Here is a 57671-nt window from a genome sequence, read left to right as displayed (position 1 = left end):
CGCTGGGAAGACGTGCTGGAGGCGATCAACGTGGCCGCCGGCCCGATGCTCGGTCGCGAATACGCCGCCCGTTACCTGTCGGCCGAAGACCGTCGCCAGGCCGCATGGATCGTCGACAAGGTGCGCGAAGTGCAGATCGAAGCGGTCAAGAACAGCAGCTGGATGAGTGCCGAAGCCAAGACCGAAGCGCAGGCCAAGCTGGCCGCGCTGAAGATCGAGATCGGCACCCCGTTGCGCGACCTCGACTACAGCGTGCAGCCGATGGGCCGCGGCTCGTTCGGCGGCAACATGCTGATCGCGTCGACCTGGCGCCATCGCGAGGAAATGAAGCGCATCGGCAAGGGCAACGCCGACCGCCGCTGGGACGTGCTGCCGCAGCAGCCGTCGCTGGCCTATGACCTGGCGCAGAACCGCCTGATCGTCACCGCTGCGATCCTGCAGGGGCCGGTGTTCAACGCCAAGGCCGACGCTGCCGACAAGTTCGGCAGCTTCGGTGGCCTGGTCGGCCACGAGCTGACCCGCGCGATCGATGCCAAGGGCGCGCTGGTCGACGCCAAGGGCGAACTGCGCAGCTGGTGGACCCCGGCCGACAAGACCGCCTGGACCCTGCTCGGCAATCGCGTGGCCGCGCAGTACAGCGCGTACGACTTCCCGGGCGTGAAGGGTGCCAAGGTCAACGGCACGCTCACCCAGGAAGAGAACCTGGCCGACATCGCCGGCCTGGAACTGGCCTGGGCCGCGTACACCGCGCAGGAGCCGAAGGCCAAGCAGGCACAGCAACAGGGCTTCTTCCGCGCGTGGTCGGCGTTGTGGGCGCAGCAGCTGTCGCCGAACGAGGCCGTGCGTCGCCTGACCGCCGACATCCGTGCACCGGGCCTGTGGCGCAGCAACGGCACGCTGGCCAACCTGCCGGCGTTCGGTGCCACCTTCAGCTGCAAGGCCGGCCAGCCGATGCAGCGCAGCGAAGCCGAGCAGATCAAGGTCTGGCGCTGAGCTAACTGCTGCAACTGGCAATGCAGAGGGCGCCTTCGGGCGCCCTTCTTTTTGCGGGTGCAGCACGATCCCGGCTTAACACCGGGCGTGCTATCGCTGCGGCTTCGTCCATCGCGGAGCCCCGACATGGCACACAAGAACACCATCTGTGTCTGGTACGACAACGGCGCGCTCGAGGCCGCCACCTTCTATGCCAGCCTCCTGCCCGACAGCGCGGTCACCGCCGTGCATCACGCGCCGGGCGACTACCCGGATGGCAAGGAAGGCAACGTGCTGACCGTCGAATTCACCGTCTGCGGCATTCCCTGCGTCGGCCTCAACGGCGGCAGCGCGTTCAAGCACAGCGAAGCGTTCTCCTTCCAGATCCAGACCGAGGACCAGGCCGAGACCGACCGCCTGTGGAATGCGATCGTCGGCAACGGCGGCCAGGAGAGCCAATGCGGCTGGTGCAAGGATCGCTGGGGCATCTCCTGGCAGATCAGCCCGCGCATGCTCATCGAAGCAGTGACCAGCAAGGACAAGGCACTGGCCAAGCGCGCCTTCAACGCGATGATGCCGATGAAGAAGATCGACATCGCCACCATCGAGGCGGCAATAAAAAAAGGGGACGGAGGGGATTAAGTCGTTTCTGCCCACCGCTGCCGACCCTGTGCGAATTGCGACTTAATCCCCTCCGTCCCCTTTTTTTGAGGTGCTGATGTCCTGGGATGCAATCATCATCGGGGGTGGCCACAACGGCCTGGTCTGTGCGGCCTATCTGGCGAAGGCCGGAAAGAAGGTGCTGGTCCTTGAACGGCGCGGCGTGCTCGGCGGAGCGGCGGTCACCGAGGAGTTCCATCCCGGCTTCCGCAACTCGGTGGCGTCGTACACGGTGTCGCTGTTGCAACCGAAGGTGATCGAAGACCTGCAACTGCATGCCCATGGGCTGCGCATTGTCACGCGCCCGGCCAACAACTTCCTGCCATTGCCCGACGACCGCTACCTGTTGTCGGCACCTGGCCGCACCCAGGCCGAAGTCGCTGGATTCTCCGCTCGGGATGCACAGCGCCTGCCAGCGTACGAAGCACGCCTGGAGATCTTCGCCGATGTACTGCGCGCGTGGGCTCTCCGCGCGCCACCGGACATCGGCGTCGCCGGCGGCTGGCGCGGCCTGCCCGCACTTTGGCAGATGGGGAAGCTCGGCCGCGAACTGGCGGCGCTGGATGCACCGCTGCGGCAGGAGCTGCTGGACCTGTTCACGCTGTCGGCGGCGGAATACCTGGACCGCTGGTTCGAGAGCGAGCCGATCAAGGCGCTGTTCGGCTTCGATGGCATCGTCGGCAACTATGCCAGTCCATACACACCGGGCAGCGCCTACGTGTTGCTGCATCACGTGTTCGGCCAGTGCAATGGCGTGAAGGGTGCATGGGGCCATGCGATGGGTGGCATGGGCGCGATCAGCCAGGCCATCGCCAGCGCGGCGCGCGAGGCCGGGGCCGAGCTGCGCGTGGATGCCGGCGTGCGACGGGTACTGACCGAACAGGGCCGCACCGTGGGGGTGGAACTGGCCAACGGCGAAACCGTGCGTGCACGCGCGGTGGTCGCCAACGTCAATCCGAAGCTGCTGTACGAACAGCTGCTGGAGCCGGCGCAGGTACCGGCTGCCACACGCGAACGCATGACGAACTGGCGCTGCGGTTCCGGCACCTTCCGGATGAACGTGGCGCTGTCGCGGCTGCCGGAGTTCCGCGCCCTGCCCGGTCCGGGCGATCACCTCAGTGCCGGCATCATCATGGCCCCCAGCCTGGACTACATGGATCGCGCCTGGCTGGATGCGCGCCGCGACGGTTGGTCGCGCGAACCGATCGTGGAAATGCTGATACCCAGTACGCTGGACGATTCACTGGCACCGCCCGGACAGCATGTGGCCAGCCTGTTCTGCCAGCACGTGGCGCCGGTACTTCCTGATGGGCGTCACTGGGATGACCACCGCGAGACGGTAGCCGACCTGATGATCGCTACCGTTGAACGCTATGCGCCCGGCTTCGCTGACAGCGTGCTCGGTCGTCAGGTGCTGTCCCCGCTCGATCTGGAACGCACCTTCGGTCTGGTCGGCGGCGACATCTTCCACGGCGCACTGAGCGCCAACCAGTTGTTCTCGGCGCGGCCGATGGTCGGCCAGGCCGGCTATCGCGGCGCCCTTCCCGGCCTGTATCTGTGTGGGTCGGGTACCCATCCCGGCGGTGGTGTTACCGGTGCACCGGGGCACAATGCGGCGCAGGTGGTGCTGCGGGACCTGTAGTGGTGTGCCGACCAACGGTCGGCACCTACGGCGTCAAATGATCCTTCGGATCATTTGACGCTGCGCAGATGGTTCGGGCGCTTCGGTGGGCCGGGCGGGCGGCGCTTGTTGAACGGCGGCTGCCCGCGCCAGTAACGGATCAGCAACCAGCCGAACAGCATGCCGCCCAGGTGCGCGAAATGGGCCACGCCCGGCTGCCAGCCGGTCATGCCCAGCACCAGCTCACCCACGCCGAACAGGATCACGAAGGTACGCGCCTTCATCGGGATCGGCGGGAACAGCAGCATCACCCGCTGGTTGGGGAACAGCATGCCGTAGGCCAGCAGCAGGCCAAACACGCCACCGGAGGCGCCCAGCACCGTCGCCGGGTTTTCCAGCAGCGTGCCCACCAGCAGCTGGCAGACGCCTGCACCAGCCACGCACACCAGGTAATACAGCAGGAAGCGCTTCTCGCCCCAGGTCTGCTCCAGCGGCGCGCCGAACATGAAGACCGCCAGCATGTTGAAGAACAGGTGGCCGAAGCTGGCATGCAGGAAGCCATAGGTCAGCAGCTGCCACGGCTGGAAGTTGCCGCCCGGCGAGAACGCATCGAAGCCCTGCTGCAGCGGTTGCAGCATGAACGGCTCGAAGGTCTGCATGCCGAGCAGGAACGGCTGCTGCAGCAGGAACAGGATCGCATTGGCGATCAGCAGGGCCTTGGTGACGGTTGGCAGTCGCGGGAACATGGGAGTACCGGCATGGAACGGCCTCCATCATAGCCGCAGCACCGTGTCTTGTTGGCGGCCCTCAGGTCCGGCCTGTTCAGTCGCCAGCGGTGCTCAGACCGGGCCCCACACAGCGGCATCCAGTGCCGCTGCCGGATCAGCCGCCGGCATCCGCACCCGGCCGTTCTCCACCACCACGCCCTCCGCGCGCAACCGCTGTGACTGCTCGCGCCATCCGGCCGACCCTTCTTCCATGGCGATGCGCCCATCCGAGCGCAGCACGCGGTGCCAGGGCAGGTCCGGGTCGTCGTTCTGGCCCAGGATGCGCGCGGTCAGCCGCGCACGCCCGGGCAGGCCCGCGCGCATCGCTACCTGCCCATAACCCATCACCTGCCCTACGGGGATCGCGCGGATCACCGCCAGGATGCGCGCACGCGCCTGCTCCGGTGTCAGCGCCGCAGGCGGGTCACCAGCAGTACGCCGATCAGTACCAGCACGGTGCCGGCGATCTGCGCCGGCCCCATCGGTTCGTCGAGCAGCCATAGGCTCATCACGATGGTGGAAACAGGGCCCAGCATACCGACCTGCGCGGCCAGCGACGAACCCACGCGCTGCACCGCCAGCATGATCGCCAGCACCGGCAGCACCGTGCACACGGTGGCATTGACCAGCGACAGCCATTGCACTGGCGCCGGTGCCTGCCACAGCAACGGCAGCGGATGGGTCACCGCGAAATGCAGCAGCACCAGCACGCTGGCCACGCAGCTGGCATAGGCGGTCAACCGCACCGCGCCGATGCGTGCGACCACCTGCCCACTGCCGAACAGGTACAGCGCGTAGCTGAGCGCACTGCCCAGTACCAGCAGGCTGCCGACGATGATCTGCCCGCCCTCGCGCTGCAGATCGTGGCCGAAGGCGAGCAGCACGCCCAGATAGCTCAGCACCAGCGCGCCGATCTGCCACCGACCGGGCCGCTGGCGCGCCAGCAGCACGTTGATCAGCAGCACCAGGGTCGGGTTCAAGTAAAGAATCAGGCGCTCAAGGGTCACGCTGATGTACTGCAGGCCCTGGAAGTCGAGCAGACTGGACAGGTAGTAGCCGGTGAAGCCCAGCCACAACACGCGGGCACGGTCGGCCCAGGACAGCGGCTCGGCCCGGCGCGCGGACCACAGTGCCATCAGTACGAACAGCGGTAGCGCCATCAGCATGCGCAGGGCGAGCAGCGTGGTGGCATCCACGCCGTGACGCAGGCCGAGCTTGACGATGACGGCCTTGCCGGAGGCGGCGATGGCGCCGATCGTGGCCAGGCCGATGCCTCCCAGCGCGATGCGTGGGGAAGCGGTGGCGATACGGGAAGCGGGGCTGGACATCAGGACGACGGCGGGCCGCACGGGGCGGCCAGGGAAGGCGTAAGGGCGTCCATTGTCGCATGGGTGCGCCTGGTGACCTGGAGAGCCGAGCCTGCGCTCGGCTGCCCCTGTCTGCACAGAACGCAGCCGAGCATAGGATCGGCTCTAAAACCGTCCAGCTCAGCGCATCAGCACCACTTCCTCGGCCGAGGTCGGGTGGATCGCCACGGTGTCGTCGAACTGGGCCTTGGTCGCGCCCATCTTCACCGCCACCGCAAAGCCCTGCAGGATCTCGTCGGCCGCTTCGCCCAGCAGGTGGATGCCCACCACCCGTTCTTCCGGACCGGCACAGACCATCTTGAACAGGCTGCGCTGGGTGCCGTTGGCCAGCGCCTGCAGCATCGGACGGAAACGGCTGTGGTAGACGGTCACCTGATCGAACCGCGCGCGCGCCTCTTCTTCGCTCATGCCCACCGCGCCCAGCGGTGGATGCGAGAACACCACGCTGGCCACGTTCTCGTAATCCATCTTCGACTGCGGGCGGCCACCGAACAGGCGGTCCATCAGCCGCCGCGAAGCGGCCACCGCCACCGGGGTCAGGCCGACCTTGCCAGCGATGTCGCCCACCGCGTGCACGCTCGGCACACACGTGGTCTGCCATTCGTCCACCTGCACCTGCTGGTGTTCGCCGATACCGATGCCGAGCGCTTCCAGGCCCAGATCGCGGCTGTTGCCACGGCGGCCGGTGGCAAAGAACACCGCGTCGAACACGCTGTCGAGCGGGCCATCATGGCCGAATGCACGTACGCGTTCGCCATCGCGCTGCAGCTCGCGCAGGCGATAGCCGAAATGGATGCGCACGCCCTGCTGCTTCAGGTTCTCGGCCAGCTGATCGGTCAGCTCGTAATCGAAGCGATCCAGCAGCCGCTGGCCACGCACCAGCAGGCTCACCTTGCCGCCCAGTGCCTGCAGCAGGCCGGCCAGCTCCACCGCGATGTAACCGCCACCGATGATCGCCACCTCGGCCGGTGCCGCGCGCAGATCGAAGAAATCATCGGAGACCAGGCCCAGTTCGGCACCGGGGATGTCAGGCCGCAGCGGGTGCGCGCCGGTGGCGATCAGGATGTGTTCAGCGCTGTAACGCACGCCATCGCTGCAGGCCACGGTATGCGCATCGAGCAGATGACCGCGCGCCGGAATGCGCACCACGCCGGTTTCGTCCAGGCGCTTGTGGTAGCTGGTGTGGATGTTGCTGATGTAGGCCTGGCGATGGATCACCAGCTCCTGCCACGACAATGCCGGGCGTGCCTTGACATCGAAACCCATCGCACTGGCCAGGCCGATGCGCTCGTGCAGGTCGGCCGCCAGCCACATGGCCTTCTTCGGCACGCAGCCGACGTTGACGCAGGTCCCGCCCAGTTCACCAGGCTCCAGCAGCGCCACGCGCTTGCCGTGCTGCGCGGCGCGGATCGCGCCAGCCAGGCCGGCGGAACCACCGCCAAGGACGATCAGGTCGTAATCATAGGGTGCAGTGCTCATCGGAATCGCTCGGGTCGGTAAGGGGCAGGATCGATCGCCGGCGTGCGGCCGCAGACGAGATCGGCGATCAGCTGGCCGGTGCCGGCGCTCATGCTGATGCCGAGCATGCCATGCCCCGCTGCAAGCCAGACGTGAGGATGCGCGGGCGCGCGGCCGATCAACGGCACGTCGTCCACGCTCATGGGGCGCCACCCGCACCACTGCTCCTGCAGCTGCACACCACGTGGCGCGCGCAGGTAGTGGTCGGCGGCCTGCTGCAAGGCCTGCAGGCGGGTCGTGCGCAGCTGCGGATCGGCACCGGCGAATTCCATGGTACCGCCCAGCCGCAGCGCTTCGCGCCAGGCGATCACGAACACGGAATGGTCCTTCAGCACGACTGGACGCTGCGGCACCTGCGCCGGTCGTGACCAGGTCAGCGAGTAGCCCTTGCCGGGTTGGATCGGCACGCGCAGACCCAGTTGCCGCGCCCAGCTCGGTGACCACGGCCCGGTCGCCAGCACCAGCTCTCGCGCCAGCAGCATGCGTTCACCGACACGCACGCGCACACCCTGCGCATCGGCGCTGAAATCCTCCACGTCCGACTGCTCTTCGATCACCACGCCCTGTGCGCGCAGCACGCGCGCCAGTTCGGCGGTGTAGCGGTCCGGACGCAGCTGGGCATCGCCGGGGAAGTGGATCGCACCGGCAAGGCGATCATGAAACGCCGGATTGTCGCGCGCGTAGTCGGTGCCATTGATGCGCGCCGAGGCAATGCCCTGTGCGTTCAGCGCCTCACACTCGGCAGCGTGGTGATCGAAATTGCGGGCGTCACCGAACACATAGTCCAGACCGCGCGCCTCGAACTCGCAGTCCAGCGCATGCGTCTGCACCCACTGCGCCAGGCGCAGCCGTGAATCATTCAACAATGCGCCGCGTGCCCGCGTGGCGTGCAGCCAGTCGCGTGCGTTGCAGCGCGCCCCGAACTGCAGCAGCCAGCGCCACAATGCTGGGTCCAGGCGTGTACGCACGTACAGCGGCGCACGCGGATCGAGCATCCAGCGCAGCGCGCGCAACGGCACGCCGGGCGCTGCCAGCGGTGGCGCGTGGCTGGGGGTGATGGTGCCGCAGTTGCCATGCGAAGTCGCGCCGCCGACACGCCCACGGTCGATCACGCGTACCTGCCGGCCCTGTGCACGCAGCGCGAGTGCGACAGCCAGTCCAATGGCACCGGCGCCGACCACGATCACATCCTCGCGCGCGCCCTGCATCGATCAGCCCTGGCCGGCCTCGCGCCGCATCGGCGGCCACTGCCGATAGGTCATCGCGCGCCACAGCCATTCCATCGGCCCAAAGCGGAAGCGGCGCAGCCATACGTGCGAGATGCCCACCTGCACGGTGAACAGCAGCAGCGCGAACATCAACTGCACGCTGCGTGGCATCGTTTCGAACGCGCCCAGGCCGTAGTGGTAGAACAGCCAGGTGCACAGCAGCGACTGGCCGAGGTAATGGGTCAACGCCATGCGCCCGACCGGCGCCAGCCAGCCCAGCCGCGCGCGGCAGTGTACGATCCAGGCCAGGTAACCCAGGCACATCGGCAGGCCGCCGATCGTCACCAACGCCATCGCCGCCGTAACCGGCAGATCGTAAGCGCCCGGCGCCAGATACGGCTTCCAGGCAACACCCAGCAGCGTGACCAGCAGGCCGAAGGGCAGCGCCCCCCAACGCAACACCGCATACAGCCGCGGGAAGCGATCCGGCGTGGCCAGCGCGCCGCTGCCGGCAAACCAGCTGCCGATCAGGAACATGCCCAGCACTTCCGGGCCGGTGATCAGCATCGCCCCCATCGACGTGCCGAACTCGCTCAGCCGCTGCGCATTGGCCTGCATCCAGCTGCCCTGCCCGTACACCAGGCGCTGCAGATCGATGCTCTGCTGCGCGTCGGTGAGCATCTTCCGCACGTCCTCCGCCGAAGCCATCGACACCATCGCGCCGACCAGCAGCATCATCGCCACACCGCCGAGATAGACCGTTACACCCATCCACGGCAGCCAGCTGCGCGGCGCCTCGCGGCATGCCAGCAACGGCAACGAGACCAACGCGTACATCACCAGGATGTCGCCGGACCAGACCAGCAGCGCGTGGCACAGGCCGATCAGCAGCAGGCCAGCGCTGCGGCGCAGGTAGAACGGGGTGAAGTCACGCCCGGCCGCCTCGGCGCGCTGCGCCATCACCGCGAAGCCGGCGCCGAACAGCAACGAGAACAGGGTGAAGAACTTCCCCTGCACGAATACGTAGACAAAGGCATCGGCCCAGTAGTCGATACCCTGCCAATGCACGTCGATGCCGGTGAAGGCCAGGTCCAGCGGTCCGCTGAAGGCCTCGATGTTCATCAGCAGGATGCCCAGCAGCGCAGCACCGCGCAGCACGTCCAGCACGGCGATGCGTTCGCCGGAAGCCACCGGCTGCAGGGAAGGAGAAGCGGCGTTCACGGGGCGTCCGTCGGGCAGGTCCGCCATTATGCCGCCGGCCCGCGTGCCATGGATGGCCGCGCCGTGTTCCAGAAACGCAATGGCCCGCCGAAGCGGGCCGTTGCTGCCATCATGATCGCGCTGCGATCAGTGGTGGTGACCGCCGTCGCCGTGGACGTGGCCGTGGTCGATCTCTTCCTTGCCGGCTTCGCGCACATCGACGATTTCCACGTCGAAGTGCAGGTCCTTGCCAGCCATCGGATGGTTCAGGTCGACGTCGACGACGCTCATGCCGACCTTCTGCACGGTCACCGCACGCGGGCCGAAGTTGGTCTGCAGCACGACCTGCTGGCCCGGAGCCAGCTTGGTGTTGCCGAAATGCTTCTTCGGCACGCGCTGGGACAGGCCCTCGCGGCGCTCGCCGTAGGCATCGGCTGCGTTGACGTCAACGCTGAAGGTCGCGCCGGCTTCCTTGTCCATCATGGCGTTTTCCAGGCCCGGGATGATGTTGCCGTGGCCGATCAGGATCGCCAGCGGCTCGCCGCGGTCCTTGGACGATTCGATCGGCTCCTGGCCGACTTCGGAAACGGTGTAGTGGAAGCGGACAACGCGGTCTTTTTCGATCTTCATGCGCAACTCTGTCTGGATCTGCCGGAGGCAGGCGGGTTGGGGCGGGTTGTCGCCCGGCGGGGACGCCGCCATCATGACGGCCAATCCCAAGGTGGCGCATTATCCGGAGAACATGCACATCACGCCAGTTTCGTCCGGCCTGCGCCGGCTCCTCGTCCCGGCCCTGCTGCTGGCCCTGCCCGTGCTGATGACCGCCTGCGGCGGCGGCAAGGCCACCCGCCCCGCTCCGCCCCCGCCGACCGCGAACTGGCCGAAGACCGTGCCGGACAACCCCGAGGCGGCCAACTCGGTACTGATGCGTGCCATCAGCCTGGTCGGCACCCCCTACCGCTATGGCGGCAACACCCCGGATTCCGGCTTCGACTGCAGCGGCCTGGTGGCCTATGTCTATCGCGAGATGCTGGACCTGAAACTGCCGCGCACCTCGCGCGACCTGGCGGCGGTACAGGGTCCGAAGATCGATCCGCAGCGCCTGGCCACCGGCGACCTGGTGTTCTTCGGCAGCCGCGGCAGCGTCACCCATGTCGGTATCTATGTCGGTGAAGGGCGTTTCGTGCATGCGCCGAGCACCGGCGGCACCGTGCGCCTCGACTCGCTCAGCGGTCCCTACTGGAAGGACCACTACACAGGGGCGAAACGCGTCCTTCGCTAAAATGAACAGGCGATATGTTCAAAACTGTGACGAACATCACCATTCAACTAACGAATTACTAACGGAATTTTTAACTTATCCGCGCTTTTACAGGGCATGATGCCCCATCGTTTTTTTCCTGTGACCGACGCGTGACGACTGACGACCTGAAAAGCGAAGGCCAGACTTCCGTATCTTCACGTAGTGCCCGCCCGCTGTTGCTTGGCCTGGCACTGTGTCTGACCAGCCTTCCGGCCTGGTCGCAGACTGCTCCGAACCGTTCCGATGTGAGCCCGGCCCCGGTGGCCGAGAGCACCGCCCGACCGGCCGCCAAGGCCGAGGCTGCCGCTACGCAACGCAGCCGCGTCGACGCCGCCGCCAGTGCTACCCTGGCGGCCCTGCTGCCTCACCTGGCCGCCAACGACACCATTCCGCTGATGGACCGCTCGGCCGTGGTGGCCGGTGACCTCAGCCGCCTCCTCGCCAACTACGACACCAGCAGCGCTGCCAATGGCAGCGTTGTCGGCACCGCGGCCGACAATGGCAAGGTGCAGTCGCTGCTGCGTCGCGCGATGACCCTGCTGGGCACCCCATACCGTTGGGGCGGCAGCAACCCGGACAGCGGCTTCGACTGCAGTGGTCTGGTCGGCTACGTGTTCCGCTCGGCCCTGGGCATTGAGCTGCCGCGCGTCTCGCGCGAAATGGCACATGACGACAACGCCGAACTGATCAACGACCGCACCGCGCTGGCCGCCGGTGACCTGGTGTTCTTCGGCCGCAAGGGCCGCGTCGATCACGTCGGCATCTATGTGGGTGATGGCCGCTTCCTGCACGCACCGAGCTCGGGCAAGGACGTGCGCGTGGACACCCTGCTCAGCGGCTACTGGGGCAACAAGTTCATGCAGGCCCGCCGGGTCGATCTCTGATCTGGCCGGTTGGCGCTACCACGCCGCCTGACACGAGAAGGCCGCTGCCCTGCAGCGGCTTTTTTGTTAGGCCCGCGCAATGGTGGGTAGCTGCCGATCTTGGTCGGCACCGCCTCCATCCACGCATGGCGTGGATCTACCAGGCCCGGCTTGACCGCCACCGCGCCAGCCAGCTCCCAAACAAAAAGCCCGCCGTTCAGGGCGGGCCTATCGTCGTCTCCACACACCCTCAGCCGCGTGGCGGCGTCGGATCGGGGTCGTCCACACCCACATTGCTGGACGGATTGTCATACACCGCCTGGTCGAGCAGCCCGGTTTCCTTGGCCACGATCACCGGCACCAGCATCTGGCCGGTCACGTTCGTCATCGTGCGCATCATGTCGAGGATGCGGTCGATGGCATACAGGTAGCCGATCGTCTCCAACGGCAGGTTGGCCGCGCTCAGCACCACCGTAGCCATGATCACCGCGGTACCCGGAACACCGGCCGTACCGAAGCTGCCCAGCACCGAAGCAATCAGCACCACCACGTACTGTTCAGGGGTCAGCGGCACACCGCTGTACTGCGCGATGAACACCGCGCACAGCGCCGGGTAGATGGCACCGCAGCCGTCCATCTTGATGCTGGCGCCCAGCGGCACCGCAAACGAACCGTAATCCTTGTTCACGCCCAGGTTGTGGGTGATCGAACGCAGTGCCACCGGCATCGCCGCAAAGCTGGAAGAGCTGACGAACGCAACCTGCATGCCCGGCGCCGCACCACGGAAGAACTTCAGCGGGTTCAATCCGTGCGCCAGCAGCAGTGCGCTGTACACCACCACGATGTGCAGGGCGCAGGCCACGTACAGGGCCAGCACGAAATGCCCCAGCGGCAGCAGCTTCTCGAACCCGTAGCTGCCGACCAGGCCGGCGATCAGGCCAAAGGTGCCGATCGGGGTGACTTCCAGCACGAAGCGGGTCACCTGGATCATGATGTCGCTCATCTGGCCGACCAGCTTGCGCGCCTCGGTCACCTTCTCGCCGAGCTTGACGATGGCGAAGCCGACCAGGCCGGCGAAGAAGATGACCGGCAGAATCGAGCCACGGCCGGCGGCCAGCACGGTTTCGCCGGCCGCGTTGACCTTGGTGCCGATACCGGACAACGCATAGAAGACATTGGCCGGTACCACGTCCAGCAGCACCTGCACCACGCTGGGCACTTCGCGCGGCACGTAATTGCTGGCCATCGTCAGCTGCAGGCCACCGGCGCCGGGCTGCAGCACGCTGCCCACGCCCAGGCCGACGCACACCGCCAACGCAGCGGTGATCACGAACCACAGGAAGGTGCGGCCACTGAGCGCGGCAACCGACTTCTGGCCGTGCAGCGAGGAGATCGCATTGATGACCGCGAAGAACACCAGCGGCACGGCGATCATCTTGATCAGGGTGACGTACAGCTCGCCAAGCGGGCCGAACCACGTTTCCGCGGCCGGGCCGAGCGCCCAGCCGGCCAGCGCGCCGAGCACGAAGCCACCGACCACGCGCTGCCAGAATGGAATCCGCAGCCAGGCAGAGACCAGCTTCATAGGCAATCCAGAGGGAAGGAAGGGATGCTGGCACGATAGCCCATCAACGGCTGGGGAACGACCGCCCGACCGGCAAATCAGTGTGTCATCGGCGTGCCTTGCGAGGGCGGGCATAATGAACGTCCCGTTACAGTTTGTGAGATCCCAGCGTCCATGCGCCGTTCCGTCTCCCTGTTGGCCGCCTGCGCCACCACCCTGCTGCTGGGCGCCTGCGCCAGCACCATCCCCGCCACTGCCCCGGCCGGCCTCAAGGTCGCCGTCGACCCCGTCGCCCACCCGGCCGGCGAGACCCCGCAGTGGTGGTACCGCAGTGGCGCCGCCCAGGCCGCCGCCAACGGTGCGATGTCCGGCAAGGCCAAGAACGTCATCCTGTTCCTCGGCGACGGCATGAGCCTGACCACCGTGGCCGCCTCGCGCATCTACGAGGGCCAGCGCAAAGGTGGCTCCGGTGAAGAGAACCTGCTGTCCTGGGAGCGCTTCCCGGCCACGGCATTCAGCAAGACCTACAACACCGATTCGCAGACGCCCGATTCGGCCGGCACCATGACCGCCATCACCACCGGCGTGAAGACCCACATGGGTGCGATCGGCGTCAGCGCCGGCAGCCGGACCGACTGTGCCGACAGCCTGTCCAAGGGCCTGCTGACCTGGCTGCAGCTGGCCGACAGCGCCGGTCTGGCTACCGGCGTGGTCTCCACCGCGCGCCTGACCCATGCCACCCCGGCCGCCACCTACGCGCACTCGCCCGAGCGCAACTGGGAAAACGACACCGACCTGACCGAAGCCGCCAAGGCGGCCGGCTGCAAGGACATCGCCCAGCAGCTGCTGTCGACCTCACGCTATGGTCGCGGCCCCCTGGTCGCCCTCGGTGGCGGCCGCGGTGAATTCACCACCGTGGAAGAGCGCGATCCGGAATACGACGACAAGGTCGGCCAGCGCCTGGATGGCCGCAGCCTGGTGCGGGAATGGCAGCAGGCGCACCCGCAGGGTGCCTACGTGTGGAACAGCAAGCAGCTGGCCGCCGCCGCCAACGCACCGGCCATCCTTGGCCTGTTCGAGCCGGACCACATGCGCTACGAGTACGAGCGCCCGCAGGATCCGGGCGGCGAGCCGAGCCTGGCCGAACTGACGGCCGCAGCGATCAAGAATCTGTCAAAGCACCAGGAAGGCTACGTGCTGATGATCGAAGGCGCGCGCATCGACCACGCCAACCACAGCGGCAATGCCTACCGTGCACTGACCGAGACCGTGGCCCTGTCCGACGCAGTGCGCGTGGCCAACGAACTGACCTCCGCCGACGACACCCTGATCATCGTCACCGCCGACCACTCGCACACGCTGAACTTCGTCGGCTACCCGGCGCGCGGCAACCCGATCCTGGGCAAGGTCAAGGACAAGGGCGGCGAAGATGGCGCCGGCAAGCTGGACTACGCGCTGGACGGCACCGGCCAGCCGTACACCACGCTGAGCTACGCCAACGGCCCGGGCCACACCGGCAGCAGCAACCAGCAGCCGGCCGGCCCGAAGCGTTACCCGCACAACCCGAGCAGCTTCGAACCGGCCAACGGCCGCCCGAACCTGCGCGAGGTCGACACCGAGCATCCGGACTACATGCAGGAAGCACTGGTGCCGATGAAGTCCGAATCGCACGGCGGCGAAGACGTCGGTATCTGGGCACGCGGCCCGGGCAGCAAGGCGATCCGCGGCACGCTGGAACAGAACGCGATCTACCACATGATCGTGCAGGCCACCCCAGCCCTGCGCGAGCGCCTGTGCCAGGCCGGCACCTGCGATGACAAGGGCGTGCCGGTGCAGCTCCCGGCACCGACCGCGTTCGAGCGCAAGGCCGAGGCCAAGTGATCGCACGGCAGGCCCGCCCTGACGCTGCCAGCGGCCGCTTCGCGCGGTCGCTGGCCCTGCTTGGCATGCTGGTCAGCGCCACTGCAGCGGCACAGGCACCGGCATGCAAGCTGCTGACCGACGAGCACGGGTTGTGGCCGCTGCCCAACTGCGAGGTGATCGATCACCGGCCGAAGATCAGCGCCGACACGCTGAAGGACCTGAATTACGACGACCACGGCCTGGCAGTGGTGTACGCCGACCAGGGTTTCCACTACGTCGACCGCAAGGGCCGCAGCCTGCCGGTGCTGACCTGGGACAACGGCCCGGAAACGCCGCAGGAAGGCCTGCTGCGCGCCCGCGTAGGCAACCGCGTGGGTTACTTCGACCTGACGTTCCGCCAGGTGGTGCCCGGCACCTTCGATTTCGCATGGCCGTTCCAGGACGGCGTGGCCGAGGTCTGCAATGGTTGCCGTCGTGGTACGCCGGATGCCGATGGCCACACGCCGATGGAAGGCGGAGAGTGGTTCCGCATCGACCGTTCGGGTCGTCGGGTGAAGTAAAGTTTCGGCAGGGCTGCGCCCTGCACCTGCAGACGCCAAAGCAAGATCAAAAGCGGCTCTGGTTTTCTGTGAGTTGGGTGGGGCGATGTGGGTGGGCAGGACACGCCGTAAACCCATCCCTGGGGGCTCGATGGCGCCATCCATGGCGCCAACGGTCCTGCCCACCCACACCGCCCCACCCCCGACAGATTTCCGATGACGGTTGGACCATCCACGCCCTGCGTGGATGAAATCTGTCAAATATCGAAATAAATCGGGGTCAGATCCGTTTTCCGCAGGAAAACGGATCTGACCCCATGAGCAACCCGACAGTTCGCAGGAAACTGTCGAAGGCGGGGTGGGTCCGGTTGCGGGAGTGTCCGCGGCATGGATGCCGCGGCCAAGCCCCCAAGGACGGGTTTACGGCGTCTCCCGCAACCGGACCCACCCGGCCAACCTTCAGGAAACCAGCTTCTGCCGTTGCTGTTGCTGTTGCTCTGGCTCGTAGCGGGTGCAGGGCGCAGCCCTGCCAAGTAAACCCCACCCTATACTTGCCACCGTGACTGCCTTCCCTGCCCTCGTTCCGCTGGATGCGCCGCTGCTGGTGGGCTACAGCGGTGGCGTCGACTCCACCGTGCTGCTGCACTGGCTGTGGCGCTGCGCGCAGACTTCCGGCACCGCCCTGCGCGCGGTGCACGTGCATCACGGCCTGCAACCCGATGCGGATGACTGGGTGCTGCACTGCCAGCAGCAATGCGACGCCTGGGGCATTGAGCTGGCCGTGCACCGCGTGCAGGTCGAGAACGGCACAGGCCTGGGCACCGAAGGTGCCGCGCGACAGGCACGACGTGCCGCGTTCGCGGCTGAGCTGCGCGACGGCGAAACGCTGGCACTGGCGCAGCACCAGGACGACCAGGCCGAGACCTTCCTGTTGCGCGCCCTGCGCGCTTCCGGCGTCGATGGCCTGGCGGGGATGTCCACGCACAGCCGCCTTGGCGAACATCCCTTGTGGCGCCCGCTGCTGGCGGTACCACGCAGTGCACTGCTCGACTACGCGCGCCAGCACGCGCTGCGCTGGATCGAAGACCCCAGCAACGCGGAAGACCACGCCGATCGCAACTTCCTGCGCCTGCAGGTGTTGCCGTTGCTGCGCCAGCGCTGGCCGCATGCGGCTGCAGCATTGGCGGGCAGCGCGACGCATTGCCGGCAGACCCGCGAACTGCTGGACGAGGAAGACGCTGAGCTGATCGCGCATCTGGAAGTGGCACCGCGCGTGCTGTCACTGGAACTGCTGCGCCAGATGTCGCCGCGCCGCGCGGCACGCGTGCTGCGCGCGTGGGTGCTGGGCCATGATGCGGCACCGTTGCCGGCCTCGGTGTTGCAGCAGGCGCTGGAAGAGCTGTTGCCGGCCGACACCGACCGCCAGGCGCGTGTGCGCTGGCAGCAGCACGTGATCCAGCAATGGCGCGACCACGCCTATCTGCTGCCGGCCCGGCTGCCCTCGCTGCCCCTCGACTGGCAGGCCGTGTGGGATGGCCGTGCACCGCTGCCATTGCCCGACGGCGGCCAGCTGAGCCTGCTGGGCGCCGGCGCTTTCGAACAGCCACTGCAGGTCCGTGCACGCGTGGGCGGCGAGCGCATCCTGCTGCCGGGTCGCCAGCATTCGCACGCGCTGAAGGACTGCCTGCAACGCGAGCACCTCGCCCCCTGGCGACGCGCGCAGCTGCCGCTGATCTTTGATGGCCCGCAGTTGCTGGCCGCCGCCGACCTGGTCATCGCCGCACCGCTGCAGGCCTGGTTGCAGGCGCATGACGCGCAGTTGCAGTGGCGCCCGGGCGGCTGGTGAATTGACCCCCGCGCGCGGCCCGTCCACACTTGCCGCATGGCCAAGAAGTCCCCCGAAAACGCCTCCCCCGTCGCCCAGTTCGAGCAGTCGCTCGAATCGCTGGAGCAGCTGGTGGAGCAGATGGAAACCGGCGAGCTGAGCCTGGAAGCTTCGCTCAGTGCTTACGAGCGTGGTGTCGGTCTGTACCGCCAGTGCCAGCAGGCGCTGGAGCAGGCCGAACTGCGCGTGCGCCTGCTCAGTGATCCGGCGCAGCCGGAAGCCTCCGAGCCCTTCGACCCGCCCAGCCATGACGGCTGAGGTTCTGTTCGCGCGCTGGCGCGACCGTATCGAAAGCCAGCTCGATGCCGCCCTGCCCTCGCCTGCCGAGGCGCCGCAGCGCCTGCATCAGGCCATGCGCTATTCGGTGCTTGGTGGCGGCAAGCGCATGCGGCCCCTGCTGGTCTACGCCAGTGGCCACCTGTTCGGTGCGCAGCCGGAAAGCCTGGATGCGGCGGCCATGTCCGTCGAGCTGATCCATGCCTATTCGCTGGTGCATGACGACCTTCCGGCGATGGATGACGACGCCCTGCGTCGCGGCAAGCCCACCACCCACATCGCCTTCGACGAAGCCACCGCGATCCTTGCTGGCGACGCCCTGCAGACCCGCGCCTTCGGCCTGCTGGCCGATGCGCCGCTGCCGGCTACCCTGCGCGTCGCCTGTCTGCAGACCCTGGCCCACGCCTCCGGCGCGTCCGGCATGTGTGGCGGCCAGGCGCTGGACATCGATGCCACCGGCCAGCAGCAGACGCTGGCGGCGCTGACCCGCATGCACGCGCTGAAGACCGGCGCGCTGATCCGCGCGGCAGTGCGCATGGGCGCGCTGTGCGGCCAGGCCCACGAACCGCAGCTGGCCCAGCTCGACAGTTTCGCCGATGCACTCGGCCTGGCCTTCCAGGTCCGCGATGACATCCTCGATGTCGAAGCCAGTTCCGAACAGCTGGGCAAGACTGCCGGCAAGGACCAGGCGCAGGACAAGAGCACCTTCCCCGCCCTGCTTGGCATGGACGGCGCAAAGGCCCAGCTGCACGAGCTCGCAGCGCGCATGCAGTCGATCCTGGCCGGGTATGGCGAGGAAGCCGACGCGCTGCGCGCGCTGGCGACGCTGGCGGTGGAACGCGATCACTGATCGCTGCACGCGGCCCGGCATTCCCCGCACACGAAAACGCCCGGCAGTGCCGGGCGTTTTCAGTTCCGCGTGCGGACGATCCTACTTGATCAGGCGCAGCGCGAACGGGTAGCGATAGGCTTCGCCGTTGTTGGCCTTGACCGCAGCGATGATGCTGAACACCAGGCTGATGATGCCGACGATCGGGGCCAGGAACACGCCGATGATCACGATGGTGAGGATCATGCTGATGACCATGGCGATGGTCACGGTGATCTGGAAGTTCAGGGCTTCCTTGGCCTGGTCGGTCACGAAGGCCTTGCCAGCATCGTCCTTGTTGATCAGCCAGATGATCAGCGCGCCGATGAAGCCGGTGAAGATGCCCAGCAGGTGCGCGGCCAGGGCCATGGTGCGCTGGTCGGCCGGAACGTCGGCGGTGGCCGGTGGCGGCGGCGGGACGTTATCGAATTCACTCACGACAAAACTCCTTTTCATTGGGTGGTCTTGACCAACCAGCACCCAGCTGATCGCGTCAGGCGGGCATAGCTTACGCCATCGACGGCATCAATCATTACCTGCGATGGTCATCCGCCCCAACAGGATCGAACCGGTCCGGATGTGCGAGCGGGGATCAACGTCGCTGCCGACCGCCTCGATGCTGCTGAACATCTCGCGCAGGTTGCCGGCGATGGTGATGCCGTCCACCGGGTACTGGATCTCGCCGTTCTCGACCCGGAAGCCACCCGCGCCACGCGAATAGTCGCCGGTCACGCCGTTCACGCCCTGCCCCATCAGCTCGGTCACCAGCAGGCCATCGCCCATCTGCCGCGCGATGTCCTGCAGCGGGCCGGCATTGGCCGCCAACTGCAGGTTGTGCACGCCACCGGCGTTGGCGGTGGTCTGAAGGCCCAGCTTGCGTGCCGAGTAGCTGCCCAGCACATAGCGCTGCAGCACGCCGTCGCGGACCAGAGCCGAGGCCCGGGTGGCCACGCCGTCGCCGTCGAAGGCGGCCGAGCGCAGGCCACGACGCAGGTGGGGCAGTTCCTCGATCTGCATCCAGTCCGGGAACAGCTGCTGGCCAACGCTGTCCAGCAGGAAGCTGGCCTGGCGATACAGAGCACCGCCGGACACCGCCGACAGCAGGTGCCCGACCAGGCTGCGCGCCACTTCCGGGGCGAACAGCACCGGCATGCTGCCGGTGGCCAGCGATCGTGGCTGCAGGCGGGCGACAGTACGCTCGGCGGCACGACGTCCGACCAGGCCGACGTCCTCCAGGTCCTCGCGAGCCAGCGCACTGGTGTACCAGCCGTCACGCTGCATGCCATCGCCCTGCCCGGCGATCAGCGCACAACCGACCGAATGGTGGGTGCCGCGCTCACGGCCGATGAAACCATGCGAATTGGCATAGACCGACAGGCTCTGCATGCTCGACACCGAGGCGCCGTCGGAATTGCGGATCTGCGCATCGGCCTCACGGCCTGCGGCTTCGCAAGCCAGGGCCAGGTCCACCGCCTCGTCGGCCTGCAGCGCCCACGGGTGCCAGCCGTCCAGGTCCGGGAAGTGGGTGGCCATCAGCGCCGCCTCGGCCAGGCCGGCGGCCGCGTCATCTTCGGTATGCCGGGCGATGGCGCAGGCCTGCTCGACCGTGGCCGCCAGGCTGGCCTCGTTCAGGTCGCCGGTGCTGGCGCTGCCCTTGCGTTGGCCGAAATACACAGTGACGGCGATGCCGCGGTCGCGGGTGGACTGCACGGTTTCGACCTCGCCGAGGCGGACATTCACCTCCAGCCCACGGTCTTCGCTGCAGCTGACTTCAGCCTGGCTGGCGCCCAGCGCGCGGGCGCGGTCGAGCAGCTGCTGGGAGAGGTCGGCCAGCCGTTCCAGCCGGGCCGGGCTGTCGTCGCCGACGGCGGCTTCAGGGGCGATCACGTTCAATGCTTTATCCTGTACGGGTTGGGCCCGGCATCACGCCGGGCGACTTTTTTTGAAATCAGGTATGGACGATGCGCGGACGCGACGAAGAAACCGGTGAATTCCACGACAAGAGCCGCAGCCAGAACCGGCGCGACGCGCTCGACGTCCTGGCCCTGGGCGAAAAACTGGTGTCGCTGACACCGGCCCAGCTGGCGCGCCTGCCGATCCCGGAAGACCTGCTGCCGCACATCGCCGAGTGCAAGCGCATCACCGCGCACATCGCCCACAAGCGCCAGCTGGCGTTCCTGGCCAAGCACATGCGCCGCGAAGAAGAAGCCACGCTGGATGCGATCCGCGATGCGCTGGATGCCAACAGCGAAACCGGCCGCCGCGAAGTGGCGATGATGCACCGCGTGGAAGACTGGCGCGAGCGCCTGCTGGCCGAAGGTGACAAGGCGCTGGCCGCCCTGCTGGACGATTACCCGCAGGCCGACCGCCAGCAGCTGCGCACGCTGGTGCGCAATGCGCAGGCCGAGAAGGCGAAGAACAAGCCGCCGCGTGCCTATCGCGAGATCTACCAGGTGCTGCGCGCACTGATGCTGCCGGCGGCGCTCGGCCTGAAGGCCAGCGCCGAAGACGCTGGCCACGTCGAAGCCGACGAGGCCGACGAGGACTGAGTCCGCGCTGGAGCGGGCGGTGGCGCTGGCCATCGCCCGGCTCAGGCCTGGGTACCGCCGACGGTGATGCCCTCGATCAACAGCGACGGCTGGCCGACACCCACCGGCACGCTCTGCCCGTCCTTGCCACAGATACCCACGCCCTCGTCCAGGGCCAGGTCGTTGCCGACCATCCGCACCTTCTGCATGGTTTCCGGACCGTTGCCGATCAGGGTCGCCCCCTTCACCGGTGCAGTGATGCGGCCATCCTCGATCAGGTAGGCCTCGGTGGCCGAGAACACGTACTTGCCGCTGGTGATGTCGACCTGGCCGCCGCCGAAGTTCACTGCATACAGGCCCTTCTTCACCGAGCGGATCATTTCCTGCGGGTCGTGCTGGCCGGCGCGCATGTAGGTATTGGTCATGCGCGGCATGGTCAGGTGCGCGAACGATTCGCGACGCCCGTTGCCGGTCGGTGCCATGCCCATCAGGCGTGCATTGAGGCTGTCCTGCATGTAGCCGACCAGGATGCCGTCCTCGATCAGCGTGGTGCACTGGCTCGGGTGGCCTTCGTCGTCGATGTTGAGCGAACCGCGACGCCCGTCCAGGGTTCCATCGTCGACGATGGTCACGCCCGGTGCCGCCACGCGTTCGCCGATGCGGCCGGCATACACGCTGGTGCCCTTGCGGTTGAAGTCGCCTTCCAGGCCGTGGCCGACCGCTTCATGCAGCAGCACGCCGGGCCAGCCAGGTCCCAGTACCACCGGCATCACGCCGGCCGGCGCCGGCACGGCGTCCAGGTTCACCAGCGCCTGGCGCAGGGCCTCGCGCGCAAACGCTTCCGGGCGGCCATCAGCGAACAGTTCCCCGTAGCCATAGCGGCCACCGCCACCGGCATAGCCCGACTCGCGGCGGCCGTTGTGTTCGACGATCACCTGCACGTTCAGGCGCACCAGCGGGCGCACGTCAGCGCCCAGCACGCCGTCGCTGCGCGCGATGAGCACCGTGTCCACGCCGCCGGACAGGCTCACCATCACCTGCTTCACGCGCGGGTCGGCGGCACGCAGGTAGCCGTCCAGGCGCTTCAGCACCTCGACCTTTGCCTCGTTGCCGACGCCATCGATGGGATCCAGCGCCGGATACAGCGCGCGTGAATTGCCGCGCAGCAGCGAGCGCCCGGACTGCGCGCCACCCTCGCGCGAAATCGCACGCGCCGACTGCGCCGCGGCCAGCAGCGCGTCGGCATGGATGTCGTCGGAGTAGGCGAATCCGGTCTTCTCGCCGGACATCGCCCGTACGCCCACACCTTGCTCGATGGAATGGGCACCGTCCTTGACGATGCCGTCTTCCACGCTCCAGCTCTCGCGGCGGGCGTGCTGGAAATAGAGGTCGCCGAAGTCCACACCGGGGCCGAGCAGCTGGCCGAAGGTGCGCTCCAGGCCATCGGTATCCAGCCCGCCGGGGCGCAGCAGGCGATCTTGGGCAAGCGTCAGGGCGATATCAGTCATGGTTCTCGATCTGGGGGTGCTGGGGCGCTCAGGCAAGCCCCGTGAACAGGAGGTCCACGCTCAGCGTGAGCGTGGCAGGTCGGTAACGGGCGGCGGAACGGCCGGGGCCGGGCGCGGCGCGGGCGCTGGCGGGGTCTTGTCGCGGCTGCGTTCGATCACTTCCACCTTCGGCTCCTTCCATGGACCGGTCACCTTGTAGGTGCGGGCGCCGATCTCGCCGAGCGGTTTGGACAGTACCGCATTGGTGGCCGCGCCGAGCGCCGCGCCCACCGGGCCACCGGCCACCGCGCCGACCACCGTCAGCAGGTTGCCGGCGCGCGGGTTGACATCGATGGTCTGGTCGAACCGCTGGTTGCGCAGGTCGGCCTGGCCGCGGATGGTGATGTTCGCCGCCGGGCCTTCGATCAGTACCTTGTCGGTGCGGGCCATGCCCTGCCCGAACTGCACGCTGCCGTCGACCTGGTTGAACGCGAAGCCCTTGGAGAAGAAGTCGCGGAAGTCGAACATCAGGCGCCGCGGCAGCTGGGTCACGCTGAGCAGGCCCAGCACCCGGCCAGCGCCAGGCTCCAGCTCCAGCAGCTGGCCATTACGCGCGTGCAGATCAAGGCTGCCCTGCAGATTGGCCAGCTGGAAGTCCGACGGCCCCCCGCTCCAGGAGGCGAGCAGCTGCGCCTGGCCAGAGCCGCCACGCAGCTGGCCGCCGTAGTCGAGGTTCTGCATCAGGCCGCCCAGGTCCTCGCTGCGCACCTGCGCGGTCAGCTCGGTGCGGGCACCACCGGTGCGACCCAGCCAGCGACCGCTGATGTCGATCTCCTGATCGGGTGCGCGGAAGCGCAGCTCGTCCACGTTCAGGCCATTGGCCAGCGGCCGCGTACGCAGCACCGCCTGGCCCAGCACCACCTTGCCGAACTTCAGGTCGGCGATGTCCAGCGCGAACGGCGGCAGCTTGGCCGGGTCCATGTCGTTGGCGCCGGCCTGCACCCGGGCTGGCGCGGCCGCGCCCGGCGCCGGCGGCAGCGACTGCCAGTGCACACGGTCGAGTCGGCCACTGATGGTGCCTCCTTCGGCGTTGGGTACGGTCAGGCGACCGGCCAGCGAAGGTCCATCCAGGCGCACGTCCAGCGCCTGCGGTCCCGGCTGCAGCTGCAACCGGGTCTGCTCGAAGACGCCGCCGATCAGCATCAGCTTGCCGACCTGCACGTCCACTGCACGCAGCGGCATGCCGTCATCGTCGTTGCCACCACGGGCCAGACTGATCCACTCCAGCGCATCCAGAGTCGGGCTGCGGCCATTGACGGACAGTCCGCTGGGCGGCGGCTCGCGATCGGCATGGTCGCTGCCCAGGGTGACCTGCACACCGGTGCGGTTGTTGTGGCTGCGCGCGGCCAGGGCGAGGCGCTGGCCAAAGGCCACATCGATGCGACCAGCGCCCATCGGCAGCTGCGCGGCCACCGTGGTCGCCAGCGGCTCGGTGGCCGGCTTGTCCAGCGGTGCCGGCAAGTCCAGGCGGGTTCCCACCAGATCCGAACTCAGGCGCAGTTCGCTGGGCGGTGCGGGCGCTCCCGGTGCGACTTTGGGCAAGTTGACCGCGATGGTCCAGGGCGAGTTACCCGCGATATAGGGCTTGAGCCACGCCATTTCCGGGGCGCGGTCAATCAACACACCGGCGTCGAGGTTGGCCGTCAGCTGCGACTCGAACGCCAGCCTGCTGTCGTGCACGTAGCCGCCGGCACGCAGGCTCAAGCGGCCGTCCTGACCGAGGTGGCGCACCGCCAGTTCCTCGGCACCGAAGCCACCATTGCTGTAGCGCGCCTGCCCATGCATGTTGTCGAAGGCCAGCTGGAAGCGCTTGTCCACCAGTTTCACACCATTGAGGTCGACCGTGCCCTGCAGGTGACCGCCACCCTCATCGTGGTGCAGCGGCTGCAGCAGGTCGAAGGTCACATGCGCCGGGCCCGCAGCCGTGAGGTTGTCCAGGGTGTCGCCATAGTCCTTGTGCAATGGGCTCTGCCGCAGCATTGCCAGCAGTCTGCCGGCCTCGCTCTGCGCATCGGCACGCACGTACAGCGGCTGCTGCCCGAAGTCCTGGATGCCCGCCTCGAATCTCTGCACCGCTACACCGGCCAGGTCCCCGCGCCCATGCATGTCGAAGCCGGGGCCGATGAAGGCGATATCGGCGTCGACCTGGCGCATCAGCGGCCAGTCGTGCTGGAAGCGGATGTCGCCGTTGGTGATATGGCCGGTGGCCTCGAAGCGGCCATCGTTGTTGTCGAACGGCCAGTCGTCCAGGTCACCGCTGACCAGGCCGACGCCATTGCGCACCTGGCCGCCGGCCAGCGCCATGTCCAGCCAGTCGGTGGCGCCCTTGCTCATCTTGGAGTGGATCCAGAAGCGCTTGGCCGCCGTCATCGGCACATTGTCCAGCTTGGCCGCCAACTGCAGCCAGGGCCGCGTGCCGTCGCCCTGGAACCAGACACCACCGCGCACATCGGCCGCGTAGTCGGTGCCTTCCACGCGCATCGCCGCAGTGCCGATACGCCAGCCACCGGCCTCGTCACGCCAGCCCACGATCTGGCCCGCCAGGTGCAGGTCGTGCCGCACGCCAAAGCCGGTGGGCCAATCGAACTGCAGCTGCCGTTGCGGATGCAGCTGCAGGCTGAAGCCATCGGCGTCGCCCTCGAAATGTCCCCCCAGGCCGCGCAGACCCGGAGAATTGCCAACGCTGGCAAAGCCCAGCGACTGCAGCTCGCCCTGTGCCCGCAACGGGCCATCACGTTCGCCGGCCAGTTGCAGCTCTCGCACATCCAGCTGCGGTTTGGACAGGAACAACCAATGGCGCAGGCCTGGCTCGAGGCGATCACTCAGCGCCAGCGCACGCAGCGCCGTACCGGCCTGTACTTCGCCGGAACTCACCCGCAGCTGCCTGCCAACCTGCAACTGCAGGCCATCGAGCTGTTGTTCGCCGTCTTCGGTCTTCAAACGAAGGCGCGGTACCTGCAGCGCCCAACCGTCGGCCTGGCGCTGCCAGCGCAGGCGCGCCTGCAAGCGCTGCAGCTGCAACCGCGGCGTTGCCACGTCGGGCATCGGTGCACCGTCGACGCGCACGTCACGCAGGTCCGAATCGGTGGTCAGCGCCACCGGCGCGAAGTCGCGCAGGGTCAGCCACAGGTTCAGCTCACCCTTGCCTTCGCGCAGGCGCACGCCACCAGCTGCCAGCAACGGCGACCAGGCATGGAAATCAACAGGATCGGCACCCAACCAGGCCTGCCCGTTGCCGCGCGCGCGGTCCACGTCCAGCACTGCGGTCAGCGGCAGGGCATCGGTCTGCGCCCAGGCACGCACGCCCACACGCAGGCGATCGCCATTGACGCGCAGGCGCAGATCGATACGCGGCAGGGTGGTATCGATACCCAGTCCCGGTGCATGCACACCCAGGCGGCCATCGATCACCTGCAGCTCGCCCAGCCGGCGCAGCGCGTCCAGCGGGTCACCGCCGGTGTTGGACTGTGGCAGGCCGCGCACCGACCAGCGGCCGTCCTCGCCCTGCTGCAGGTCCAGCGCCAGGCCACGCAGGCGCAGCTCGGTCAGCGAGCGACCAGGCAGCATCCCGCTGTACATTGACACCAGCACTTCGGCCTCGCCGATGGCCAGGCCCTGACCGGCGCCGATGCGCAGGCCCTTCAGCTGCAGCAGCGGACCACGCCGGGTCCAGGCCGTCTGCAGCTGGTCGAAATGCACCGGCTGGCCGGCACGCTCACTCAGCCAGGCGGCAATCCTGTCGGGGTGACGCTCGGCCAGCGGCAGCAGCTGGCTGAGGGTACCCACCAGCAGTGCCAGCCCGACCAGGCCTACCGCGCAGGCGGCAATGAAATGACGGCGGATCCTTCGCAGTCGCAGGCGCGGCGGCGCGCTCATCGGCCACCGCCGGCCTGCGGCCGGCGAGGATCAGAGCAGAACGACATCGAATTGCTCCTGCAGGTACTGCTCGTCCGCCTGGAAGCGGATGCTCTTGCCGAGGAATTCCTCCAGCTCGGCCACCGCCGAGGATTCCTCGTCGGTGATGCGCGCGACCACCTTGGTCGAGGCGATCACCAGCAGGCGTGCGGCATCGAACTGGCGCACGGCACGGGTGATCTCGCGGAAGATCTCGTAGGTCACCGTTTCGGTGGTCTTGATGCTGCCACGGCCACTGCACTGCGGGCACGTTTCCGACAGCTGGCGCTCCAGGCTTTCCACCGTGCGCTTGCGCGTCATCTCCACCAGCCCCAGCGGCGAGAAGTCGTACACCGTGGTCTTGGCATGGTCGCGGGCCAGCGCCTTTTCCAGGGTGCGCAGCACCTGGCGGCGATGCTCGGCATCGTCCATGTCGATGAAGTCGATGATGATGATGCCGCCCAGGTTGCGCAGGCGCAGCTGGCGGGCCACCGCCTGTGCCGCTTCCAGGTTGGTGCGGAACACCGTCTCTTCCAGGTTGCGCTGGCCGAGGAACGAACCGGTATTGACGTCGATGGTGGTCATCGCCTCGGTCTGGTCGATCACCAGGTAACCACCGGATTTCAGCGGCACCTGCTTGTCCAGCGCACGGCCGATCTCGTCCTCCACCCCGAACATGTCGAAGATCGGGCGATCGCCTGAATACAGTTCCAGCTTCTCGGCCAGCACCGGCATGTACTTGGCCACGAACGCCTGCAGCTGCGCGAAGGTTTCCTTCGAGTCCACCTTCACCTTGTCCACGTCCTTGCGGATCAGGTCGCGCACCGAACGCAGCGGCAGGCTCAGGTCTTCATAGATGTTGCTGCACGAGGCCGCTTCGCGGCCGCGGCGCTCGACCACGTTCCAGACCCGCGACAGGTAAGCGATGTCCTCGGCGATGGCCTCGGCCGGCTGGCCCTCGGCATTGGTACGCACGATGTAGCCGTAGCCGCCATGCTGCGCAGACAGCTCGGTCACCAGGGCCTTCAGGCGGGCGCGCTCGGCTTCATCCTCGATGCGCGCGGACACCCCCACCACCTTGGATTGCGGCAGCAGCACCATGTAGCGCGACGGAATGCTGATCTGGGTGGTCAGGCGTGCGCCCTTGGTGCCGATCGGGTCCTTCACCACCTGCACCACGATGTCCTGGCCGTCACGCAGCAGCTCGACGATGGGCACGCTGGCCGGCGGCGGCAGGGTCGTGTTCTCGGTGTCTGCACTGGCCACCGGGGCCGGGCGCACCACGTCGTTGGCGTGCAGGAACGCGGCGCGCTCCAGGCCTACCTCGACGAACGCGGCCTGCATGCCGGGCATGACCCGCTGCACCTTGCCCTTGTAGATGTTGCCGACCACACCCCGGCGCCAACCGCGCTCGATGTGCAGTTCCTGCAGCATGCCGTTCTCGATCACCGCGACCCGGGTCTCGCGCGGGGTCACATTGACCAGGATTTCCTCAGACATCGGCAGCCTCCCTGGCGGCATCGGCAGTGGGGGCCAGCACGCCACAGCGCGCCAGCAGACGATCGGTATGCAGCAATGGCAGCCCCATGACGCCGGAGTAGCTGCCGGAAAGATGTTCGATCCAGCGCTCGGCCCCGCCCTGGATGGCGTAGGCCCCGGCCTTGTCCAACGGCTCGCCGGTGGCGACATAGGCGGCGATGTCGGCGGCGGCGATCGGGGCGAAGGTCACTTCGGAAATGACCAGTTCGCTGTCCAGCCCGTCGGCGCCGACCACCACCACCGCAGTCATCACCTGGTGGGTGCGCCCGGCCAGGCGCGCCAGCATCGCGCGGGCGCCGGCGGCGTCGGCCGGCTTGCCGAACACTTCACCGTCCAGCACCACCTCGGTGTCCGAGCCGAGCACCCGCGCCTGCGGATCATCGGCCAGCACCCGGGCCAGGCCGGCGCGCGCCTTGTCGGCGGCGACCCGGCACACATACTGTTCGGCGCTTTCAGCGGGCGCGCGCTGCTCGACGACCTCCAGGTCCAGGGCCTGGAAGGGGCGTCCGAGTCGGGCCAGCAACTGGTTGCGTCGGGGGGAGCGGGAAGCAAGATAGAGCATCGGCACAGCATAACCTGAGGCCGCCACCTGAATCGTCGGCAACCCGTCCCGGAACGCGTTCAACCCCGAACGGGCTCACAGCGCGTTCATCGCTACGACACCACCCTCAACGGCACAACAAGGAGTTCTCCATGCGCCTGACCGCCACCCCGCTGCTGCTTGCCCTGTCCCTCGCCCTTGGAACCTCGATGACTGCCCATGCCGACCCGTCGTCGCCGTCGATCGCCGCCGCGGCCGAAGGCACGCTGCTGAACATTTCGGCCAATGCCGAAGCCACCCGCGTGCCGGACGTGGCCACCCTGTCGGCCGGTGTGGTCACCCAGGCCGCCGATGGCAACAGCGCCATGCGCCAGAACGCCCAGCAGATGGACAAGGTACTGGCCGCGATCAAGGCCGCCGGCATCGCCGAGCGCGACGTGCAGACCAGCGGCGTCAGCCTCAATCCGCAGTACCGCTATGCCGACAACGAAGCGCCGAAGATCACCGGCTACCAGGCCAGCAACACGGTCAGCCTGAAGGTCCGTGACATCGCCAAGCTCGGCAAGGTGCTGGACGCGCTGGCCGCTCAGGGCGCCAACCAGATCAACGGCCCCAGCTTCGAGATCGACCAGCCGGAACCGGTCTATGACGAAGCGCGCCTGGCCGCGCTGAAGAAGGCCCAGGCCCGCGCCCAGACCTATGCCAAGTCGCTCGGCCTTCAGGTGCGCCGCATCGTCAGCATCTCCGAGAATGCCGGCGGTGGTTACCGCCCGATGCCGATGATGCGGACCATGGCCGCCGGCGCGGCGATGGACAAGGCCACGCCGGTCGCCCCGGGCGAATCCACTGTCTCGGTCAACCTGGACGTGGTGTTCGAGCTGGGTCGCTGATCCCATCCGTTCCGGTAGACAGAGGCGGGTCCCGCGGGGCCCGCCTTTTTCATGGGCCAGGGCGCCTGGCTGAAGGCCAGCCCAACGATCCTGCCCCTGCCTCTAGGCAGTGGCCGGGGCCTGGCGTTAATGATTGGCTGCCAGCCGCGTGCGGCAACCCCGCCACGGGCCCTGGTGCGTTGAGGACTTCGTCACTGGCATGGAGGTGGACCATGGTTCGTACGTATCCCGTTGCATCCCCACACTTCGACCCCGCCCGCGTTACCGCCTGGAGCGCGGCCATCGCCCTGCACCTGCTCGCGTTCCTGTTGCTGCTGATCCCGGCGACCTACCAGGCCGTGCAGGTCCCGCGTGACAAGACCACGGTCAGGCTGATCGAGAAGATCCCGCCAACGCCGCCCCCACCGGTGCTGCAGGAACCGAAGGAAATCGCCCGGGTCGTGCCGAAACCGCAGGCACAGCCGGCGACACCGCCACTGCCGGCCCCAACCGCGACCGTGGAGGAAACGCAGGGCATCATGCTGCCGGCCGCCGAACAGGCCCCGCCGCAACTCGCGCCGAGCATCGACACCCATGCACCGCTGGCCGGCGCCCAGCTGCAATACCGCAGTGCCCAGCCACCGGCCTATCCGGTCGCCGCACTGCGCAACCATGAGCAGGGCACGGTGCTGCTGCGGGTGGAGGTCGACAGCAGCGGCCAGCCGGTCGCGGTCAGCATCGAGCGCAGCAGTGGCTCGCGCCACCTGGACCAGGCTGCACGCCAGCAGGTGCTCAAGCGCTGGCGCTTTGAACCGGCCCAGCGTGATGGTGTAGCGGTACCGGCCATCGGTTTGGTGCCGGTGCAGTTCTCGTTGCCGGACTGACGACCCGGGCCGGTCCGACCGCCTGTCGGACCGGCCTTCGGGACCGAACTGCCAAACTCGGCAAAGTTCCAGTTCAAACGTTACGGATTAAGCAAAATTTCACGACTTCGTCACCCGTCGGAAACCTAGATTGGCCCGTCCCGGACACTCCGGAGACAGCCCTCAACGCTACGGTTTTCCAGTTAGGAGAGAAGCTGTGAAACACCTGATCCAACGGCCCGCCAGCCGCCGCCGCTGCACCCTGGCATCGTCCATCACCCACATCCTTACCGGCGGCACATTGCTGCTGGTTGGCGCCGTGGCTTCCACCTCCGCCTTCGCGCAGGAGAAGGCCACCAACCTGGACCGCATCACGGTTACCGGTTCGAACATTCCGCGCACCAACACCGAAACACCGTCCCCGGTGCAGGTGGTGACCCGCCAGGAAATCGACCGCACCGGCAAGACCACGGTTGCCGAATACCTGCAGACCATCACCGCCAACGGCGCCGGCTCGATTCCCAAATCATTCGGCAACGGCTTCGCCGGCGGTGGCGCCGGCATCTCCCTGCGCGGCCTGGGCGCGGGCTCGACCCTGGTCCTGTTGAACGGCCGCCGCATGGCGACCTATGGCCTGGCCGATGATGGACAGAAGGTCTTCACCGACCTGAGCACCATCCCGCTCGACGCCGTTGAACGCGTGGAAGTGCTGAAGGACGGCGCCTCGGCGATCTATGGCTCCGATGCCATCGCCGGCGTGGTCAACATCATCCTGCGCAGTGATTTCCAGGGCGCCATCCTGCGTGGCTCCTATGGTGTCTCCGGCGACGGCGACGGCGATACCCGCAAGGCGACCCTGACCGCCGGTACCGGCGACATGGCCACCGACGGCTGGAACGCCTTCTTCAGCCTGGACGTCGGCAAGAGCGACGCGATCAAGATCAGCGACCGCAAGAACCGCAAGTGGATCGGCACCGGCGACACCCGCCAGTGGGGCTACGGCAACAATGCGCAGTTCCTGGGCGGCGCCTTCCTCAGCGGCAGGACCCGTGGCGGTGTCGGACCGAACGGTTCGGTGTATGACGACCGCAATGTCACCGAGACCAATCCGGCGACGCTGGTACCGCTGCCGGGCTGCCAGGGCCTGACCACCATTGGTGGCCAGACCGATGCTTCGGTGGCCGCGCAGGGCTGCCTGTGGGATCCGGCGCAGCTGTACCGCGACATTTCGCCGGAAGAGAAGTACGTCAACGTGTTCGGACGTGCCAGCTTCGCCTTCGGCGAGGGCGGCGAGATCTACACCGAGATCGGCTACTCGAAGAAGGAAACCACCTTCAGCAACACGCCGTCCGGTGTTTCCGGCGGCTGGGGCTACCCGGGTGGCCCGGTGAACGCCAACAGCGGCGACGGTGCCGTGGTGCTCGGCCCGAATCATCCTGACCGGCCTGCCGGCCTGGGCAACGGCCCGTTGCGCCTGCGCTACAGCGCCTGGGATGTCGGCCCGCGCGTGACCGACAACACCAACGAGTTCAACCGCTTCCTGGTCGGCGTCAAGGGCAACTGGGGCGACTGGAGTTATGACACCGCCTACCTGCATTCGGGCACCGACCTGGTCAACGAGCGCACCGGCTTCCTGCGCTACAGCGCCGTGAAGTGCGCGCTGGGCGACGCGAACTGTGCCGGTGGCGTGTGGCGCATCGGTGACAATGCCAACCTGAACTCCAAGGCACTGTACGACTACATCTCGCCGAAGATCAGCGCACGCGCCAAGTCCAGCCTGGACATGTTCGACTTCACCGTGTCGCGCAGCCTGATGGATCTGAAGGGGGGGCCGCTGGGCCTGGCGATCGGTACCGAATGGCGCAAGACCAGCAACAGCCTGACCCCGCAGACCTACACCGACACGGGTGACATCATCGGCCTGGGCTACTCGGCCTATGACGGCACGCAGAACGTGTACGCCGGCTACGTCGAACTGTCGGCACCGGTGCTGGAGCAGTTGGAACTGTCCGCTGCACTGCGCTACGACAAGTATGAAAGCGGTGAAGGCAAGGCCACGCCGAAGCTGGGCGTAAAGTGGACGCCGGCCGACTGGATCGCCTTGCGCGCCAGCTACGCCGAAGGCTTCCGTGCACCGAACCCGGCCGAGAACGGAGACGGTGGCCTGGCCGCCTTCTCCACGGCCTCGGATCCGATCCGTTGCCCGGACGGTGAAAACCCGGCCCCGGGTGCTTCGCCGGACGACTGCGGCTCGCAGTCGGTTGCGATCATCACCCGTCCGAACAAGGACCTGAAGCCGGAAGAGTCGAAGAGCTACTCGGTGGGCATCGTATTGCAGCCCACCAGCTCCACCTCGCTGACCGTCGATGCCTGGGAAATCAAGCGCACCAACGAGATCGCCCAGGGCGATACCGATGACGCGATCCGTGCCGGCAATGTCCTGCGCGACAACAACCTGCTCAACGGCGTCGCAGGCACCGGCAGCATCCTGGCCGTCAATACCGCCTACATCAACGCCAGCTCCTCGCGCGTTCGCGGCATCGACACCGACATCCGCCAGACCTTCGACATCGGCCCGGGCCAGCTGGAGATGGATCTGCAGTGGAGCCACCTGCTGAAATTCGAGCGCACCAGCGGTGGCAGCACCGATGACTTCCTGGGCACGCACGGCAACTGCGACGTGACCAACTGCATCGGTACGCCGAAGGATCGCATCAACTTCGGTACCACATGGAAACAGGGTCCTTGGAGCGTGAGCGGCGTTGCCAATTACATCTCCAGCATGGACAACACCGACAAGCGTGGCGGCAAGTACCAGTTCTTCTACTTCGACGGCACGCCGGTGAAGAAGATCTCCTCGTTCACCACCTTCGATCTGTCCGGCCGTTGGGCTGTTACCGACGAGTTCGAGCTGAGCGCTTCGGTCGAAAACGTGTTCGATCGCATCGCTCCGCTGGATCCGCTGACCTATGGCGGCGTGAACTACAACCCGATGCACTTCAGCGGCGCCATCGGACGTTACTTCACTGTCGGCGCCAAGTACACCTTCAAGTAATACCGTTCAACGCACCACCTTCGAAGGCCTGGGCATCTGCCCGGGCCTTCGTCGTTGCGGCCCCTTGCGTGCATGTTCACGGGCACACCGCTACCGTGGGTCAGCGGCATCAGCGCCGCAGGGGACATCATGGCCGCGACATCACAATGCCTCGGGCTGCCCGCGTTGACCGCACTGGTGGTCGGCTCGATGGTCGGTGCCGGCATCTTTTCATTACCGCAGAACGTGGCGCGCAGCGCCGGTCCGGCGGCGGCGCTGCTCGGCTGGGCGGTCAGCGGCGCCGGCATGCTGATGCTGGCCTTCGTGTTCCAGGCCCTGGCCAACCGCCGGCCGGATCTCGATACCGGCATCTACGCATACGCGCGCGAAGGCTTCGGCAACTACATCGGCTTCTCCGCCGCGTGGGGCTACTGGGTTGCCTCGGTGCTCGGCAACGCCAGCTTCTTCGTGCTGATCTTCAGTGGCCTCGGCCACTTCATGCCGGTCTTCGGTGAAGGCAATACCCCGGCCGCCGTGGCCGCTTCGTCGCTACTTCTCTGGACCGTGCACCTGCTGGTGCTGCGCGGCCTGCGCACCGCCGCCATCGTCAACGGCCTGGTGACGGTGGCAAAGCTGCTGCCTATCACGTTGTTCCTGATCCTGGCCGCCGGTGCGTTCCGCATGGATGTGTTCCGTGCCGATTTCCTTGGCGCGCCCGCACTCGGCGATCTCGGCCAGCAGCTGCGCGGCATGATGCTGGTGACCGTGTGGGTATTCATCGGCATCGAAGGCGCCAGCATCTACTCGCGGCGCGCGGCCCGTCGCGCCGATGTCGGCCGCGCCACGGTGATCGGCTTCCTCGGCGTCTGGCTGCTGCTGGTGCTGGTCAGCCTGCTGTCGATGGGCGTGCTGTCGCAGGCCGAACTGGCGGGGTTGCCCAATCCGTCGATGGCTTACGTGCTGCGCGCCATCGTCGGCGAGTGGGGCGCGACGGTGATCATCGTCGGCTCGATCATTTCGGTACTCGGCGCGCTGCTGGCCTGGGTGCTGCTGTGTGCCGAAGTGCTGTACGCCGCTGCGGGCGACGGCACCATGCCGGCCTTCCTGGGACGCGAGAATGCGCGCGGCGTGCCCACCAACGCGCTGTGGCTGAGCAATGGCTTGATCCAGCTGTTCCTGCTGCTGGTGCTGGTCAACTCCGGCAGCTACACGGGCCTGGTGCTGCTGGCGGCCTCGATGAGCCTGGTGCCCTACTTCCTGTCCACCGCGTTCGGCGTGCAGCTGGCGTGGCGCGGGGACGCCTATGCGGGTGAACCGGGCGTGCGCTGGCGTGACTTCGCGGTGGCGCTGCTGGCCAGTGCCTACGCGTTGTGGCTGGTGTATGCAGGGGGCCTCGACAACCTGCTGCTGTCGGTGCTGCTGTATGTGCCCGGCGTGGTGGTGTTCGCACTGACCCGGCTGCAACGCGGTGAGCAGGTATTCACGCGTTGGGAATGGGTGTTGTTCGGCGCCATTCTGGTGGTGGCCATCGCTACGCTGGTAGCGTTCTCCAGAGGTGAGCTGGCACTGTAGAGTCGAGTGCGGGCTCGGCTCTACAACAACGCAAAAAAAAGACCTGCATCTTGCGATGCAGGTCTCTTCAAAGTGGCGCCCGAAGTTGGACTCGAACCAACGACCCCCTGATTAACAGTCAAGTGCTCTAACCGGCTGAGCTATTCGGGCAGACGACTAGTATAACCACTCTTCACGCGCGATGGTAGGGGTGATTCGCAATCATTGCGGCGGCCCGGTACAACTGCTCGGCCACCACCAGGCGCACCAGCATGTGTGGCAGCGTCAATGGTCCAATCGACCACTTTTCGTCGGCCAGCGCGGAAACTTCCGGCGAATGCCCTTCCGGGCCACCGATCAGGAAGGCAAGGTCCCTGCCCTGCCCACGCCAATGCTCCAGCCGCTGCGCCAGCTGTTCGGAACTGAGCTGGCGGCCCGGCACATCCAGCGCCACCACATAGGCATTCTTCGGCAGTGCGGCGATCACGCGCCTGCCTTCGTCTTCGGTGGCGCGGCGCGCATCGCGGCCCTTGCCGCGCAGGCCGGGCTCGATTTCCACCAGATCGAACGGCAGCCAGTGCGACAGCCGCTTCTGGTACTCGGCGAAGCCCTGCGCCACCCAGCCGGGTGCGCGTTCGCCGGTAGCAATCAGGCGGGCTTTCATCAACGGTCCTCCAAAACGTCGACGGCGCCATCGGCGCCGTCGAAGGGATGCATCAACGTGCGGCTCAGGCCACTTCGTCGTCGCTGGACGGCGGCTGGTCGCCAACGGTCCACAGGCGCTCCAGGGCATAGAACTCACGCACGCGCGGCAGCATCACATGCACGATCACGTCGCCCAGGTCGACCAGTACCCACTCGGCTTCGCGCTCGCCTTCAACACCCAGCGGCATCACGTCGAGATTCTTGGCAAAGCGCACGACTTCATCGGCGATCGACTTGACGTGGCGGGTCGAGGTGCCCGAAACGACGATCATGTAGTCGGCAACGCTGGACCGGCCGCGCACATCGATCTCGACCAGGTCCTTGGCCTTCAGGTCTTCGGTGGCTTGGCGGACGCTGGCCAGCAGTTCCGGCACGGACGGCGGCGGGCTGGGCAGATCGACCTTGATGGTCTGGGGCTGGGTCTGGTTGCTCAAAGTGGATCGACTCGATAAACGTGGGGGCGATTATACGGGCAAGCCGGGGCGGCGGCATTCACGGCGTAGGGGAGCGGTACAGGCCATGGGTGGCCACATAGTCGGCCACGGCCGGCGGCAGCAACGCCCGCCAGGGGCCGCCGGCGGCGATCTGCGCACGCACGGCACTGGCCGATTCCTCGCGCAGCGGATGATGCAGGCGCAGGATGCGCCCGGCCGGACTGGCGAACAGGGCCTGCTCGTTGTCGGCCCAGCGGCCTTCCAGGGCGCGGCCAAGTTCGCCATCCACCGAGGCCTGAAGGGGGCTGCCCGGGCGCTCGGCCACCACGAAATGGGCCAGCCCGAACAGTGCCTCCCATTCATGCCAGCGGGTCAGGCCCAGCAGGCTGTCGGCCCCGACCAGCCAGGCCAATGGCCGGCTGGGGCCCAGCTCGCCGCGCAGTTCGCGCAAGGTGTCGACGGTGTAGGACGGGCGGCCGGGAAAGCGTATGGCGCGGTCCAGTTCACGATGGTCCAGCAGCAGGCCAGGCTCATCGCCGATGGCCAGCGAGAGCATGGTGAAGCGCTGGTCAGCGGTTGCGCCCGGCACCGCGCGATGCGGCGGATCAGCCGCCGGCAGCATGCGTACAGCGACCTGCAGTTCGTCACGGGCAGCACGCGCGATGGCGAGGTGCCCGAGGTGCACCGGATCGAAGGTGCCCCCGTAATAGATCCGCAGGCTCATCACTCAGGCCCGCGCCAGCAGGCGCACGGCACGCGGTTCGGCCACGGCCACCAGCAGGCGCTCCAGCGCCAGCCAGGCATCACCGTCGGCGCGCCCCTTGGCGATGCGGTCGACCAGTCCGGCCTCGGCCACGAAACGCTCCCAGCGCTTGCCCTCGGGGTGCCGCTGCAGCGCACGCTTGTAGGGCGCTTGCCGCGATTCCCAGATGCCGCGCGATTTCATTTCGGCGGCCAGATTGCCGCCACGCGCCTGTACCCGGGCCAGGCCGGCACCAGCCAACAGCTCGCGGATCACCATTGGCATCAGTGCGGCCACCGCCTCGCCTTCGCCACGCAGGCCCGCCAGCATGCGCAGCACCGCCGGCGGCTGGCCGGAGAACGTGGCTTCCAGCAGCCGGAAAACGTCATAGCGGGCGGCGTCGGCCACCAGCGATTCCATCCGTTCCACGTCCAGCGCCTGGCCGTCGGCCAGCAACGCCAGCTTGTCGATTTCCTGCGCAGCGGCCAGCAGGTTGCCCTCGACCCGCTCGGCCAGGCGCTGCACGGCGGCCGGATCGGCACGCAGGCCCTTGCCACGCAGGCGGCGCTCGATCCAGTCCGGCAGTTCGTGCGGCTTGATCGCCCACGCCACCGACAGCACGCCGATGCGATTGACTGCCTCGGCCCACTTGCCCTGGTGGGCCTTGCTCCATTCGTTGGCGGTAATCATCAGCACCACGTCCGGCGCCGGGTTGGCGCAGAACTGGCTGATCACCTCGGCCCCGTCCTTGCCCGGCTTGCCGCTGGGCAGGCGCACCTCGACCAGGCGGCGGGCACTGAACAGGCTGGGCGCGTTGAAGCTGGCGTCGAGCTGGTTCCAGTCGAAATCACGCCCATCGGCGTCGAACACTTCCCGCTCGGCAATGCCGGCGGCGCGTGCGCGTGCACGGATGGCGTCGGCCGCCTCAAGCACGCGCAGGGTTTCCGGGCCGGCAATCAGGTAGACCGGCGCCAGCGGGGTGTCAGCGCCTTGGCTGGCCAGCTGCTCCGGACGCAGTTCCATCGTCGCGACTCAGTGCTTGGCTGCGGGAACCGGCTCGGCCGGCTCCGCCCCTTCGATCGGCTTGGCCTTCGGCGCCGTCAGGCTGCCGCCCTTCTCGATCTCGGCGCGCACCACGCTGTCGATGCGGCGGATGATCGACGCGGACATTTCCCGTCGCAGCTCATCGGCCAGGATTTCGCGTTCGGTGGTGGTACCGGTGGCGTCGGTCGGCGGCGAAACGTAGTCGCGCGAAAGTTCGATCACCTGCTGCGGCACCAGCTCGCTGCCATCCTCGCGACGGAAGATGAAGATCACCGCATAGCGCAGGCTGTACTCCTGCGCACGGCCCTGCGAGTCGATGGCGATCGGCAGGTCGCCCCAGCGTTCGGACAGCACCTGGAGCTGGGTACTGGGCCCCTTGCTGTCCTCGTCGGCCAGCTTGGCACCGGATGCCAGCAGGCTGCGATTGAGCAGCTTGACCAGTTCGCTGTAAGGCGCGGTGGAGACCACCTTCACCGGCGCCGTGTCGGTCGGCAGCATCAGCTTGCTGCGCAGATGGAAACCGCAGCCGGCAAGGCCGAGGACAAGAACGAGGGCAAGCAGGATTCGGGTCATGGAGACAGTCTGGCGGAGCCGGGCGATCACGGCAACACACAGCCTGCCCGAAGCCGCGTGAATGCAGGGCCATCAAGTGCATGGCCCCGCACCGGGAAGGTACCGGCCACCGCGTGGGTGACCGGCCTAGGATGCATCAGGCAGCGACGATGTTCACGATCTTGCCCGGCACGATGATGATCTTGCGCACGGTCAGGCCTTCCATGAACTTGGCCGCATTCGGCTCGGCCAGAGCCAGTGCTTCGACCTGCTCGCGTGCAGCGTCGGCGGCCACCTCGATGGTGCCACGCAGCTTGCCGTTGACCTGCACGGCCAGGGTCAGCGCGTCGCGCACCAGCGCACCGGTGTCGGCCTGCGGGAACGGCTGGTCTTCCAGCAGCGTCTCGCCATGGCCCAGCACCTGCCACAGGGCGTGGCTGGCATGCGGGGTGATCGGGTTCAGCAGCAGCACGATGGCCTGCAGCGCTTCCTGGCGCACCGCACGGCCCTGCTCGCTGCCGTCCTCGAACTTGGCCAGCGCGTTCATCAGTTCCATCACCGCCGCGATGGCGGTGTTGAAGCTGTGGCGACGGCCATAGTCGTCACCGACCTTGCCGATGGTCTCGTGGGTCTTGCGACGCAGTGCCTTCTGGTTGGCGTCCAGCGCGGCCACGTCCAGCGCCGGGGCGGCACCGTCGGCGGCGTGCTTCTGCACCTGGGCCCACAGGCGGCGCAGGAAGCGCGCCATGCCGTCCACGCCGGCTTCGTTCCACTCCAGCGACTGTTCCGGCGGGGCGGCGAACATCGAGAACAGGCGCACGGTGTCGGCACCGTACTTGTCGACCATCGCCTGCGGGTCCACGCCGTTGTTCTTCGACTTGGACATCTTTTCAGTGCCACCGACCACCACCGGCTGGCCGTCGGCGATCAGCGTGGCGCCAGTGATGCGGCCGCGCTCGTCGCGCTGCACTTCCACATCGGCCGGATTGATCCAGTCCTTCGAGCCGTCCGGGTTCGGGCGGTAGTAGGTCTCGGCGATCACCATGCCCTGGCACAGCAGGTTGCGTGCCGGTTCGTTGCTGTCCACCATCCGCGCGTCGCGCAGCAGCTTGTGGTAGAAGCGGAAATACATCAGGTGCAGGATCGCGTGCTCGATGCCGCCGATGTACTGGTCGACCGGCAACCAGTAATTGCCGCGCTTGTCGACCGCATCACGGGCACCCGGCGAGGTGTAGCGGGCGTAGTACCAGCTCGACTCCATGAAGGTGTCGAAGGTGTCGGTCTCGCGCTCGGCCGCGCCGCCGCATTCCGGGCAGGTGGTCTTGCGCCATTCCGGATCGGTCTTGATCGGCGAACCAGTCCCCGAGAACGCCACGTCCTCCGGCAGCACCACCGGCAGCTGCTCTTCCGGCACCGGCACCGCACCGCACTTGTCGCAGTAGATCACCGGAATCGGGCAACCCCAGTAGCGCTGGCGGCTCACGCCCCAGTCGCGCAGGCGATAGTTGACGCGGCGCTGGCCCTGGGCCTTGCGCTCGAAGCGTTCGGCCAGGGCTTCGAAGGCGCCCTGGAAATCCAGCCCATCGAATTCGGCCGAGTTGACCAGCTCGAAGGCACGGTTCTTGTCGCTGTACCAGTCCTGCCAGCGGGCACCATCCCAGGTGCGCTCGTCGTCGTTGCGCGGATCCTTCAGCGCGATCACCTGCTTGATCGGCAGGCCGTACTTGTTTGCCACTTCATTGTCGCGCTGGTCGTGGCCCGGAACAGCCATCACCGCACCGGTGCCGTAGCCCATCAGCACGAAGTTGGCGACCCACACCGGCACCTTTTCGCCGGTGACCGGATGGATGGCACGCAAGCCGGTGTCCATGCCGCGCTTTTCCTGGGTTTCCAGCTCGGCCTCGGACACGCCACCCTGCTTCATTTCCGACAGCAGCGCAGCCAGTTCCGGGTTGTTCTTCGCCGCATGCAGGGCCAGCGGATGTTCGGCGGCGATCGACACGAAGGTCACGCCCATCACGGTATCCGGACGGGTGGTGAACACGCGCAGCGGATCCAGCGCAGTGCCGTCGACATCACGCACGTCGAACTGGATTTCCAGGCCCTCGGAGCGGCCGATCCAGTTGCGCTGCATGGTCTTGACCGAATCCGGCCAGCCGTCCAGTTCATCCAGGCCGTCCAGCAGTTCCTGGGCGTAATCGGTGATGCGCAGGAACCACTGCGGGATCTCGCGCTTCTCGACCAGCGCGCCGGAACGCCAACCACGGCCATCGATGACCTGCTCGTTGGCCAGCACGGTCTGGTCGACCGGATCCCAGTTCACCACCGCATTGCGGCGGTAGGCCAGGCCCTTGCGCATCAGGCGGGTGAACATGCGCTGCTCGTGGACGTAGTAGTCCGGGCGGCAGGTGGCGAATTCGCGCGACCAGTCCACCGCATAGCCCATGGCCTTGAACTGGCCACGCATGTGCTCGATGTTCTTGTAGGTCCAGGCCGCCGGTGCGGTCTTGTTCTTGATTGCCGCGTTCTCCGCAGGCAGGCCGAACGCGTCCCAACCCATCGGCTGCAGCACGTTGTGGCCGGTCATGCGCTTGTAGCGGCTGATCACGTCGCCGATGGTGTAATTGCGCACGTGGCCCATGTGCAGCGCACCGGACGGGTACGGAAGCATCGACAGGCAGTAGTACTTCGGCTTGTCCGAAGTCTCGTCGACTTCGAAGGCACGGGTGGCGTCCCAGTACTTCTGGGCGGCGGATTCAACCTGCTGCGGGTCGTAGGCGTTGGTTTCAGCGCTGGTCATGGAACACGCGGATGCGGCGGCAAAGCGGTACAGCGTACCGCAGTGCGGCAAACGTCTCCAATCCTGCCCGCCGACCGCCGGCCCCGCCAGCGCCCGGAGCCGGTCTCAGCGCGGTCGCGACAGCGGCAGGGCCAGCGCCAGCCAGACCGCCCAGCAGGCGAATGCAAGCCGTTGTGCCAGCGGCGCCGGCAGCACGCCCTGCAGCGCAAAGGCAGCCAGCGCCGCCAGCACGCCACAGGCGATCGCCACCCCGCCCAGGGCGCGGCCGTGCGTCTGGCGCAGCTGCGAGATGCCCAGCAACAGGGTGCCGGCGACGAAGCCCAGCACCCAGATCATCCAGGCACTGGCGTGCAGCTGGCTGGCCGGCCCGTGCAGATCGTCCACATCCAGCGGCATCAAGCCCATCGCGGTGAAGGCCAGTCCGCCCAGCAACAGCATCTGGCTGCCCACCCGCGGCGCCCAGCCAGCACTGGCCGGCAGCTGTCGGCGCAGGCACTCGGCCACGACCACCGCCAACAGGCCCGGCAGTACGAAGCCCAGCAGATTGAAGGCCAACGCGTGCGGCACGCCGTGTGCGCCCAGCAGGGCCACCGGGTGAATGGCCTGTGCATAGCCGTCCAGGCCGGCGCCGAAGCCCAGCACCGCCAGCACGAACAGCAGTGCGGCGGCGGGGCCGGACAGACGCAACAGGGAAGACGGGGAGGTCATGCGGGCTCCAGGAGCAACGGCGGCGGGAACGACGCATTGTCGGGCATTTGCCGCAGTCCGGGTTGAGACTGGCATCGATCGTCACCATAGAATCGGTCTCCAGATGCCAATCGATGCCTCCCCCATGACCGAGACGACCTACGTATTCGACGCCACCACTGCGACCTTCGAGGCCAAAGTCCTGCAGAAGTCGCTGCAGACGCCGGTGCTGGTCGACTTCTGGGCCACGTGGTGCGGCCCCTGCAAGACCCTGGGGCCGATGCTGGAAAAGCTGGCCGCCGAATACAACGGCGCCTTCGAGCTGGCCAAGGTCGATGTCGACAAGGAACAGCAGATCGCCGCCGCCTTCCAGATCCGCTCGGTGCCGACCGTGTTCCTGGTCAAGGGCGGCCAGCTGGTGGACGGCTTCCCCGGCGCCATCCCGGAAGGCCAGCTGCGTGAGTTCCTCGCCCAGCACGGCATCGTGCCGGCCGACGTCGGCGACACTGCCGCCGAGGACGAAGCGCCGTTGGATCCGCAGGCACAGGTGGACGTACTGCGTGCGCAGATCGCCGCCGAGCCGGACAAGGACGAGCTGAAGCTCGACCTGGCCCTGGCCCTGCTGCAGATCGGCGGCGTGGACGAAGCCGGTACGCTGATCGACGGCCTGCCCGCCAACCTGGCCACCGACGACCGCGCCGTGCGCGCCCGCGCCCGGTTGTCCTTTGCCGCTGCCCTGAAGGACGCCCCGGCCGCCGAGGTGCTGGACGCGCGCATCGCCGCCAACGGCAATGACCTCAAGGCCCGCCACCTGCGCGGCGTGCAGCTGCTGCTCGGCGGCCATGACGAAGCCGCGCTGGCGCAGTTCCTGGAAATGCTGCGGATCGACCGGAGTTTCGAGGAAGGCCTGCCGCGCAAGGCGCTGATCGATGCCTTCAATGTGATCTCCGACGAGGACCTGGTCGGCCAGTACCGCCGCAGGATGGCCTCCCTGCTGTTCTGAACGGAAGCCGGGTTCGTTCAGAATCCCTGCACTGGACGCGGGCAATAATGCGCACGATGGCGGCCGTAGGGCCGCCACGATCCGTTCGGGGGGATGAGGTCGGGGCCATGGGGTCTTGCAGCTGCACCCCCGCATTGCCGGGATTGCAAAACTGTGACCTTCGTCCGCTCGCTGTTATTTGCCATGCGCTTCCAGGGCGCCCTGCTCTGTGCCCTGCTCTGTGCCCTGCTCTGTGCCCTGCTCTGTGCCCTGCTTCTGCTGCCGGCCATCGCCGCCGCGCAGGACTGGAACTACCGGGTCCGCCCCGGCGACACCCTGTGGGATCTGGGTGGCGTGTATCTGAAACCCTCGGTGCGCTGGCAACAGCTCCAGCAGCACAACCGAATCGACAACCCCTACCGGCTGCCGCCCGGCCAGCTGCTGCGTTTCCCCATCAGCTGGCTGCGCATCGAACCGGCACCGGCGCGGGTGCTCTCGGTCCGCGGCAAGGTCGAACTGTCCAGTGGAGACGGCAGCGCCAGCCGCGCCATCCAGGCCGGCGAGCAGCTGCATATCGGAGACACCGTACAGACCGAGGGCGAATCCAGCGTCACGCTGGAATTTGCCGATGCGTCGCGCCTGCAGCTGCGTGAGTACTCGCGCCTGCGCCTGGACCAGCTCAGCCGCTACGGCCACACCGGCATGGTCGACACCCGCCTGCGCCTGCAGCAGGGCCGCGCCAGCAATCGGGTGACGCCCGCGCGCGGCCCGGCATCGCGTTACATCATCGATGCGCCCACCGCCACCAGCAGCGTGCGCGGCACCGTCTTCCGGGTCAGTGCCGGCGACGGTCGTGATGTCGCGGCCACCGAGGTCCTGCAGGGCAAGGTGCAGGTCGGCAACACCCATGGCCAGCGCATGGTCCAGCCCGGACAGGCCACCCGCAGCGCCAGCGCAGACGCCGCACCGGACGCAGTCTCCGCACTGCTGCCGGCACCGCAGCTGCGCAACGATGAACTGCGCCTGGCCCCGTTGCCGACGCTGCTGGCATGGACTCCGGTCACCGGCGCCGCGCACTACCGCGTTGAAGTGGTAGAGGCAGCCACGCCGGAGATCCTGCTGTTCGCTGCCACCACCCCCGATACCCGCCTGGCCATCGGCGATCTGCCGCCGGGCCAGCTGCGCATCCTGCTGCGCGCGGTCGATGCGCAGGGTGTGGAAGGCATCGACGCCAGTGCCGACTTCGAACTCAGCGACCAGCCCCCACCGCCGCTGACCCTGACCCCGCTGCATGGACAGACAATCAACAGCGACCGCCCGCGTTTCCGCTGGAGCCAAGCCCCCGGTGCGCGCAGCAGCGTGCTGCAGATCGCGGCTGATTCCACCTTCGTACAGCCACTGCAGGAACAGACCAGCACCGGCACCGACCTGCGCCTGGCGCAGCCATTGCCGCCGGGTCACTACTTCTGGCGGATCGCCTCCCGCAGTGCCGATGGGCACCAGGGGCGCTATGGCCAGGCCCTGCCACTGCAGCTGAGCAACGAGCCGGTCGATCCTGCGCTGCAACCGCCCGAGGCCGCGCACGGTGAACTGACCCTGCGTTGGCAGGCCGGCAGCGAAGGCCAGCGCTATCGCGTGCAGGTCGACCGCCGCGGCGACTTCAAGGCACCCCTGGTCGACGAAACCGTGGCCGAACCGCAGGTCAGCTTCAAGCGCCCGTGGCGCGGCACCCTGCACGTGCGCGTGCAGTACATCGACGATGACGGCCATGCCGGCGAGTTCTCGCCTGCCCAGCAGATCGCCCTGCCGTGCCGCCTCTGCTATGGCACCGGCGGCGGTGCTCTGCTGCTGTGGCTGCTGTTGTGAGGCGCTCGCCGCTGCCGTGGTCGAAGCGGATCCTGCTGGCCATGCTGGCCGGGATACTGACCCTCGTCGCCAGCCAGGGCCAATGGCTGTGGCGGCAGGACGAGGCCACCTACGACGCGATGGTCGGCAACTGGGACTATCGACCCGACCCTAGCGTGCTGATCGTGGCCATCGACGAAGGCAGCCTGCAACGCATCGGCCAATGGCCGTGGCCGCGCTCGGTCCACGCCCGGTTGCTGGATCGCCTGACCGATGCCGGTGCCGAACGGGTCGCGCTGGATCTGATGCTGTCCGAGCCGGACCGCCGCGACAGCCGCCAGGACGAGGCGCTGGCCGCGGCCATCCGTCGCAATGGCCGGGTGGTGCTGCCGGTGCTGGCCGCACCGGCAGCCGGTGATCGCATGGCCGAGGAAATGCTGCCGGTTCCGCAGATCGCGGCCAGTGCCGCCGCCATCGGCCACACCGACGTTGAGGTGGACAGCGACGGCGTCGCCCGCGGCATCTACCTGCATGCGGGCATCGGCAAGGCGCATTGGCCGGCGCTCGGGCTGGCCCTGACCGGCCTGCCCGCGGGCGCGGTGCGCGGACTGCCCGACCCTGATCCCGAGGTGGGCTCGCCTTATCAATGGCGGCGCAACGACTACGTGCGGGTGCGCTATGCCGGACCTCCCGAGCAGTTGCCGCAGGTTTCCTACGCAGACGTACTCGATGGCCACGTGGACATGGCGATGCTGCATGGCCGCCGCATCATCGTCGGCATGACCGCCAGCGGCATCGCACCGCGCCTGCTGACCCCGACCACCCGCGAGTTCTGGATGAGCGGCAGCGAGTACCAGGCCAACATCGCCTCGATGCTGCTGCAGCACAAGCAGATCGAGGTGCTGCCCCGCTTCTGGCAGCACACCATCAGCGCGGTGCTGGTGGCGCTGTGCGTGATCCTGCTCGGCCTGCGCCTGCCGTGGCTGGCGGCGCTGAGTTCGCTGCCGCTTGCCCCTCTGCTGAGCTGGTTGCTGTTGCGCACCATCAACCTCTGGTGGGCGCCAGCCACCGCCCTGCTGGGCGTCCTGCTGGTCCTGCTGGCCTGGGCGATCTGGCGGATTTCGGCCTGGCACCGGCAGGCCAACCGCGACGCACTGACCGGCCTTGGCAATCGCCTGCGTTTCGAACAGGCGTTGCAGCAGGAATGCGACGCCGCACGACGCAACGGCAAGCCACTGAGCCTGGCGCTGATCGACGTCGACCACTTCAAGCGCCACAACGACCGCCATGGCCACCAGGTCGGCGACCGCGTGCTGCGGGACGTCGCCCGGTTGATCGGCGCGCATGCGCGGCGGCCGCGCGACATGGCCGCGCGTTACGGTGGCGATGAATTCGCACTGGTACTGCCCGATACCCCGGCCGAAGGCGCGCGGCTTGTCATCCAGGACCTGATCGACTGCGTACGTGCGTTGCCGGTACACGGTGACGGCAGCGACGACCGGGTGACGCTTACCATCGGCGTGTTCACCCGGGTACCGGAAGGCGGGCTGCATCCGCATCATTTCGTCGAAGGGGCCGACACCGCGCTGTACCAGGCCAAAGCCAACGGGCGCGACGGGTATGTGATCGACGGCGGCGCGTGACCGGCACCACCAGGGTGCAACATACGCATGCGAATGGTTAGACTGGACACCTCGCCCAGCGCCCCCGGATCCGCATGAACGCCTGTCTGTTCCGCTTCGGCATCAACCTCTGGCCGCCCTTCCTGTTCACCGGCATCCACGTCACCCGCATCACCCCCGACTACCGGCAGATCGATGTCGAGCTGCGCCTGCGGCCATGGAACCGCAACTACGTCGGCACCCACTTCGGCGGCAGCCTGTTCGCGATGACCGATCCATTCTGGATGCTCGGCCTGCTGCACACCCTCGGCCGCGACTACTACGTGTGGGACCGCGCCGGCACCATCGACTTCCTCAAGCCGGGCCGTGGCATCGTGCGGACGTCGTTCCGCATCGACGACGCGCTGCTGGATGAACTGCGCGCCGAAGCGGCCAGTGGCGAGAAGGTGCTGCGCTGGTTCAGCAACGACGTGATCGATGAAAGCGGCGAAGTGGTCGCCCAAGTCCGCAAGCAGGTCTACCTGCGGTTGAAGCCACACGCACGCTGAGCGCGCCTCAATCGCGCGCCAACGCAGTCGAAGCTGGCTCCGCCTCCAACGGCACCGACAGCCACGGGCTTTCGTCGTTGCTGCGGGACGGCGAGCGGCGCGGCACCTGCAGATGGCGGCCATCCGCCGACACCTGCGGCGCCCGCACCGGCGAGGCGAACTGTGCCGGCAACCGCTGCAGGGCATCCACCGGATCCCCCGGCTGCTGCCGCAGCCAGCGCTGTGCACCCAGCAGGCGCAGCATCGCCGCGGCGTCCTGGGTGCGCGACGAATAGGCCGGATAGACCGGACCCGCAATGTCGGTCAACAGGCAACCCATGACGTTCGACAGGCAACCAAAGTCACGCTGCGGCGGCGCCGGCACCGGCAACGGACGGTCCGCCTCCAGCGCAGCGGTCGCCGTCGCGCCACAGGCCCAACCGAGATTGCCGGCCGCACGGGCCAGGGTGCTGCTGCGGTCCAGTACCAGCGCGCCGCCGAATTCCCGCGCCGAGGTCTCGATCGCCACCTGGTTCATCGCATACTCGCCCTGCATCGCACGGCACAGGCTCTGCTCGTCGGCCCGCATCGGCTGCATGGCCTGTTCGCATTCGGCCGGCAGCGGGTGATCGGCAGGTAGTTCGACCAGCATGTCGGCCAGCAGCTGCGCGTTGGCCCGTACCAGGCTGGCGCCGATGATGCTTTCGACCAGATAGCTGCCACCGGGCACCAGCCGCCGGCCCAGCAGCACTCCCCGGCAGCTGCCGCGCAGGGCACCGTCGATGTCACCCTGTACGAACGCCAGCGCGCGTGCGCTGGTGGCATCGACCACCAGTCCGTAGGTCGGCATCGGCACCAGGATGCCCTCGCCCTTCGGCTGGAACGGCGATACGAAGTAGTCTGCTTCGGCGAGCTGATCCAGCCGCGCGTGCAACTGCTGGTGCCCGGCATGGGCCTCCACGAAGCGTTGCGGGTCCGCGCGGACCTGGGCGAGGCAGCCGCGGGCGGCCGGCCCGCAACTGGCACCGGGCCGCGAGCGCAGCTCGGCATGGTTGGCCACCAGGTGTGTCTGGCCGCCGCTGTTGCCCCGCAGGTCGGCCTCCCAACGGCGCACGTCCTCGGCCAACGCCTGCTCGCGCTGGCGGGCATCCAGATCGTCGAACGGCAGCGTCCACAACAGGGCATAACCGTTGCGCCCGCTCGCAGGCAGCCGCGCTTCCAGCAGTTGCTGCGCCTGCAACCGCGATTCCGGCACCGGCCACATGCGTGAGGCGCACCACACCACGATGGTCAACAGCAGCAGGCCCGCCAGGGTCCAGCCCAGTCCGCGCAGAATCTTCAACACAGCTTCCCTTCCATGGCTCGTTGCCGCAGTCGATCCACCAGCGTAATCGACCGGCAGTGACCGCTACAATGCGCACATGTCGCTCGAAGCCCCCGCCCTGGTCCCCCGCCCCTCCCTGCAGCGCCTGTTCCTGACCGGCCTGCTGACCCTGCTGCCGATCTGGCTGACCTGGGTCGTGGTCAAGTTCGTGTTCGTGTTGCTGTCGGGCATTTCCAGCCCGCTGGTGGTACCGCTGTCCGAGCAGATCGCGACAAGCTTTCCGCACTACCTCGGCTGGGTCCGCGCCGAATGGATCCAGGACACCATCGCCCTGCTGGCCACCCTGCTGGTGATCCTGGCGGTGGGCGTGGCCAGCCGCCGCGTGCTCGGCCAGCGCCTGCTGCGCTGGGTGGGCGCGGTCATCAAGCGCATTCCGCTGGCCAGCATCATCTACGACAGCGCAAAGAAGCTGCTGGACATGCTGCAGACCGAACCGGGCAGCACCCAGCGCGTGGTGCTGATCGACTTCCCGCACCGCGACATGAAATCGGTCGGACTGGTCACCCGCGTGATCAAGGAACACGGCACCGACCGTGAGCTGGCCGCGGTGTATGTACCGACCACGCCGAACCCGACCTCGGGCTACCTGGAAATCGTGCCGGTGGAACTGCTGACCCCGACTGACTGGACCGTCGACCAGGCCATGAGCTTCATCATTTCCGGCGGCGCCGTCGCACCGTCCAGCGTGCCGTTCACCCGCGCTGGCGAACGCACCGGCGAACGCACCGAATGACCCCGGCGCCGATCGAGCGCCCGCTGCAGGACCGCGCGGTCCTGCTGTTCATCGTGCTGGCCGCGTTCTTCTGCGGCAATGCGGTGCTGGCCGAGCTGATCGGGGTGAAGATCTTCGCGCTGGAAGACACCCTGGGCATCGCCCCGCTGAACTGGAACCTGTTCGGCCAGACCGGCTCGCTCAGCTTCACCGCCGGTACCCTGCTGTGGCCGGTGGTGTTCATCATGACCGACACCATCAACGAGTTTTTCGGCAAGCGCGGCGTGCGCTTCATCTCGTGGCTGGCGGTGGTGCTGATCGGCTACGGTTTCCTGTTCGCCTTCGCGGCCATTTCGCTGGCGCCGGCCAGCTGGTGGGTCACGTCGATGGATGGCCACGGTGTGCCCGACTACCAGGCCGCGTTCGCAGCCGTGTTCGGCCAGGGCATGTGGACCATCGCCGGTTCGCTGGTGGCCTTCCTGCTCGGCCAGCTGATCGACGTGGCGGTGTTCCACCGCATCCGCCAGGCCACCGGCGAACGCCACGTGTGGCTGCGTGCGACCGGATCGACCGCGATCTCGCAGGTGGTGGACAGCTTCGTGGTGATCTGGATCGCCTTCGTGCTGGGCCCGCAACACTGGCCGACCTCGCTGTTCCTTGCGGTCGCCAGCGTCAACTACGTGTACAAGATGGGCTTTGCGGTCGCCCTGATTCCGTTGCTGTACCTGATGCGGCGTGCCATCACCCGCTATCTGGGCGCCGATCGCGCGGCGGCACTGCGCGCCGCCGCTGCGGCTGACTGAAGCCCCAGCGCCGCCAAGCTGACTGCGCCTTCACGCTGGCCGTACGCGCGCGGATCGTGCAAGCTCCACGATCTGTGTTCCACGGAAGCTTCTTGATGCCGTATTCCCCCCGCGTCCTGGCCGCTGCCATTGCCGCGTTGTTCCTGTTCAGTGCCGTGCCGTCGGCCGAAGCAGCGAAGAAGAAGGCCAGCCGCCCTGCCGCTGCCCAGACCCGCCAGGCCGCCAAGCCCAAGGCCAGGCCCGCCCGTGCCACCGCACCGGCCCGTGGCAGTTCGGCGCGCCGCGCTGCGCCGCGTCCGGTCGCACCGGCCCGTGCCGTTCCCAAGCAGGTGCAGCTGGAACGGCTGTACGACGAGTACTGGGATGCCTCGATGCGGTTGAACCCGCTGCAGGCCACGTTCCAGGGCGAACCGCGCTACAACGACCAGCTACCAAACATTCTGTCCGCCGCCTGGCGCCAGCAGTCGCACGACTTCACCACGCAGTGGCTGGGCAAGGTCGAAAAACTCGGCAGCGATGGCCTGCAGGGCCAGGACCTGCTCAGTTACGAGATCTTCGTACGTGACGCGCGCGCCTCGCTGGCTGCCGAGCGCTACCCGAGCTGGATGATGCCGATCAGCCAGTACTACAACATCGGCAGCATCATGGCGATCCTCGGCTCCGGCGCGGGCGCGCAGCCGTTCAACACCGTGCAGGACTATGACATCTGGTCGCGCCGCTCGCTCGGCATTCCCGAACTGTTCGACCAGGCCATCGACAACATGCGCCAGGGCATGAAGGCCGGCGTGGTGCAGCCGCGCGACCTGATGGAGAAGGTGCTGCCGCAGCTGGATGCGGTGATCAAGCCGACCGCTGAAGAGAGCATCTTCTGGTCGCCGATCCGCACCATGCCGAACACGATTGCGGCCGAAGACAAGGCGCGCATCAGTGCCGAGTACAAGCGCATGATCGAACTGCGCATCATGCCCGCCTACCGCGCCCTGCGCGGCTTTATCGCCACCGAGTACCTGCCGGCCACGCGCGCCAGCAGCGGCATGGGCGCGCTGCCCGACGGCCAGGCCTGGTACGCCAACCTGATCGTGCAGACCACCGCCAGCGACCAGACCGCCGCGCAGCTGCACGCGCTGGGCGAGCAACGCGTGCAGGAACTGCAGACACAGATCGCCACGGTGATGAAGGACGCCAAGCTGCGTGGCACGCCGGCAAAGCTGCTGCGCAGCATGCGCAACGATCGCCAGTTCCAGTACAGCGATGCCAATGCACTGATCAGCCGCTACCGCCAGGTGCAGCAGCAGGTCAACGCGCGCCTGCCGCAGGTGCTCGATACGCTGCCGCAGTCCGCACTGGAAGTACGCGCGGTGGAGCCGGAACGGGCGCTGACCGCCGCCGCTGCCGCCTATCAGCCGTCGCCGCCCGGGCAGCCCGGGCAGCCCGGCGTGCTGTACATCAACACCCGCGACCTGCCCAGCCGCAAGCGCTGGAGCGTGCCGGTGCAGTACCTGCATGAAGCGATTCCCGGCCATCACGTGCAACTGGGCCTGCAGCAGGAGCTGGCCAAGCTGCCGCGCTTCCGTCGCCTCGGTGGCGATCTTGCGTTCGTCGAAGGCTGGGGCCTGTACGCCGAAACGCTGGGTGAAGACCTCGGCGCCTACACCGATCCCTACGACCGTATCGGCTACCTGTATTCACGCCTGCTGCGCGCCGCGCGCGTCGTCGCCGACACCGGCGTCAATGCACAGGGCTGGAGCAAGCAGCAGGCCGTGGCCTACCTGCAGAAGACGGTGGACATGAGCAGCGATGATGCCAACGCCGAAGTCGAGCGGATCATGGCCCAGCCCGGCCAGGCACTGTCGAACGTCGCCGGCCTGACCACCATCGTTGCCCTGCGCGACAAGGCCAAGGCACGCCAGGGCGCAGCCTTCGATCTGCGCCGCTTCCATGCAGAACTGCTGAAAGACGGCTCGATGCCTCTGGACGTGCTGGACCGCAAGATGGAGCGCTGGATGGCACAGCCGGCCAGCGCTGCGCCCACGCCTTCCCCCTGACGCTTCCGGAGCCACCATGCGCCCTGCCGTCGCCCTGTTCGCCGCCGTGCTGGGCCTGCTGCCTCTGGCGGGCGCCGCCGCACCGGTGCTGACCCCACCGGATGCCGGTATCGACGGCCTGATGCAGGCCTACGATGGCCAGGTGCCCGGCGCCGCAGTGCTGGTGCTGCATGACGGGCAGCCGGTGTTCCGCCGTGGCTACGGCCTTGCGGTGGTCGAAGACGGCACCCCGGTCACAGCCGCCAGCAATTTCCGGCTGGCCTCGGTCAGCAAGCAGTTCACCGCTGCGGCGGTGCTGCTGCTGGTGGAAGACGGCCGGCTCGGGCTGGACCAGCCGGCCCGGCAGTGGCTGCCCGAGCTGCCACCGGCTGCAGCGGGCATCACCCTCCGCCACCTGCTCTCGCATACCAGCGGCCTGCTCGACTACGAAGACCTGATGGACCCGGCAGACACGCTGCAGGTACACGATGCCGATGTGCTGGCCCTGCTGTCGCGCCAGGACCGGCTGAACTTCGCGCCGGGCACGCAATACCGCTACAGCAACAGCGGCTATGCACTGCTGGCACTGATCGTGGGCCGCGCATCCGGCCAGGATTTCGCCGCCTTCCTGCAACAACGCATCTTCCGCCCGCTGGGCATGACGCATACCGTGGCCCACCAGGACGGCGTGGACACGGTCGCCGCACGCGCCTATGGCTACAGCCGGATCGATGGCCGCTGGCAGCGCACCGACCAGAGCACTACCAGCGCCGTACTGGGAGACGGCGGGATCTACTCCTCGCTGGACGATCTCGCCCGCTGGGATGCGGCGCTGTACGACGACCGCCTGCTGTCGAAGGCCTCGCGCCGGGCGATGTTCAGCCCCGCGACATCGACGCCCGAACCGGATGTGCCGCACTACGGCTTCGGCTGGCGGCTGAATGGTCCGGTGCAATGGCACAGCGGCGAGAGCATCGGCTTCCGCAACGTGATCGTGCGCCACCCGGAGAAGCACCTGACCGTGATCGTGCTGACCAACCGCAACGACCCCGAACCCTATCCGCTGGCGCAGAAGATCGCCCAGCGCTGGCTGGACACCCTGCAATGACCCCCGGTTCCGACGCCCTGCTGGGCATCCACCACGCCGCACTGATCTGCAGCGACTACGCACGCTCGAAGGACTTCTACGTGCGCATCCTCGGCCTGCGCGTGCTGGCCGAGAACCACCGCGCCGCACGCGATTCCTGGAAGCTCGATCTGGCCCTGCCCGACGGCGGCCAGCTGGAACTGTTCTCCTTCCCCTCGCCGCCGCCCCGTCCCAGCCGCCCAGAGGCCCAGGGTCTGCGCCACCTCGCGTTCCGGGTCGCTGCACTGGAACCCTTCATCCAGCGCCTGGCCGCGCATGGTGTCGCCTGCGAACCGATCCGCGTGGACGAATACACCGGCCGACGCTTCACCTTCTTCGCCGACCCCGACGACCTGCCGCTGGAGCTGTACGAAGTCGGTTGAGCGTTTTTCAATCGTGATTCATCCATGCATGGCATGGATCTACTGTGTCGACCAAGGTCGACACCTACCCACAACCCGATACCGACAGATCTCCGGAAACTGTCGAAGGCGGGGTGGGTCCGGTTGCGGGGGCGTGAGCCGCATGGGCCCGAGGCATGCCTCGGGCGGGTTGGGCAGGACGCCCAACCCCGGTCTTGCCGTGTGCGCAGGACTGCGCCCACGAGCAAGCGGCGACCGAGCTTACATGGGTGAGGGCGCTTTGCTTGCGAAGCACTGCTTCGCAAGCGCCCGAACGCACAGCCGCCAGCGGCTGGGCCGGGCCCCGGAGGGGGACTCGCAGCGCCCCCCGCAACCGGACCGACCCCGCCATCCCACGGATAGCCCGCTGTTGCTGTTGCTGTTGCTGTTGCAGTTCCTGTTGCCCCCGCGGGTGCAGGGCGCAGCCCTGCAAAGCCCCCCTTCCCCATACCCCGCCGAATGGGTATACAGTCGACCCGTACCGGCATCGTGCCGGAATGAACCCTGGGAGGGGACCATGCGCAAGACCTTCAAGACCCTGCTGCTGGCACTGCCGCTGTGCCTGGCCGCGCTCTCGGCGCAGGCCGCCGATGGCGCCGCCGGCCGCTGGAAGACCATCGACGACAAGACCGGCAAGGTGAAGTCGATCGTCGAGATCACCCAGGCCGCCAACGGCACCCTGACCGGCAAGGTGGTCGACATCCTGCACTCGGACAAGGGCCCCAACCCGGTCTGTGACGGCTGTGAAGGCGCCAACAGGAACAAGCCGGTGAAGGGCATGACCATCCTCTGGAACCTGAAGGCCGACGGCGCCAACAAGTGGTCCGGTGGCACCATCCTCGATCCGGCCAATGGCAAGACCTACAAGTCGAAGATGGAACTGCAGCCCGGCGGCACCCGGCTGGACGTGTCCGGCTGCATCGCCTTCATCTGCCGCGCGCAGACCTGGCAGCGCGAATAAGCGCCCCGCTCCCCGCTTCATCCCCGTGACCCGGCCTCGGCCGGGTCACCTCGTTGCGGGCATGCGATACTCTGCGGTTCCCCTCGGCTTCACCCCGCGACCATGACCCGTACCGCGCTCGTCACCACCGCCCTGCCCTACGCCAACGGCCCGCTGCACCTGGGCCACCTGGTCGGCTACATCCAGGCCGACATCTGGGTGCGTGCGCGGCGAATGAGTGGCGGCAAGGCCTGGTTTGTCTGCGCCGACGATACCCATGGCACGCCGATCATGCTGGCCGCGGAAAAGGCCGGGGTCACCCCGGAAACCTTCATCGCCAACATCCAGGCCAGCCACGAACGTGACTTCGCCGCCTTCGGCGTGGCCTTCGACCACTACGACTCGACCAATTCGGCGGCCAACAAGGCGCTGACCGAGCAGTTCTACCTGAAGCTGGAAGCGGCCGGCCACATCAGCCGCCGTTCGGTGGCGCAGTTCTACGACCCGGCCAAGGGCATGTTCCTGCCCGACCGCTACGTCAAGGGCATCTGCCCGAACTGCGGCAGCCCCGACCAGTACGGCGACAACTGCGAAGTGTGCGGCGCTACCTATGCGCCGACCGACCTGAAGGAACCGCGTTCGGTCATCTCCGGTGCCACGCCGGAAATGCGCGATTCGGAGCACTTCTTCTTCGAGGTGGGCCACTTCGACGCGTTCCTGCGCGAATGGCTGGCCGGCGACGTCGCCCTGCCGGGGGTGAAGGCCAAGCTGGGTGAGTGGCTCAATGCCGAAGGTGGCCTGCGCGCGTGGGACATCTCGCGCGATGCGCCGTACTTCGGCTTCCAGATTCCCGGCCAACCGGGCAAGTACTTCTACGTCTGGCTGGATGCACCGATCGGCTACCTGTCCAGCTTCCAGACCCTGTGCGGCAGGATCGGCGAAGACTTCGAAGCGCACCTGCGCGCCGGTACCAGCACCGAGCTGCACCACTTCATCGGCAAGGACATCGTCAACTTCCACGGCCTGTTCTGGCCGGCGGTGCTGCACGGTACCGGCCACCGCGCGCCGACCCGCCTGCACGTCAACGGCTACCTGACCGTGGACGGTGCCAAGATGAGCAAGTCGCGCGGCACCTTCGTGATGGCGCGTACCTTCCTCGATGCCGGCCTGGAGCCGGAAGCGCTGCGCTACTACTACGCCGCCAAGTCCGGCGGTGGCGTCGACGATCTCGACCTGAACCTGGGTGACTTCATCGCCCGCGTCAACGCCGACCTGGTCGGCAAGTTCGTCAACCTGGCCAGCCGCTGCGCCGGCTTCATCAGCAAGCGTTTCGACGGCCAGCTGGCCGCGCAGCTGCCCGATGCGGCGCAGTACCAGCGCTTCGTCGACGGCTTGGCGCCGATCCGTGAAGCCTACGAGCGCAACGACCCGGCCGCGGCGATCCGCCTGACCATGGCCCTGGCCGACGAAGCCAACCGCTACATCGACGACGTCAAGCCGTGGGTCATCGCCAAGCAGGAAGGCGCCGACGCGCAGCTGCAGGCCGTGTGCAGCCAGGGCCTGAACCTGTTCCGCGTACTGGTCACCGCCCTGAAGCCGGTGCTGCCGGCCACCGCCGCGCAGGCCGAAGCCTTCCTGGCCGCGCCGGTGAACGACTGGACCGAACTGGCACAGCCGCTGCTGGGCCACCGCATCACCGACTACACCCCGCTGTTCACCCGTATCGACCCGAAGAAGATTGACGCCATGATCGACGCCTCCAAGGACACCCTGCAGCCGGCCGCGGCCGCCGCTGCCGCCCCCGCCGCCAGGACCGAAGCGGCCAAGCCGGCTGCACCGGCACCGGCCAAGGACGACGCAAAGAGCGCCGATGCTCCGACCTACATCGGCATCGACGATTTCGCCAAGCTCGACCTGCGCATCGGCAAGGTGCTGGTCTGTGAGTTCGTGGAAGGCTCGGACAAGCTGCTGCGCTTCGAACTGGATGCAGGTGAACTGGGCAAGCGCCAGATCTTCTCCGGTATCCGCGCCAGCTACGGCGACCCGGAGAAGCTGGTCGGCCGCAGCGTGGTGTTCATCGCCAACCTGGCCCCGCGCAAGATGCGCTTCGGCCTGAGCGAAGGCATGATCCTGTCGGCCGGTTTCGACGGCGGTGCGCTGGCGTTGCTGGACGCCGACAGCGGCGCGCAGCCGGGCATGCCGGTCCGCTGATGCCCGCAGCGGGCGTGGCCTCGGCCGCGCCCGCCGGCAGCACCGGCCACCGGAGGCAACGCGATGGGAGGCAACGGAATGGAACTGGCGCTGTTCGACTTCGACCACACCGTGACCACCTGCGATACCTATGGCCGTTTCCTGCGCCGCGTGGCCACCGCCGAACAGCTGGCGCAGGCGTGGTGGAAGGTCGGCCCGTGGCTGCTCGCGTACAAGCTGAAGCTGATCTCGGCCGGACGCATCCGCGCGCGCGTCACCCGCCTGACCTTCAGCGACCGCCACAGTGACGACATCGCCACCCTGGCCGCCGGCTTCTCGCGTGAGTTCCTGCCCGATGTGGTGCGCCCGGAAATGCTGGAGCAGATCCGCTGGCACAAGGAACAGCAGCACACCGTGGTGATCGTGTCCGGCTCGCTGGACCTGTACCTGCGGCCGTGGTGCGAGCAGCTGGGCCTGCAGTTGATCTGCAACCGGCTGGAATGTCAGGACGGACGCCTGACCGGCCGTTACGCCGGTGGCGACTGTGGCCCGCGCAAGGTCGAGCACATCCGTCGCCAGTTCGATCTGTCGCGTTACGTGCGCATCCATGCCTACGGTGACAGTTCCGAAGACAAGCCGATGCTGGCGCTGGCCCACGAGCGCTGGTTCCGCGGCAAACCCCTGAAGTAACCCGACGCGCAGCCTTCGCCACGCATGAGCCTGATCCCGCCCCTGACCGAACGCCTCGACCGCCTGCTGCCGCAGACCCAATGCGGGCAATGCGGCTACGACGGTTGCCGACCGTACGCGCAGGCGATGGCGCGCGGCGAGGCAGGCATCGACCGCTGCCCACCCGGTGGCGATGCCGGTGCACGCGCGCTGGCCCAGGTTCTGCGCGTACCGGCGATTCCTTTTGATCGTTCGCGCGGCGAGCACAAGACGCCGCAGGTGGCGTTGATCGTGGAAGCCGACTGCATCGGCTGCACCAAGTGCATCCAGGCCTGCCCGGTGGACGCCATCGTCGGCGGCGCCAAGTACATGCACACGGTGATCGCCGATCTGTGCACCGGCTGCGAGCTGTGCATCCCGCCGTGCCCGGTGGACTGCATCGAGCTGGTGCCGGCATAGCCACCGGACCAACCGGCGGAGCGGCGGAGCGGCGGAGCGGCGGGGTAGAGTCGACTGTTAGTTGTGTAAACCCACCACGTTGTTCAGCAGGACTCTGGAAATAGGTGGCTGGCCACCGATCCCCATGTGAGGGCGGTGCCAGTTGTAGTGGTGCAGCCATTGGGTCAGCACGGAATTGCGCTG

51 protein-coding genes and 1 tRNA gene (1 of these 52 running past the window's edge) are annotated in these 57671 nt (G+C 67.5%); 28 read left to right on the top strand and 24 right to left on the bottom strand.

What is annotated here, in order from left to right:
* The 3 genes from AC5P60_RS16640 to AC5P60_RS16630 form a co-directional block, all read left to right on the top strand.
* On the top strand, nt 1-993 hold the 3' portion of the coding sequence (locus AC5P60_RS16640) for a M13 family metallopeptidase (RefSeq protein WP_049430122.1). Its footprint begins 1017 nt before the window's first position; 993 of the gene's 2010 nt are visible here — the last part of the coding sequence; the start codon falls outside the window, past its left edge; the stop codon is at nt 991-993.
* A gap of 126 nt (nt 994-1119) precedes the next feature.
* Nucleotides 1120-1614: a VOC family protein gene (locus AC5P60_RS16635; RefSeq protein WP_088435891.1), complete on the top strand. Its 495-nt coding sequence runs from the start codon at nt 1120-1122 to the stop codon at nt 1612-1614.
* Between the two features lie 76 nt (nt 1615-1690).
* Nucleotides 1691-3274, top strand: a complete 1584-nt coding sequence (locus tag AC5P60_RS16630) for a phytoene desaturase family protein (RefSeq protein WP_483693294.1) — start codon at nt 1691-1693, stop codon at nt 3272-3274.
* A gap of 50 nt (nt 3275-3324) precedes the next feature.
* Here AC5P60_RS16630 and AC5P60_RS16625 read toward each other — a convergent pair whose 3' ends face one another.
* The 7 genes from AC5P60_RS16625 to AC5P60_RS16595 form a co-directional block, all read right to left on the bottom strand.
* Complete coding sequence (locus AC5P60_RS16625) at nt 3325-3999, bottom strand: rhomboid family intramembrane serine protease (protein ID WP_483693293.1); 675 nt, start codon at nt 3997-3999, stop codon at nt 3325-3327.
* A 93-nt stretch (nt 4000-4092) separates the two neighbouring features.
* Entirely contained in the window at nt 4093-4521 is a 429-nt protein-coding gene (locus tag AC5P60_RS16620; RefSeq protein ID WP_395760173.1) for an MGMT family protein, read from the bottom strand.
* On the bottom strand, nt 4428-5348 hold the full coding sequence (locus AC5P60_RS16615) for a DMT family transporter (RefSeq protein ID WP_483693292.1): 921 nt from the start codon (nt 5346-5348) through the stop codon (nt 4428-4430). Before AC5P60_RS16615 ends, AC5P60_RS16620 begins: the two co-directional genes overlap by 94 nt.
* A gap of 159 nt (nt 5349-5507) precedes the next feature.
* Complete coding sequence (gene gorA / locus AC5P60_RS16610) at nt 5508-6866, bottom strand: glutathione-disulfide reductase (RefSeq protein ID WP_483693291.1); 1359 nt, start codon at nt 6864-6866, stop codon at nt 5508-5510.
* Nucleotides 6863-8113 (bottom strand): NAD(P)/FAD-dependent oxidoreductase, encoded by a 1251-nt coding sequence (locus AC5P60_RS16605; RefSeq protein ID WP_483693290.1) that lies wholly within the window; start codon nt 8111-8113, stop codon nt 6863-6865. The genes gorA and AC5P60_RS16605 overlap by 4 nt, the downstream gene beginning before the upstream one ends.
* 3 nt (nt 8114-8116) lie before the next feature.
* On the bottom strand, nt 8117-9361 hold the full coding sequence (locus AC5P60_RS16600; RefSeq protein ID WP_024956344.1) for a DUF418 domain-containing protein: 1245 nt from the start codon (nt 9359-9361) through the stop codon (nt 8117-8119).
* A gap of 99 nt (nt 9362-9460) precedes the next feature.
* Nucleotides 9461-9943 carry an FKBP-type peptidyl-prolyl cis-trans isomerase gene (locus tag AC5P60_RS16595; RefSeq protein WP_012480915.1) on the bottom strand — a complete coding sequence of 161 codons (483 nt, stop codon included), beginning with the start codon at nt 9941-9943 and terminating at the stop codon, nt 9461-9463.
* 73 nt (nt 9944-10016) lie between these two features.
* Between AC5P60_RS16595 and AC5P60_RS16590 the strand changes: the two genes are divergently transcribed.
* Nucleotides 10017-10595, top strand: a complete 579-nt coding sequence (locus AC5P60_RS16590) for a C40 family peptidase (protein WP_483693288.1) — start codon at nt 10017-10019, stop codon at nt 10593-10595.
* A gap of 131 nt (nt 10596-10726) precedes the next feature.
* Nucleotides 10727-11500, top strand: coding sequence for a C40 family peptidase (locus AC5P60_RS16585; RefSeq protein WP_483693287.1), 774 nt, complete (start codon nt 10727-10729; stop codon nt 11498-11500).
* Between the two features lie 229 nt (nt 11501-11729).
* Here the strand turns inward: AC5P60_RS16585 and AC5P60_RS16580 are convergent, their stop codons facing one another.
* On the bottom strand, nt 11730-13064 hold the full coding sequence (locus tag AC5P60_RS16580; protein ID WP_184014160.1) for a dicarboxylate/amino acid:cation symporter: 1335 nt from the start codon (nt 13062-13064) through the stop codon (nt 11730-11732).
* 153 nt (nt 13065-13217) lie between these two features.
* On the opposite strand from AC5P60_RS16580, the gene AC5P60_RS16575 reads away from it, so the two are divergent.
* The 5 genes from AC5P60_RS16575 to AC5P60_RS16555 all read left to right on the top strand — a co-directional run bounded on the left by AC5P60_RS16575 (nt 13218) and on the right by AC5P60_RS16555 (nt 18456).
* On the top strand, nt 13218-14924 hold the full coding sequence (locus tag AC5P60_RS16575; RefSeq protein ID WP_329753702.1) for an alkaline phosphatase: 1707 nt from the start codon (nt 13218-13220) through the stop codon (nt 14922-14924).
* A complete protein-coding gene (locus AC5P60_RS16570; RefSeq protein WP_049433610.1) occupies nt 14921-15466 on the top strand; it encodes a WG repeat-containing protein in 546 nt (181 codons plus the stop codon). Before AC5P60_RS16575 ends, AC5P60_RS16570 begins: the two co-directional genes overlap by 4 nt.
* A 538-nt stretch (nt 15467-16004) precedes the next feature.
* Nucleotides 16005-17291 (top strand): tRNA lysidine(34) synthetase TilS, encoded by a 1287-nt coding sequence (gene tilS, locus AC5P60_RS16565; RefSeq protein WP_169448288.1) that lies wholly within the window; start codon nt 16005-16007, stop codon nt 17289-17291.
* 36 nt (nt 17292-17327) lie between these two features.
* Nucleotides 17328-17588, top strand: coding sequence for an exodeoxyribonuclease VII small subunit (locus AC5P60_RS16560; protein WP_005410522.1), 261 nt, complete (start codon nt 17328-17330; stop codon nt 17586-17588).
* Nucleotides 17578-18456 (top strand): polyprenyl synthetase family protein, encoded by an 879-nt coding sequence (locus tag AC5P60_RS16555; RefSeq protein ID WP_005410523.1) that lies wholly within the window; start codon nt 17578-17580, stop codon nt 18454-18456. Before AC5P60_RS16560 ends, AC5P60_RS16555 begins: the two co-directional genes overlap by 11 nt.
* An 81-nt stretch (nt 18457-18537) precedes the next feature.
* On the opposite strand, the gene AC5P60_RS16550 is transcribed toward AC5P60_RS16555, so the two are convergent.
* Nucleotides 18538-18912: a DUF4870 domain-containing protein gene (locus AC5P60_RS16550; RefSeq protein WP_005410524.1), complete on the bottom strand. Its 375-nt coding sequence runs from the start codon at nt 18910-18912 to the stop codon at nt 18538-18540.
* Between the two features lie 87 nt (nt 18913-18999).
* Nucleotides 19000-20367 carry a metalloprotease PmbA gene (gene pmbA, locus AC5P60_RS16545; protein WP_049451966.1) on the bottom strand — a complete coding sequence of 456 codons (1368 nt, stop codon included), beginning with the start codon at nt 20365-20367 and terminating at the stop codon, nt 19000-19002.
* 68 nt (nt 20368-20435) lie between these two features.
* Between pmbA and yjgA the strand changes: the two genes are divergently transcribed.
* Complete coding sequence (gene yjgA, locus AC5P60_RS16540) at nt 20436-21023, top strand: ribosome biogenesis factor YjgA (RefSeq protein WP_005414121.1); 588 nt, start codon at nt 20436-20438, stop codon at nt 21021-21023.
* Nucleotides 21024-21064: 41 nt separating this feature from the next.
* Here the strand turns inward: yjgA and tldD are convergent, their stop codons facing one another.
* The 4 genes from tldD to AC5P60_RS16520 are packed head-to-tail and all read right to left on the bottom strand — an operon-like array spanning nt 21065 to nt 28544.
* A complete protein-coding gene (tldD, locus tag AC5P60_RS16535) occupies nt 21065-22510 on the bottom strand; it encodes a metalloprotease TldD (RefSeq protein ID WP_005410527.1) in 1446 nt (481 codons plus the stop codon).
* A 60-nt stretch (nt 22511-22570) separates the two neighbouring features.
* Nucleotides 22571-26425 carry a YhdP family protein gene (locus AC5P60_RS16530; RefSeq protein WP_483693286.1) on the bottom strand — a complete coding sequence of 1285 codons (3855 nt, stop codon included), beginning with the start codon at nt 26423-26425 and terminating at the stop codon, nt 22571-22573.
* Between the two features lie 30 nt (nt 26426-26455).
* Nucleotides 26456-27943 carry a ribonuclease G gene (gene rng / locus AC5P60_RS16525; protein WP_005410529.1) on the bottom strand — a complete coding sequence of 496 codons (1488 nt, stop codon included), beginning with the start codon at nt 27941-27943 and terminating at the stop codon, nt 26456-26458.
* Entirely contained in the window at nt 27936-28544 is a 609-nt protein-coding gene (locus AC5P60_RS16520) for a Maf family nucleotide pyrophosphatase (protein WP_012480925.1), read from the bottom strand. The genes rng and AC5P60_RS16520 overlap by 8 nt, the downstream gene beginning before the upstream one ends.
* A gap of 131 nt (nt 28545-28675) precedes the next feature.
* Here AC5P60_RS16520 and AC5P60_RS16515 point away from each other — a divergent pair, with 131 nt between their 5' ends.
* The 4 genes from AC5P60_RS16515 to AC5P60_RS16500 all read left to right on the top strand — a co-directional run bounded on the left by AC5P60_RS16515 (nt 28676) and on the right by AC5P60_RS16500 (nt 34861).
* Nucleotides 28676-29413 (top strand): SIMPL domain-containing protein, encoded by a 738-nt coding sequence (locus AC5P60_RS16515; protein WP_049451963.1) that lies wholly within the window; start codon nt 28676-28678, stop codon nt 29411-29413.
* A 212-nt stretch (nt 29414-29625) separates the two neighbouring features.
* Nucleotides 29626-30276, top strand: a complete 651-nt coding sequence (locus AC5P60_RS16510) for an energy transducer TonB (RefSeq protein ID WP_483693285.1) — start codon at nt 29626-29628, stop codon at nt 30274-30276.
* Nucleotides 30277-30472: 196 nt separating this feature from the next.
* Nucleotides 30473-33310, top strand: coding sequence for a TonB-dependent receptor (locus AC5P60_RS16505; RefSeq protein ID WP_005410533.1), 2838 nt, complete (start codon nt 30473-30475; stop codon nt 33308-33310).
* Between the two features lie 129 nt (nt 33311-33439).
* On the top strand, nt 33440-34861 hold the full coding sequence (locus tag AC5P60_RS16500) for a basic amino acid/polyamine antiporter (protein ID WP_483693284.1): 1422 nt from the start codon (nt 33440-33442) through the stop codon (nt 34859-34861).
* A gap of 73 nt (nt 34862-34934) precedes the next feature.
* Here the strand turns inward: AC5P60_RS16500 and AC5P60_RS16495 are convergent.
* The 8 genes from AC5P60_RS16495 to AC5P60_RS16460 all read right to left on the bottom strand — a co-directional run bounded on the left by AC5P60_RS16495 (nt 34935) and on the right by AC5P60_RS16460 (nt 41825).
* Nucleotides 34935-35011: transfer RNA gene (locus AC5P60_RS16495), tRNA-Asn, on the bottom strand.
* 22 nt (nt 35012-35033) lie between these two features.
* Nucleotides 35034-35504 carry a 23S rRNA (pseudouridine(1915)-N(3))-methyltransferase RlmH gene (rlmH, locus tag AC5P60_RS16490; protein WP_049453118.1) on the bottom strand — a complete coding sequence of 157 codons (471 nt, stop codon included), beginning with the start codon at nt 35502-35504 and terminating at the stop codon, nt 35034-35036.
* A gap of 64 nt (nt 35505-35568) precedes the next feature.
* On the bottom strand, nt 35569-35979 hold the full coding sequence (gene rsfS / locus AC5P60_RS16485) for a ribosome silencing factor (RefSeq protein ID WP_005410536.1): 411 nt from the start codon (nt 35977-35979) through the stop codon (nt 35569-35571).
* A 58-nt stretch (nt 35980-36037) separates the two neighbouring features.
* Nucleotides 36038-36706: a nicotinate-nucleotide adenylyltransferase gene (gene nadD, locus AC5P60_RS16480; RefSeq protein WP_171968551.1), complete on the bottom strand. Its 669-nt coding sequence runs from the start codon at nt 36704-36706 to the stop codon at nt 36038-36040.
* Nucleotides 36707-37744 carry a DNA polymerase III subunit delta gene (gene holA / locus AC5P60_RS16475; RefSeq protein WP_049453115.1) on the bottom strand — a complete coding sequence of 346 codons (1038 nt, stop codon included), beginning with the start codon at nt 37742-37744 and terminating at the stop codon, nt 36707-36709.
* Between the two features lie 9 nt (nt 37745-37753).
* Nucleotides 37754-38338, bottom strand: a complete 585-nt coding sequence (locus tag AC5P60_RS16470; protein WP_088470409.1) for an LPS-assembly lipoprotein LptE — start codon at nt 38336-38338, stop codon at nt 37754-37756.
* Between the two features lie 136 nt (nt 38339-38474).
* Complete coding sequence (gene leuS / locus AC5P60_RS16465) at nt 38475-41117, bottom strand: leucine--tRNA ligase (RefSeq protein WP_049453120.1); 2643 nt, start codon at nt 41115-41117, stop codon at nt 38475-38477.
* Between the two features lie 105 nt (nt 41118-41222).
* Nucleotides 41223-41825 (bottom strand): DUF998 domain-containing protein, encoded by a 603-nt coding sequence (locus AC5P60_RS16460; protein WP_049453111.1) that lies wholly within the window; start codon nt 41823-41825, stop codon nt 41223-41225.
* A 124-nt stretch (nt 41826-41949) separates the two neighbouring features.
* Between AC5P60_RS16460 and trxA the strand changes: the two genes are divergently transcribed.
* The 4 genes from trxA to AC5P60_RS16440 all read left to right on the top strand — a co-directional run bounded on the left by trxA (nt 41950) and on the right by AC5P60_RS16440 (nt 46801).
* Complete coding sequence (gene trxA, locus AC5P60_RS16455) at nt 41950-42807, top strand: thioredoxin (RefSeq protein ID WP_483693283.1); 858 nt, start codon at nt 41950-41952, stop codon at nt 42805-42807.
* 153 nt (nt 42808-42960) lie between these two features.
* Complete coding sequence (locus tag AC5P60_RS16450) at nt 42961-44652, top strand: FecR family protein (protein WP_495201781.1); 1692 nt, start codon at nt 42961-42963, stop codon at nt 44650-44652.
* The gene (locus tag AC5P60_RS16445; RefSeq protein ID WP_033835328.1) at nt 44649-46274 is read left to right on the top strand and encodes a CHASE2 domain-containing protein; all 1626 of its coding nucleotides are present in this window, start codon (nt 44649-44651) and stop codon (nt 46272-46274) included. The genes AC5P60_RS16450 and AC5P60_RS16445 overlap by 4 nt, the downstream gene beginning before the upstream one ends.
* 74 nt (nt 46275-46348) lie before the next feature.
* A complete protein-coding gene (locus AC5P60_RS16440) occupies nt 46349-46801 on the top strand; it encodes a DUF4442 domain-containing protein (protein WP_049453107.1) in 453 nt (150 codons plus the stop codon).
* A gap of 7 nt (nt 46802-46808) precedes the next feature.
* Here AC5P60_RS16440 and AC5P60_RS16435 read toward each other — a convergent pair whose 3' ends face one another.
* Nucleotides 46809-48125 carry a hypothetical protein gene (locus AC5P60_RS16435; protein WP_483693281.1) on the bottom strand — a complete coding sequence of 439 codons (1317 nt, stop codon included), beginning with the start codon at nt 48123-48125 and terminating at the stop codon, nt 46809-46811.
* Between the two features lie 76 nt (nt 48126-48201).
* On the opposite strand from AC5P60_RS16435, the gene AC5P60_RS16430 reads away from it, so the two are divergent.
* From AC5P60_RS16430 to rnfB, 9 genes are all read left to right on the top strand, one after another.
* Nucleotides 48202-48897 (top strand): DUF502 domain-containing protein, encoded by a 696-nt coding sequence (locus AC5P60_RS16430; protein WP_005414135.1) that lies wholly within the window; start codon nt 48202-48204, stop codon nt 48895-48897.
* On the top strand, nt 48894-49679 hold the full coding sequence (locus tag AC5P60_RS16425) for a queuosine precursor transporter (RefSeq protein WP_012480937.1): 786 nt from the start codon (nt 48894-48896) through the stop codon (nt 49677-49679). Before AC5P60_RS16430 ends, AC5P60_RS16425 begins: the two co-directional genes overlap by 4 nt.
* 95 nt (nt 49680-49774) lie before the next feature.
* Complete coding sequence (locus tag AC5P60_RS16420; protein WP_495201780.1) at nt 49775-51724, top strand: DUF885 domain-containing protein; 1950 nt, start codon at nt 49775-49777, stop codon at nt 51722-51724.
* 16 nt (nt 51725-51740) lie between these two features.
* The gene (locus AC5P60_RS16415) at nt 51741-52811 is read left to right on the top strand and encodes a serine hydrolase domain-containing protein (protein WP_033835333.1); all 1071 of its coding nucleotides are present in this window, start codon (nt 51741-51743) and stop codon (nt 52809-52811) included.
* On the top strand, nt 52808-53212 hold the full coding sequence (gloA2, locus tag AC5P60_RS16410) for an SMU1112c/YaeR family gloxylase I-like metalloprotein (RefSeq protein ID WP_005414138.1): 405 nt from the start codon (nt 52808-52810) through the stop codon (nt 53210-53212). The genes AC5P60_RS16415 and gloA2 overlap by 4 nt, the downstream gene beginning before the upstream one ends.
* 535 nt (nt 53213-53747) lie before the next feature.
* On the top strand, nt 53748-54191 hold the full coding sequence (locus AC5P60_RS16405; protein ID WP_005410552.1) for a DUF2147 domain-containing protein: 444 nt from the start codon (nt 53748-53750) through the stop codon (nt 54189-54191).
* Between the two features lie 102 nt (nt 54192-54293).
* A complete protein-coding gene (gene metG / locus AC5P60_RS16400; protein ID WP_483693279.1) occupies nt 54294-56381 on the top strand; it encodes a methionine--tRNA ligase in 2088 nt (695 codons plus the stop codon).
* Nucleotides 56382-56459: 78 nt separating this feature from the next.
* Entirely contained in the window at nt 56460-57050 is a 591-nt protein-coding gene (locus AC5P60_RS16395) for an HAD family hydrolase (protein ID WP_049451011.1), read from the top strand.
* Nucleotides 57051-57074: 24 nt separating this feature from the next.
* Complete coding sequence (gene rnfB / locus AC5P60_RS16390) at nt 57075-57488, top strand: Rnf electron transport complex subunit RnfB (protein ID WP_495201779.1); 414 nt, start codon at nt 57075-57077, stop codon at nt 57486-57488.
* Nucleotides 57489-57545: 57 nt separating this feature from the next.
* Here the strand turns inward: rnfB and AC5P60_RS16385 are convergent.
* A partial coding sequence (locus AC5P60_RS16385; protein WP_146257439.1) for an integrase core domain-containing protein occupies nt 57546-57671 on the bottom strand: 126 nt, incomplete at its 5' end.

Source organism: Stenotrophomonas sp. YJH_SMC_120, from assembly GCF_059368675.1.
Note: the sequence above shows the minus strand (reverse complement) of the source record. Positions and strands in the feature narration are given on the sequence as shown.

Excerpts from the sequence above, each read along its gene's own strand:
- trxA (WP_483693283.1), top strand. The coding sequence starts at position 41,950 with ATGACCGAGACGACCTACGTATTCGACGCCACCACTGCGACCTTCGAG.
- AC5P60_RS16510 (WP_483693285.1), top strand. The coding sequence starts at position 29,626 with ATGGTTCGTACGTATCCCGTTGCATCCCCACACTTCGACCCCGCCCGC.
- AC5P60_RS16595 (WP_012480915.1), bottom strand. The coding sequence starts at position 9,943 with ATGAAGATCGAAAAAGACCGCGTTGTCCGCTTCCACTACACCGTTTCC.
- yjgA (WP_005414121.1), top strand. The coding sequence starts at position 20,436 with ATGCGCGGACGCGACGAAGAAACCGGTGAATTCCACGACAAGAGCCGC.
- rlmH (WP_049453118.1), bottom strand. The coding sequence starts at position 35,504 with ATGAAAGCCCGCCTGATTGCTACCGGCGAACGCGCACCCGGCTGGGTG.
- AC5P60_RS16615 (WP_483693292.1), bottom strand. The coding sequence starts at position 5,348 with ATGTCCAGCCCCGCTTCCCGTATCGCCACCGCTTCCCCACGCATCGCG.
- AC5P60_RS16405 (WP_005410552.1), top strand. The coding sequence starts at position 53,748 with ATGCGCAAGACCTTCAAGACCCTGCTGCTGGCACTGCCGCTGTGCCTG.
- AC5P60_RS16555 (WP_005410523.1), top strand. The coding sequence starts at position 17,578 with ATGACGGCTGAGGTTCTGTTCGCGCGCTGGCGCGACCGTATCGAAAGC.
- AC5P60_RS16440 (WP_049453107.1), top strand. The coding sequence starts at position 46,349 with ATGAACGCCTGTCTGTTCCGCTTCGGCATCAACCTCTGGCCGCCCTTC.
- AC5P60_RS16425 (WP_012480937.1), top strand. The coding sequence starts at position 48,894 with ATGACCCCGGCGCCGATCGAGCGCCCGCTGCAGGACCGCGCGGTCCTG.
- gloA2 (WP_005414138.1), top strand. The coding sequence starts at position 52,808 with ATGACCCCCGGTTCCGACGCCCTGCTGGGCATCCACCACGCCGCACTG.
- leuS (WP_049453120.1), bottom strand. The coding sequence starts at position 41,117 with ATGACCAGCGCTGAAACCAACGCCTACGACCCGCAGCAGGTTGAATCC.
- AC5P60_RS16470 (WP_088470409.1), bottom strand. The coding sequence starts at position 38,338 with ATGACCCGAATCCTGCTTGCCCTCGTTCTTGTCCTCGGCCTTGCCGGC.
- AC5P60_RS16560 (WP_005410522.1), top strand. The coding sequence starts at position 17,328 with ATGGCCAAGAAGTCCCCCGAAAACGCCTCCCCCGTCGCCCAGTTCGAG.
- AC5P60_RS16420 (WP_495201780.1), top strand. The coding sequence starts at position 49,775 with ATGCCGTATTCCCCCCGCGTCCTGGCCGCTGCCATTGCCGCGTTGTTC.
- AC5P60_RS16415 (WP_033835333.1), top strand. The coding sequence starts at position 51,741 with ATGCGCCCTGCCGTCGCCCTGTTCGCCGCCGTGCTGGGCCTGCTGCCT.
- tldD (WP_005410527.1), bottom strand. The coding sequence starts at position 22,510 with ATGACTGATATCGCCCTGACGCTTGCCCAAGATCGCCTGCTGCGCCCC.
- AC5P60_RS16520 (WP_012480925.1), bottom strand. The coding sequence starts at position 28,544 with ATGCTCTATCTTGCTTCCCGCTCCCCCCGACGCAACCAGTTGCTGGCC.
- AC5P60_RS16630 (WP_483693294.1), top strand. The coding sequence starts at position 1,691 with ATGTCCTGGGATGCAATCATCATCGGGGGTGGCCACAACGGCCTGGTC.
- AC5P60_RS16600 (WP_024956344.1), bottom strand. The coding sequence starts at position 9,361 with ATGGCGGACCTGCCCGACGGACGCCCCGTGAACGCCGCTTCTCCTTCC.
- AC5P60_RS16515 (WP_049451963.1), top strand. The coding sequence starts at position 28,676 with ATGCGCCTGACCGCCACCCCGCTGCTGCTTGCCCTGTCCCTCGCCCTT.
- AC5P60_RS16635 (WP_088435891.1), top strand. The coding sequence starts at position 1,120 with ATGGCACACAAGAACACCATCTGTGTCTGGTACGACAACGGCGCGCTC.
- AC5P60_RS16605 (WP_483693290.1), bottom strand. The coding sequence starts at position 8,113 with ATGCAGGGCGCGCGCGAGGATGTGATCGTGGTCGGCGCCGGTGCCATT.
- AC5P60_RS16430 (WP_005414135.1), top strand. The coding sequence starts at position 48,202 with ATGTCGCTCGAAGCCCCCGCCCTGGTCCCCCGCCCCTCCCTGCAGCGC.
- gorA (WP_483693291.1), bottom strand. The coding sequence starts at position 6,866 with ATGAGCACTGCACCCTATGATTACGACCTGATCGTCCTTGGCGGTGGT.
- holA (WP_049453115.1), bottom strand. The coding sequence starts at position 37,744 with ATGGAACTGCGTCCGGAGCAGCTGGCCAGCCAAGGCGCTGACACCCCG.
- AC5P60_RS16500 (WP_483693284.1), top strand. The coding sequence starts at position 33,440 with ATGGCCGCGACATCACAATGCCTCGGGCTGCCCGCGTTGACCGCACTG.
- AC5P60_RS16625 (WP_483693293.1), bottom strand. The coding sequence starts at position 3,999 with ATGTTCCCGCGACTGCCAACCGTCACCAAGGCCCTGCTGATCGCCAAT.
- AC5P60_RS16580 (WP_184014160.1), bottom strand. The coding sequence starts at position 13,064 with ATGAAGCTGGTCTCTGCCTGGCTGCGGATTCCATTCTGGCAGCGCGTG.
- rng (WP_005410529.1), bottom strand. The coding sequence starts at position 27,943 with ATGTCTGAGGAAATCCTGGTCAATGTGACCCCGCGCGAGACCCGGGTC.
- AC5P60_RS16460 (WP_049453111.1), bottom strand. The coding sequence starts at position 41,825 with ATGACCTCCCCGTCTTCCCTGTTGCGTCTGTCCGGCCCCGCCGCCGCA.
- AC5P60_RS16575 (WP_329753702.1), top strand. The coding sequence starts at position 13,218 with ATGCGCCGTTCCGTCTCCCTGTTGGCCGCCTGCGCCACCACCCTGCTG.
- metG (WP_483693279.1), top strand. The coding sequence starts at position 54,294 with ATGACCCGTACCGCGCTCGTCACCACCGCCCTGCCCTACGCCAACGGC.
- AC5P60_RS16395 (WP_049451011.1), top strand. The coding sequence starts at position 56,460 with ATGGAACTGGCGCTGTTCGACTTCGACCACACCGTGACCACCTGCGAT.
- AC5P60_RS16620 (WP_395760173.1), bottom strand. The coding sequence starts at position 4,521 with ATGGCTGCTCGACGAACCGATGGGGCCGGCGCAGATCGCCGGCACCGT.
- AC5P60_RS16590 (WP_483693288.1), top strand. The coding sequence starts at position 10,017 with ATGACGGCCAATCCCAAGGTGGCGCATTATCCGGAGAACATGCACATC.
- AC5P60_RS16530 (WP_483693286.1), bottom strand. The coding sequence starts at position 26,425 with ATGAGCGCGCCGCCGCGCCTGCGACTGCGAAGGATCCGCCGTCATTTC.
- rnfB (WP_495201779.1), top strand. The coding sequence starts at position 57,075 with ATGAGCCTGATCCCGCCCCTGACCGAACGCCTCGACCGCCTGCTGCCG.